This window comes from Streptomyces sp. WAC07094, assembly GCF_036320405.1.
In the GTDB taxonomy this organism is placed as follows: Bacteria; Actinomycetota; Actinomycetes; order Streptomycetales; family Streptomycetaceae; genus Streptomyces; species Streptomyces lannensis.
This window is the reverse complement of record NZ_JAVMJZ010000001.1, coordinates 7,262,467-7,319,619: the sequence shown is the minus strand read 5'-3', so window position 1 is coordinate 7,319,619 and position 57,153 is coordinate 7,262,467. Positions and strand designations below refer to the sequence as shown.

The following is a 57,153-nucleotide window of genomic DNA, read 5'->3' as shown; positions in this document are numbered from 1 at the left end:
ATCGCGGCTGCGCAGCGAGGTGACGGCGGCCCACCCGGCCGCGAGCGGGGTGCGCAGGTCGTGGCCGACGGCCCGCAGCAGCGCCGTACGCATCCGGTCGGCGGCCTTGACCGGTTCGACCTCGGCCGCGGCCTCGGCGAGCCTGGCCCGCTCGACCGCGGATCCCACATGCGCGGCGAAGGCGGCGAGCACACGCCGCTCGGAAGACGACAGGCTGCGGCCGCGCAGCGCCAGGAAGGCGCCGGGGCCCGCGGGGACGGCGGTGACGCCCTCGGCATCCGGTGGTTCGTCCACCAGTTCGGCCGACTCCATGCCGAACGTCTCCCGGGTCCGCTCGAGCAGGGCGGGGATCGTCTGGCCCCCGCGCACGATGCTGCCCGCCAGTGAGGACATGGTCTCCGCCTCGGCCGCGGCGCGCGCCGAACGCCTGGACAGGCGCAGAGAACGGTCGACGACGGCGGCCACGACGGCGGCGACCACCGCGAAGACGGCGAGGGCGAGCAGCGCGTTCGGATCGTTCAGGGTGAACTGCCCTATGGGCGGGATGAACCAGTAGTTGAGCAGCAGGGACGCCGTCACGGAGGCGATGACCGCCGAGGCGACCCCGCCGATGCACGCCACACCCACCACGGCGAGCAGGAAGAGCAGGGCCTCGCTGGTGAGGTTGAGGGTGCCGCGCACCTGGGCGAGGACGACGGTGAGCAGCACCGGCAGCACCAGTCCCGCCACGGGTCCGGCGATCATCCGGGCCGTCGACAGCGTGCGGCGCCGTGAGGGCAGCAGTGTGCCCCGTCCCGCGCGTTCGTGCGTGACCATGTGGACGTCGATGTCACCGGAGAGGGCCGTCACGCTTTCCCCGGTTCCCGGGCCCGTGAGGAACCGCTCCAGGCGGCCCCGGCGGCTCGTGCCGAGAACGAGCTGGGTGGCGTTCTCGGCCCGGGCGAAGTCCACCAGAGTGGTGGTGACGTCATTGCCGACGATCGAGTGGTAGCTGCCACCGAGGTCCTCGACCAGCCGGCGCTGCCGTGCGAGGGAGGCGTGCGACACGCCCGCGGCGAGCCCGTCGCTGCGGGCCACGTGCACGGCGAGCAGATCGCCTCCGGCGGACCGGGCCGCGATCCGTGCGGCCCGGCGGATCAAGGTGTCCCCCTCGGGCCCGCCGGTCAGCGCGACGACCACGCGTTCGCGGGTCTCCCACACCCGGCCTATGGCGTGTTCGGCCCGGTATGTGTGAAGTGCCTCGTCGACCCGGTCGGCGACCCACAGCAGCGCCAGCTGACGCAGCGCGGTCAGGTTCCCGGTCCGGAAGTAGTTGGCGAGGGCGGCGTCGATCTTCTCGGGTGCGTAGATGTTGCCGTGCGCCATGCGCCGGCGCAGCCCTTCGGGAGGAATGTCCACCAGTTCCATCTGATGGGCGCGCCGTACGACCTCGTCGGGCACCGTCTCGTGCTGCGGCACCCCGGTGATCTTCTCGGCGACGTCCTTCAGGGACTCCAGGTGCTGGATGTTGACGGCGGTGATGACGTCGACGCCTGCCGCGAGAAGCCGTTCGATGTCCTGCCAGCGCTTCGGATTGCGACCGCCGCCGGGCACGTTCGTGTGCGCCAGTTCGTCGACCAGCGCCACGTCGGGCCGGCGCGCCAGCACCGCGTCCAGATCCATCTCGGGGAACACCCCCTCGCGGTACTCGCACCGCGCGCGGGGCACGATCTCCAGCCCCTCCAGCATCTTCTCGGTCTGCTCACGACCGTGGCTCTCCGCGAACCCGACCACCACGTCCGAGCCCCGGGCGGCCCGGCGCCGCCCCTCGTCGAGCATCCGATAGGTCTTGCCGACTCCCGGGGCGGCCCCGAGGTACACCTTGAGTCGTCCTGGCCGTACGTCATTCATCGCAGCCGAGGCGCTCCGCTCACTGGCTCAACTCCCACACAGGGACGGGTCACTTCTCGTACTCACTGCTCCCACGGAAGCCCTTCCCGGGCCCGTCCGCGCGGCCGTTAGCGGATCCTTGGCGGCGCTCACGTGGACCTTGACACTGTCTTGACGTGGCCCGAACCCGATAGGGTGAAGGCGGTGTGCCGGGAAGTCTGGTCGGCGAGGAGCCAAGGCGGCTCCGCTCGAGCCCAGGGGACGGCATGCGCAGCGTAGGGACGGTTCTGTCACTCGTCGTACTGGCCACCGTCGTGGCCACCTTCGCCCGCCGATGGCGTATCCCCGCGCCCTCACTGCTCGTGGTCGCCGGCCTCGCCGTCGCACTGCTGCCCGGAACCCCGCAGATCCAGATCAGCCCGGACGTCATCGGGCTCGTCGTGCTGCCGCCCCTGCTGTATGCGAGTGCCGAGGAGATGTCCTGGCGAGAGCTGCGCGCGGTGTGGAAGCCGGTCGGGGTACTCGCCGTCGGCCTGGTCCTCGCCTCGGCGGCCGCGGTGGCGGCGGTGGCCTCGCTGGTGACGCCCCTGCCGTGGCAGATGGCGCTCGTGCTGGGTGCCGTGCTGGCGAGTACGGACCCCGTGGCGGTCACGGCGCTCGGGAGGCGGCTCGCGCTGCCGCCCAAGGTCCAGGTGCTGGTCCAGGCGGAGAGCCTGTTCAACGACGCGACCTCGCTGGTGCTGTTCCGGGTGGCGGTGGGGGTCGCCGTTGCGTCCGCGGCCGCCGACTGGGGTTCGGCGGGCGGCGAGTTCATGGTGCTCGCCGGCGGTGGCACGCTCATCGGAGCCGCGCTGGCCGGAGTGGTCGCGCTCATCCGGCGGCGTACCGAGGACCCCATCCTGGAGACCGTGATCTCACTGGTCACACCCTATGCGGCCTACGTCCTCGCGGAGGCCGCACACACCTCCGGCGTCACGTCCGTCGTCGTCGCCGGGGTGGTCCTCGGCGGGCGGGGCGACCGGCTCACCAACGCCCGCATCAGGCTCCAGTTGCACGCGGTGTACGGCACGGTGGTGTTCCTGCTCGAGAGCGTCGTCTTCAGCCTGATAGGCCTGGCCCTGCCCGCACAGGTGCGGGCGCTGTCCGACGGTGACCGGATCTGGCCGCTGTACGCCCTGGCCGTCGCCGGGACGCTGATCGCCGTGCGCCTGCTGTGGCTCGCGCCCCTGTCCGCGGTCGTACAGCGCAAGGGCGGGATCCAGCGCATGAACTGGCGGGTGCCGATGGTCCTGACCTGGGCGGGCACCCGGGGGGTCGTCCCGCTGGCGGCGGCCCTGTCGATCCCTGTCGCCACGGCGGACGGCGCCGCGCTCACACAGCGGCCCCTCGTGCTCGTCCTGACCACCTCGGTCGTCGTCGTCACCCTTGTCGTCCAGGGCTTCACCCTGGCCCCGGTCGTCCGGCGCTCCGGCATCGCCCTTGAGCCCGACCACACCGAGCGCGAGGAGGCCGCGGCCCGGTGCAGCCTGGCGGGGGCCGGGATCCGGCGTCTGGACGAGCTGGCAGAACTCGAGGCAGCGCCCGACGTGGTCATCGACCGGCTCCGCCGGGGTCTGAACGCCCGCCTCGAGGACGCCCGCGACCGGCTCACGGACACCAACGGCGGGATGCCACAGGAATCCGCCGACCTGGTCTACCGCCAGCTGCGCCGCGACCTGATAGCGGTGGAGTCGGTGGAGCTGCGGCGCCTGTACGACGACCATGCCATCAGCGACACGACCCGCAGACGCCTCCAGCGCTCCCTTGACCTGGAAGAGGCGCGGCTGGCCGACACGTGAGCGCGCGGCTCAGCGGAACTCGGCGAGCCGGGGCCGCAGCCCGAGGGCGGTGAGGGCGGCCGCGGCGAGCAGCAGGCCGCCCGCCCACGGCAGCAGTACGCCCAAGGCCGAGCGCCCTTGCCGCACCGAGGAGTCGAAGTGGGCCTGGTTGACGCCCGTCACCTGGTCCAGCGCGGCCATCCACTCCCCGAAGTGGGCGTTGGACGTGCCGGGCTCCCACCCCATGCAGAACTCGGCCGCCTCGTGCTCCTTGCCGGCCGCGAGGAGAGCGCGAATGGTGCGGTCGTCGCGCTGGTAGACGGCGAAGGCATCGACGGTCTTCTCGGCCGCGGCCCGTTCACCGGGGAAGGTGATGTTGTCCAGTTCGCGCCGGAACTCGCCCGTGAAGCGCAGGTCGTTCCGGTCGTCACGGTAAGCCTTCCAGGTGGCGGCGAGCCCGTCGTAGTACGTCCCCGGAGTGGCGCCCTTGACGCCGTACAGCTGCTGGGACTTGGCGAGGAAGGAGCGCGCGTACCGGTCGCGGCGCTCGGGGTCGAGCAGGTAGCGGCTCTCGTCGGCGTTGGCGTCGTAGGCGACGGCGCGGGCTCGGGAGAGGGCGACGACGGAGTCGAAGGCGTCCCGGCGGGCGACCCGCAGATCTGCGGCGGAGGAGGAGAGCAGCTGAGCTCCGAGGACCACCGCCACCAGGGTGCAGACGGTGGCCGCGAGCACACCGGGGTTGAGGACCCGGTGGAAGCGGCGGGCCAGACACCACTGGAGCAGGCCCAGCACGGCGAGGAGCAGCGCGCCGAGGGCGAGTACGGCGACGAGCTGCGCGGACAGGCCCGAGCGGGCGCGGGCGTACTGCCCGTCGAACGCCCTGTCGTTGGACTCCACCAGGGCTCGCGCATCGGGCAGCAGGTGCTGCTGGAGCAGATCCGTCGCCCGGCGGTAGTCGGCCAGCGCGGCCGCCTTGCCGCCGTTGTGACCGTCGTTCTCCAACGCGCGGCCGAGCAGCTCCTGGTATTCGGCGAAGCCGTCGGTCAGCGACTCGACGGTCCGCTCGTCGGCCCGATCCCCCTGGGCGGCGACGGCGAGGGCCCGCAGATCGTGACCGATCTCGCGGCGTGCGGCCCCGTAGAAGCCGATGGCCTTGTCGTAGGGCGTCACCAGGCGTCCCTGGCCGGCGTTCCCGCTGGACAGCAGGATGTTGGCGGCCTGGGCGTCCATGTCGTTCAGGGCGAGGTTCAGGTCCGCGGCGCTCGTGGTGCGCGGCGCGTCGCGGTCGGCGACGGAGTCCCAGGTGCCGGTGGCGGCCTGACCGGCCAGCAGGAGCAGCAGCGCCAGTGCGGCGGTGAGCGAGACCGTGACCGCGCGCAGGAAGCGCAGACGCGCGGGCAACGTGGCCCAGTAGCGACGGCGCAGAGCGGCCCGCGCGGCCACGGTCTCGCGGCGGAGGTGACGCCTCCGCCCACTCGGCCGCGGTCCCCCTCTCGGCCGCGAGCCGTTGTCCCCCTCGGGCGGGACGACCGCCGGTTGCCGTGGCTCCGCGCCCACCCCCTTCGGGGCGCGTGTTGTTCCGGCCGTGATCGTCACGGTCCCTCCAACGTCTGACCACGGACGGTCGCCCGTCCCCCGTTGCCGCTCAGTCTGCGACCGGTTCCGGCCACGCACGGTCTGCGTTGACGCGCCCCTGATGCGTTCTCAGGCGGCATTGACGGGACCTTTACGGCCCTCGCGAGCGCCCCGTATGAGTGCCGCAAATTCCCGGCCATCCGGGCAGTTCGACTGCCGGACGCGGTTAGGGTCTCCAGCGGTCCGACCAAGAGGCCCGCGGACGTCACTGGCATGACGTCCCGCCGGCGGAAGCTGCATTCCAAGGCGCCTCGGGTCGGCCGAGCGCGCGTGCCCCGTCGTCCCATGTCCGGCCCCGCACGCGCCCCGCGACCAGCCCGTTTCTGTCAGCCCGAACGGTACGTCCGCGTGCCCAGGTGCGTGGACTCCGCTTTCCACCAAGGCACGAAGGTGGCCATGCTCCCCGCCGCTCCTCCGCAGGTCCCGACCTCCCGCTCCGCGCAGGGCGCAGCGGCACCGCCCGCCGGGGGCCGCGCCCCGAGCGGGCTGTTCGAACCGGCCCAGCTCGCCCGCTCGTTCCCGGACGCCCTGCGCAAGCTGCATCCGCGGGTGCTGGTCAGGAACCCCGTGATGTTCGTGGTCTCGGTCGGCGCGGCGCTCACCACCCTCTCCTCCGTCCTGCACCCGACCGTCTTCACCTGGGTCATCAGCGTGTGGCTGTGGCTGACGGTGGTCTTCGCCAATCTCGCGGAGGCGGTCGCCGAGGGCCGCGGCAAGGCACAGGCCGCTTCGCTGCGCAGGGCACGCACGGACACGGTGGCGATGCGGCTGCTCGACTGGCGCTACGGCACCGATCCGCGTCTGGCACGCACGGAACCCGTCCCGGCCACCGCTCTGCGGCCGCTCGACGTCGTTCTGGTCGGGGCGGGCGAGACCATCCCGTCCGACGGCGATGTGATCGACGGGGTCGCGGCGGTCGACGAGTCCGCGGTCACCGGTGAATCCGCCCCCGTGGTCCGTGAGTCGGGTGGCGACCGATGCGGTGTCACCGGCGGTACGACCGTGCTCTCCGACCGGATCGTCGTACGGGTGAGCGCCCGCCCCGGGCACAGCTTCCTCGACCGGATGATCGCGCTGGTCGAGGGCGCGTCCCGGCAGAAGACGCCGAACGAGATCGCCCTGAACATCCTGCTGGCCTCGCTCACCGTCATCTTCCTTCTGGTCGTGGTCACCCTCCAGCCGATGGCCGAGTATGCGAAGGCCGCCCAGTCGACGACCGTTCTGGTCGCGTTGCTGGTCACGCTGATCCCGACCACGATCGGCGCCCTGCTGTCCGCGATCGGCATCGCGGGCATGGACCGGCTGGTGCAGCGCAACGTCCTCGCCATGTCGGGACGTGCCGTCGAGGCCGCCGGCGATGTGAACACGCTGCTCCTGGACAAGACCGGCACCATCACTCTGGGGAACCGCGAAGCCACGCAGTTCGTGCCGCTGCCCGGCGTCCCCGAGAGCCACCTGGCCCGGGCAGCACAACTGTCTTCACTCGCCGACGAGACGCCCGAAGGCCGTTCGGTGGTCGTCCTCGCCAAGGAGCGGCACGGATTGCGGGCCCCCGCCGAGGGCGAGTTGAGTCAGGCGCGATGGGTCGCGTTCAGCGCCCGGACCCGGATGAGCGGCGTCGATCTGCGCTGGGACAACGGAGCGGTCCAGTCGATCCGCAAGGGCGCCGCGACACAGGTCCTGGAATGGGTGCGGATGTACGGAGGAGCGGTTCCGCCCGAGGCCCGAAGCCTCGCGGAGTCGGTGGCCGCCTCGGGCGGCACCCCGCTGCTGGTGGCCGTGTACGACTGGGACGGCCCACGCGTCCTCGGTCTTGTCCACCTCAAGGACGTCGTCAAGGACGGGATCCGCGAACGCTTCGCCGAGCTGCGCCGGATGGGCATCCGCACCGTCATGGTGACCGGCGACAACCCGCTCACCGCACGGGCGATCGCCGAGGAGGCGGGCGTCGACGACTATCTGGCCGAGGCGACGCCGGAGGACAAACTCGCCCTGATCCATCGGGAGCAGGCGGGAGGCAAGCTCGTCGCGATGACCGGTGACGGCACCAACGACGCCCCCGCCCTGGCACAGGCCGACGTCGGCGTGGCGATGAACACGGGCACATCGGCCGCGAAGGAGGCCGGCAACATGGTCGACCTCGACTCCAACCCGACCAAGCTCATCGACATCGTCGAGATCGGCAAACAACTCCTCATCACCCGCGGCTCACTCACCACGTTCTCCATCACCAACGACGTGGCGAAGTACTTCGCGATCATCCCGGCGATGTTCGCGGGTGCGTACCCGGGTCTGGAGTCCCTGAACATCATGGGCCTGCACAGCCCGAAGTCAGCGATCACCTCGGCCATCGTCTTCAATGCGCTGATCATCGTGGCGCTGATCCCGTTGGCCCTGCGCGGCGTGCGCTACACGCCTGCGTCGGCCCACGACCTGCTGCGCCGCAACCTGCTGCTGTACGGGCTCGGCGGGCTGGTACTGCCCTTCGTCGGCATCAAGTTGATCGACATGGTGATCTCGGCGGTGCCCGGCCTCGGCTGAACCGGACCCCGCCGTGCCCGACACACCGTCATGAACACGTATGCGCACGTCAGAGTGGCGTATGGGATCGTGTGGCGGTCTTGTTCCGGGACCGCGGAACGACTTCCATGGACCACGTGAACAGCGCATGGCTCCTCTTCGACCGGCCGCCGAGTCCCGGCGCGACCCGTCGTGCGCCTCGCTGCCAGGAATCGCCCGCGTCCGCCTTCTGACGTCGACGCGTCTTCCGTAGCCCTCGGGGCGCCGTGACCGACGTCCGGCGCCCCTTCTCGTGTTCGCACATCACCGGCCGCCCTGCACGGGCCGAGCCGGCGTGCCCGCATCCCTGGATGGACCATGCCCGACCTTTCGTCCCGTACCGTCCTCGTCACCGGAGCAACCTCCGGCATCGGACTGGAGACCGCGCGACTGCTCGCCGAGCGCGGCGCCACCGTGCTGCTGCACGGACGCACCGCCGAGGAGACGCGGGCGGCCGTCGACCGTCTCGTCGCCATGAGCGGGATCGACGAGTCCCGACTGCGGCCCTGCGCCGCCGACTTCACCCGCCTCGAGGAGGTGGAGGCCCTGGCGGAGCACGTCGTGCGGGAACACCCGCACCTGGACGTGCTGGTGAACAACGCCGGGATGGCGGCACCGGAACGCCACACCGTCACCGCGGACGGCAACGAGATCGCCTTCCAGGTCAACTTCCTCGCGCACTATCTGCTGACCTGTCTGCTGGAGCCGGCGCTCACCAGCGATCCCGGGGGCCGTGTCGTCAACGTCTCGTCCACCCTGCACCGCACGGCGTCGATCCAGTGGGCGGACCCCAACCGTGCCCGCCGCTACTCGCGGCTCGCCGCCTATGCCCAGTCCCAGCTCGCCCTCACCGTCTTCGCGGCCGACCCGCGCGTCACCGCGGTCTCCGTGCACCCGGGCGTCTGCGACACGGCTCTTCTGCCGCTCTACGCGCTCGAGGGTGCCGAACCAGCCGAGGGCGCCACCCACATCGTCCGGCTGTGCGACCCGGCGGTGGAAATCGTCAACGGCGCCTACTACGACCGCGCCGAACGCGTCGACCCGGCGCCGGCCGCTCAGGAGGAGCGCACGGTCAAGCGACTCAACAAGCTGGCGGACCTGCTGGTCGGCCGGGCCGCCTGAACCACCCGTGAAGAAAGGGAGTTGACCCGCATGTCCAAGCGTGCCCGCAAGAAGAGGGCCCGTCGCAGGAAGAAGGCGAACCACGGCACCAAGGCCGGCCAGGCGTAACACCGGCCGGAGGGCGGGGCGGGCGTCCCCAGACGGACGCTCCCCCGTTTCCGGTGTCCTCACTCACCGTCGAAGCGTCTTCACCGTCAAGGCTCCGCGACCGTCGAAGCGTCTTCACCGTCCGACGTGGAGGCGTCAAAATGATCGAACTCGCATCCGACCGGCTTCCGGCACTCATCCGCTGGCTGCCCACCGGCGCCCCGGGCCCGGCCGTAGTCGGCGAACACGTACTGGGCATCGGCATCGGCCACTGGTGGGCGGACCGAGCGGACCGCCCACGCGCGATTGCCGTGTCGTGCGCGGGATACGCCGTCCTGCGCGGAACGCCGGACGCGCTCACCCCGGAGGCCCTGGCGCCCCTGGCGCACCACTACATCGATGCCCCCGCCCGTTTCCTGCCCACTCTGCACTCGGCCTTCGACCGGCTCACGCCGTGGGAGCGCATGGTGTGGACCCTGCAGGACGAGCCCCACCCCACGCCCACCCCGCGGGGCCTGACCGTGCGTCGTCTCGGGCCGCGCGACACCCGGGCCCTGGCGGCGCTCGACTCGGACGCGGCGTGGATCCACGCCGCCTGGGGCGGCCCGGCGGGACTCGCCTCCTCCGGTCACGGCTGGGCGGCGGTGGACCGCGCCGGTGATCTGCTGGCGGTCGCGAGCACACACTTCCGCGGCACCCGCTACGAGGACGTGTCCGTCTTCACCCGCCCCGACCACCGCCGACTCCACCTCGGCCTGGCCTGTGTCACCGCCCTGTGCGCGGACATCACCGCGCGCGGCCACCGGCCGAGCTGGAACTGCTCGACGCTGAACCGCGCCAGCAGGCTGCTGGCTTGGACGGCCGGCTTCCGGCTGGTACGCGAATACGTGCATCACGCGGCCGGAAGCCCCATCCGGAACGGGCTCCCCACGCCCGGCGGGCGACCCTCCGGGAAGAGCACAGCCGCGCAGGGCGCTTGCTGACCGGGGCCCGCTTCCTCACCGGAGGCGGGCCCCTGATTCGCGGTGTGACGCTGTGTGTTCGCCTCGGGTCGGGCGGCCGTGCTCACCGGCTCTGCTCCCGTGTGCGTCGGCTTCCTGGCCTTTTGATGGGCCATTGATGCCGGTTTGATGCGACATTGATGCCGACACGGTCGTTCTTAACGGAAGCTTGACGCCTGCGGCTCCGCCATCCGTGGGCCCGCGCGTCACTCTCTGCATACGCTGGTGCGGCCGTCCGTGTGATGGCCGATTCCCGCACCGAGCCGTACACAGGAGAGCGCGCCGATGGCCACCACCGAACACCCACCACCCGCGAGCCGGCTGCGGGCGTGGATGCTGGAGGGGCTGTCCGACATGGGCAGGGGCTCCGCACAGCAGCCCCCCACCGAGCCCGAACCCCCGCACAAGGGCCAGCCCTGGTGGCGGGTGATGTGCCTGACCGGCGTCGACTACTTCTCCACCCTCGGCTACCAGCCCGGCATCGCCGCCCTCGCCGCCGGACTCCTCTCCCCCATCGCCACCATCGTCCTGGTGATCGTCACCCTCGCCGGCGCCCTCCCCGTCTACCGACGCGTCGCCAAGGAAAGCCCCCACGGCCAGGGCTCCATCGCCATGCTCGAACGACTGCTCTCCTTCTGGAAGGGCAAGCTCTTCGTCCTGACCCTGCTCGGCTTCGCCGCCACCGACTTCCTGATCACCATCACCCTCTCGGCAGCCGACGCCTCCACCCACCTCATCGAGAACCCCCACCTCACCAGCACCCTCCACGGCCACCAGATGGTCATCACCCTGCTCCTGATCGCCCTCCTGGGCGCGGTCTTCCTCAAAGGCTTCCTGGAAGCCATCGGCGTCGCCTTCACCCTGGTCGGCATCTACCTGGCACTCAACGCCGTGGTCGTCGCCGTCGGCCTGTGGCACGTCGCCACCGCCGGCCACGTCGTCACCGACTGGACCGGCGCACTGACCACCGAACACGGCAACGTCTTCGTCATGGTCGGCCTCGCACTGATCGTCTTCCCCAAACTCGCCCTCGGCCTGTCCGGCTTCGAGACCGGCGTCGCCGTCATGCCCCACGTCCAGGGCGACCCCGAGGACACCGAGGAAAAACCCACCGGCCGCATCCGCGACACGAAGAAACTCCTCACGACCGCCGCGCTGGTCATGAGCGGCTTCCTCATCACCACCAGCTTCATCACGACCCTGCTGATCCCGGAGAAGGAGTTCCGGTCGGGAGGTGCCGCCAACGGCCGTGCGCTGGCCTATCTGGCGCACGAGTATCTGGGCAACGCCTTCGGCACCGTCTACGACGCCTCGACCATCGCCATCCTGTGGTTCGCGGGCGCCTCCGCGATGGCCGGGCTGCTCAACCTGATGCCCCGCTATCTGCCTCGCTACGGCATGGCCCCGCACTGGGCGCGCGCCGTGCGGCCGATGGTCATCGTCTTCATCCTGGTCGCCTTCCTGGTCACCTGGATCTTCGACGCCGACGTGGACGCGCAGGGCGGCGCCTACGCCACCGGTGTGCTGGTGCTGATCAGCTCCGCCGCGATCGCGGTGACCATCGCCGCCCGCAAGGCCGGCCAGCGCAACTGGACCGTCGGCTTCGCGGTGATCTCGGCTGTCTTCCTCTACACCACCGTCGTCAACGTCATCGAGCGGCCGGACGGTGTGAAGATCGGCGCCTGTTTCATCGCCGGAATCATCCTGGTGTCATTGCTGTCCCGGCTGGCCCGTGCCTTCGAGCTGCGGGTGACCAGCGTGAGCCTGGACACCATGGCGGAGCGGTTCGTCCGCGACATCGCCAGCCGCAAGATCCGGTTCATCGCCAACGAGCCCGACAGCAGGGACGCCGCCGAGTACCGCGACAAGATCGAGCAGATCCGGGTCGACAACGACATAACGCCTCAGGAGGACTTCGTCTTCGTCGAGGTCACCGTGGGCGACCCCTCCGAGTTCGAGGCGGGGCTGACCGTGCGCGGTGAGGTGCTGCACGGCCGCTACCGCGTACTGACCCTCGAGTCGTCCTCGATCCCGAACGCCCTCGCCGCCCTCATGCTGTACGTCCGCGACACGACCGACTGCATCCCGCACATCTACTTCGAGTGGACCGAGGGCGATCCCTTCCGCAACTTCCTCCGCTTCTTCCTCTTCGGGCAGGGCGAGGTGGCACCGGTGACCCGCGAGGTGCTGCGCGAGGCCGAGCCGGACCGCAAGCGCCGGCCCCGCGTCCACGTCGGCTGAGCCGTGACGGCGGGTCGGTTTCCCGGAGGAGTGAAGCTCGCGGACCGAACTCCCGGGAAGACCGATCAGCCGGTCCGCGACGGGTGGGCTGCACGCTCACGAAGCAGCCACTGCCGGAAGCTGCGCCGCTGGGGGCGGACCAGCACCCGCGCGTAGTTGACCTGGCCGACCAGCTCGATGCGCAAGGTCACCGGCGCACCGGCGTCGGTGACCTTCTGCGTCTTGATCTTGGCGTATCCCGTGGCCGGCGCGTCGGTGTCCACCACGATTCCCGGGCGGGTCAGCAGGTTCAGGGCGCTGCCGCGCAAGTCGAGGTCGATGCGCAGGGTGCTCCGGGTGATCACCGCCTGGCTGAAGTCGAGCGTCACCTCGCCCCAGGACGAGAAGACCTCCATCTGCCGTGGTACCACCCAGCGGCCGTCGCGTCTGGCCGAACTGCCCTGCTGCTCGATCCGGATGACGTCCTTGACCTCGGCCGGTGTCCCGCCCACCGTCCGCGCCACGGCAGGCAGATCGGCCGTGAGGACGGCCAACTCCCCCATCGTGCGCGCGGTGAGGGCCGCCTCCAGGCGATCGTCCAGTTCGTCCGAGGTCAGCCGTCCGTCTCCCGCCGCGATCCGCAGCACGTCGACGACCCGGTCGCGGTCCGCGTGCGAGGCCCGCAGCCGGCTCGGCGCAATCGGGCCCGCGGACTCCTCGAAGTGCGAGCGCTCTCCCGACATACCTTCACCTCGATCCGGACGGACACCTCGTCCCTGCACTGACGCTATATCGCGTCATACCTCGACGCCAAGCCCGCACCCCGCGGCGAGTGGCCGCCGCGCCGCCCGGGAATCCCACATCGCTCAGGACGTTGAACCTTCCGTGAGTTCAGCGATCGCAGAAACCCGCTTCTCCGTGCTCGACCGCTCGCGCACGCGCGAGGGGCACGACGGCGCCGAGGCCTTGCGGGAGACCGTGGGGCTGGCACAGGAGATGGAGCGGCTCGGCTACCACCGGTTCTGGGTCTCCGAGCACCACGGAGTGCCCGGTGTCGCCGGCTCGGCGCCCACGGTGCTGGCCTCTGCCGTCGCGGCCGCCACCCGGACCATCCGGGTGGGGACCGGCGGCGTGATGCTGCCCAACCACCGGCCGCTCGTCGTGGCCGAGCAGTTCGGCGTGCTGGAGGCCCTCTTCCCCGGTCGGATCGACATGGGCCTCGGCCGCTCCGTCGGCTTCACCGACGGGGTGCGCAAGGCGCTCGGCCGGGACAAGGACGACGCCGACGATTTCGCCGGCCAACTCGACGAGCTGCTTGGATGGTTCCGCGGCACTTCCGCCACCGGGGTCCATGCACGGCCCACGGAGGGCCTGACCGTGCCGCCCTTCGTACTGGCCATGGGCGAGGGCTCCGCGATCGCCGCCCGCGCCGGGCTACCCATGGTCATCGGGGACCTGAGGAACCGGGAGAGGATGCTGCGCGGTATCGAGCTCTACCGGGAGACCTTCCGGCCCTCCGTGTGGGCGAGCGAGCCGTATGTCGTCGTCTCCGGCACGATCGCGGTGGCGCGGACGCCGCAGGACGCCCACCGCATCCTGCTGTCCGAGGCGTGGTCGATGGCGCACGCACGGACCCGCGGCACCTTCCCGCCGCTGCCGTCGGCCGAGCGCGTGGAGTCCCTGCCGATGACGGACAAGGAGCGCGGCTTCTACGAGGCGGGGCTCATCGGCCACATCGCGGGCACCGAGGACGAGGTGGCGCACGAACTGGAGGGGTTGCTCAAGGAGACCGGTGCACAGGAGGTGCTCGTCACGACGAGCACGTACGACCGTGCGGCGCTGGTGGACTCCTATGGTCGACTCGCGCGGATCGCCGGGCAGACACCGGCATAGGGAGGACGGCTTCCCGCCACGCGCCCCCGCCCCCGTTTTCGCCGGGCGGTCAGAGGCCGAGGTCGCTCAGACTCGGGTGGTCGTCGGGCCGACGTCCGAGCGGCCAGTGGTACAGACGCTCCGACTCCTTGATGGGAAGGTCGTTGATGCACGCGTACCGCTTGCGCATCAGGCCGTCGTCGTCGAACTCCCAGTTCTCGTTGCCGTAGGAACGGAACCAGTTGCCCGAGTCGTCGTGGGACTCGTAGGCGAAGCGCACGGCGATGCGGTTGCCGTCGAAGGCCCACAGCTCCTTGATGAGGCGGTACTCCAGCTCACGCCGCCACTTGCGGGTCAGGAAGGCGACGATCTCCTCTCGCCCGTCGATGAATTCGGCACGGTTGCGCCAGCGCGAGTCGACCGAGTAGGCGAGGGCGACCTTCTCCGGGTCACGGGAGTTCCACCCGTCCTCGGCCTGGCGCACCTTCTGCGCGGCCGTCTCCCGGGTGAAGGGCGGGAACGGGGGGCGTGCATCGGTCGTCATGTCATCTCCGTCCAGAGAACGCTCGTTCTCCCCTTGGCGACCACAGTACGAGAACGGTGATTCTCGCGCAAGGCGAGGGGTGCCGGACGACTTACGGAAGCCCCCGCACAGCGGTCCCAGGTCGACCGAAACCCCGGTCGACGGCGTCTCAGCCCTGACGCACAGTCCGGACAGGTCGTGCGGCCGAACAGATGGGCCAGATGGTCGGCCGCGACTGACTCGTGAAGCTGCTGTTCCTCGACGACGATGCGGTCGGCCGGCCCAAGGGCCTGCCGACGACCGACCGGCTTACGTACCAGTGGCGATGTCTGCCAGAACGGGCAGGGCCGCAAAGCCGGCCGTGTACACCGACCCCTGATGGCAGAGAGAGGCCCACAGCTCCTCCCACGCTTCGGATGCCGGCTCGGCATCACCGAGTTCGTCGAAGAGCCACGGTAGGTCGGATGCGAATCCGTAGGCGTGCTCCAGACGGGACCAGTCCAACGTCATGCCCTCGATCATCCCCACACCATCCGGCGTACCGCGGCCCGCGCCCTGTGCCCCTTTCACTTCGCTTCGTGGTGTGCCTGCTTACGCAGCGGGCAGGTGACGGCGCCCCATAGTCACGAGCAGTCGAACCAATGCCCGATGGGGCGATCGGGGCAGGTACGGCATTCGAAGACGTAGACGCCTCCGGCGTCGCCGAGGCACAGCCCGGCGGGGTTGTGCGCGTCGTCCTTCCATCGCCGACCGCCCGATTCGTTCTCGTCGGCTCGGTCCTCCTCGGGAAGCCACGTGCGCCAGGACTCACCGTCGAATTCCCAACTGGACACAGTCAGGAGGTGCTCCATCCGGTTGCCACACCCTTCGCAGTCGGGCCATACCGGTTCCTGCGTCCAGCCCGGGTAGCCGCCGAGCTTGATTCCCGGGGCCTCCGCCAGGTGGTACGAGTACAGCAGGCCGGTTTCGGCGAGCAGTTCGTCGAAGCGGCCCTTGAGGGCGTCGTGAACATCGTCGGGTAGGTCCCGGCTCGGGTACTCGGTCACCTGCTCGGGGTGCACGACACAGCGATCCGGGTACCAGTCCTCAGGAAGTTCAGCGGCCGGCGCCGGAGGGGTCAGCACGTCGCCGACGGCACCTGAGTCCCGCCAGTGGACCTGGGGCAGGGGGTAGCAGAATTCGCCGTGCTCGTAGGGGCACCACAGGACCTGCAACAGGTCTGTGCCCTCGGGGAAGGGTACGGATGGGGCGTCGACACGACGAACCTGCACGATGGGAACCATAGGTACCAAGGAGGCGGGCCGATTCGTGCCGTCCGGGTCGTAGTGCTCCTCCCTGCAAACGGGCCAGGGCTCCGCAACAGGCCAGAGCAAGGGACCTCCTACGGAACTGTCCTCGTGGGTCGGAGAACCAGGACGCGGGTGCAGGCGGACGGACTCACGACGGAAGGGCAGCAGCTCAGGAAAGAGGCTTTCCACGTCGACCGGACGGCTGGGTGTGTGACGGGACATGTGCAGGACTCTAGATCTCAGGTACGACAACCAGCCCGGGACGTGACGGCTGGGCGCGGCCAGGGACCGTTCGCCCTCCGCTCGCTGCACCATTGGTGAACATCGCGGTGGTGTCGTAGAAAAAGAACTCGTCGTCCGTTCCCCACTGGCGACTTGACCCAGGGCCCCTTGAGCAGCTCGGTGAAGTGCCCCGAGTGATCTACGACCGCCCTTGACTTCTGTGATCCTGGCACCGGGACGTGAAGATCAGCGCGGTCCCGAGCGGACCACCGGCGGCGTCGATAATGCACGGGTCATGGAGCATGATCGCTCGGGGGCAACCTGACAAGTCAAGGTTGCAGGTGTAGTTCCGCACGAACCAACCGGGCGTGAGGGTTGACTCATGCGGACCAAAGGCCTTCCCGTTGAGCCCCGTCAGCCGAACTTCAGGCCGCTCTGCCGCTTGGCCGCCTCACAAAGGCAGCCAATTGGGCCACCCCACGGGCTTGCCGCCCGGTTCGCACATGCTGTCCGGGTGGCCGGGCGACACGTACCACACTGCCAACTCCGGCCAGAGCAAGATCACAGTGGCAAGAATCGTCAACACCAGCGGCAGCAGGATGCGTCGACGGCCGGTCAGTTTGCGCATCACAGCCCACAGCACGGTGGACACCGTCGCCGCGCCGGTCGACGCGGCCACCCATGCAACGATCTGATAGGAGCCGTCGGTGCCGATGTCGCAGTTCGCCCAGGTACTGATCAACACCAACGAGGCCATGTACCCGGAGCCAAGGAACACCACCCACCCGATCACCCAGGCGGCCGCGCTGTACTCGGCCTTCTTCCCCACTGGTGGGCGCCGCTTCGTGGTCTCCACACAGTGGCCTTCCGCAGAGAGCGGTGCGTCGTAGGGGCGGCCGAGCATCGGTCGCCACGTCCTTGCGGTGCGTGATGTTACAACGGGTGGTGGCCACAAGGGTGACGATCTAGGTGACGCTCCGGTACCCGAGAAGCAGCACAGATCGCGGGAACGAAGTGCCTATCCTGCCAAACTGCACAACATGGAGAACATACGTCTGCCCCACACGGGCCGAGGGAACGGCACGGTCCCTGTCAGCCATGCTCCGAACAGTACGGCCACGGTCGTGGAGATCAAGGGCGGGGCCCTCTCGGCCTTCTACGTCTACGGGCTGATCGACACTCCCGACAAGCTCGAACGGGGCCGGATGATCGTGACGCACAACTACGGTGGCCACCGCACGCGGGCCGTCGTTCCCAGGAAGTACACGCACCTCATTGTCAGAAGACCCTCACACGGTTCACTGTTCCCCCGCTGGAAGCTCGGCTTCCGTGCCTCCGACTCACTGCCCGAACTGGTGAAGAGCGCCGAGGGCGGCCATCCGAACGTCCTCCGGTATGCCGGTGCACGCACCACGCTGAGGCTGGAAGTGAGCAAGGGATACGTTGCCCTCACACACCGCTCGCTCAGAGGTGAGGGTGAGAAGGAGCTGCACCGCAGCAACGGTCCCTTCCGCGGCACCGTCGAACTGCCGGGCTCCGGGCTGGTCGAGGTGGACTGCCTGGTTCGCTGGTCGGTCACCTTGCCTCAGTAGGACCCTGTGGTCATGACGAGGCGGACAGGGATGACCTTTCGAGGCGGCCGAAGTCAGTACGGACGACACATCGACTCCACACGGAGGACGGCATGGCTCTGGACCTCTTCGCAGGCATCCCCGTCACCGACTACGCCGCGGCGCGGCCCTGGTACGAGCGGCTCTTCGGCAGGCAGCCCTCGTTCCTGCCGAACTCCATCGAAGCGGTGTGGGAGGTCGCCGAGCATCGCTACGTCTACATCGTGGAGGACCCGGAGCGGGCGGGGAACGCCCTGGTGCTGTTGTTCGTCGACGATCTCGACAGCCGAGTCGCCGAGATCGCTCGGCGGAGCATCGAGCCCACGAAGCGTGAGACATACGAAGGTGGTGTGACCAAGGTGAGCTACCGAGACGCGGATGGCAACGAGATCAGCTTCGGCGGCGACACAGGCTGAACGACCCCTCCGACGCAGGCGAATCGCTCAGCATTCCCCCGGGTCCGGGCCTCATACCCCACCGTTCCGCCGTGCGGTGGGAGCGTCCGATCGGGGTGGCCTCTCCGTCCCGTAAATGATTGCCGGGCCGGAGTTCAATGACGGCACAGTTCTTGAGGGATGTCCCGGAATCAGGGCTGCGTACACGTGTGACACTGTCGGCATGCGGTGGGGTGTGTTCGGGCGGGGGACGAGGGCGCCACTGGCGATTGCGGTGGGGTCCCTGGGAGTGGCATTGGCGGGAGGCTGTTCGCTGGTCGGCGAGACGTCGGACGCCCGTCGTATCGACGCTTCACCCGTGCGGGTCCACGGTGTCGTCGACCGGGCGGTGCCGGTCAAAGGGGGGACGACGTTCAGGGTCTCGTACCGAGTCGAAGGTCGGGGGTTCGCCACCGAGGACTTGCCGGTGGGCCAAGTGGCCGAGCCCGCGATCCCCACGGTGGGTACCACCGTGTGCCTCGAAGCCTCGGCCGAACACCCGGAGACGGTACGGCTGTGCGGCCAGAGGTATCCGGGCGGCGACGACATGATTCCTGCCGAAGGCCTGATCGTGGTGGCAGGCACAGCAGGCACCCTGATGGCCGCCGGCTGGATCCTGATGGTCATCCGACAGAACCGCCGGTCCGTCTCGGCTGCGCACGCGACCGATATGACGTGCGCAGGCACCGAAGCCTGAGCGGCACAGATCACCTGCGGCACTGTCGGGACCCAGTTTCAGGAGGCACCCCATCACCATCATCGCGCACGAGGACCCGATCGGCCGGGGTCGCACCAACTACATGATCCACGCCGATCTGTCGGATCGACAGGACGGCTGGCGCGAGCAGTTGTGGACCCGCCGGCTCACCGAGGACACGTTCGAGGTGGCTTGTCTGCCGTTCTTCACCTACGGAATCTGCCACCGCGACGTGGTGACCATCAACAGCAATCACCTGGTGACCAGGGTCGTACGAAAGTCCGGCCACCGGACCCTTCGCGTCGCACTCGTCGTGGAACACCCGGACCGGGACCAGATACACGAACTCCTGCACGGCAAGGCGGTCCACACCGGTCTGCCGCATGAGTGGCTTCGGGGCACCTACCTTGCCGTGGATCTCGCGCCCGGCGCGGTTGAGGCGCCCTTCATCGAGACGTTGGAACCCCTTGCCCGGGCCGGCGCCCTCCACTGGGAGATCGATTCCTGACCTCAAGGACCTTTCTGTGAGGCGTTCTTGTCGGTGCGTCACACCAGCGGGATGGTCACCTCGTCCTCGACGGGCGGGTCGAGTTCCTGACGCAGGTTGCCCGTCGCCGCGAAACAGCGCAGCCGCACCGCCTCCTCGGTGACGTCCAGACGCAGGAAGCTCTTGAAGAAGGGCGGGCTGTAGGTGGCCGAACCCGGCGAGAAGAGCCGGGTGTAGAGCTTGCGCACGGGCAGACGGAAACGCGCCGTCCGGTCCGGGCGGCCACCGGCGCCCAGCAGACGGGCGACGAGCCGGATGCGCCGGGTGACCCGCGCCGGTGTGCCCTGCGCGCGGGTCACGGGAATGCCGAGGCGCTCGGCGACGACGGCGGTCGCCTCCGCCTCGGTGAGGGTGAAGAAGCGCCGCAGTCGCAGTCGGCGCCCGTAGAGCCTGCTGTAGAAGGCAAGGGAGTCGCCCCGCAGCGGATAGCAGCGGAAGTCCTGCTCGCCGACGTTCGCGACGGACACGCGCGGAATGGTGTGGGTGGCGTGCATGAAGGCGCCGCCGCCGCCGGAGACCACGTACTGGATGGTGCGGCCGTCCACGTCCACCGGATAGCGCTGGTAGTTGTGGATGTCGCCGCCTATCGCCGCGACGTAGTGGTGGCCGGGGTCGCGGACGATGTCGTCGACCGTGCCTCCGCCCTCGATGGGGCAGGGGTGGTGTTCGCCGTCCACGTACAACGGCGAACCGGTCACGAGGATCTTGGGCCGGGGCCCTTGCGAGACCTCCCGCAGCCAGCGGCCCTGTTCGGCGTCGATGGTGCCGAGCAGACCCGTGTCGATGCCGATGATGCGTACGCGTCCGGCGTCGATCGCCCAGTACGGGCCCGGCTGGACCGCCTGCTGAGCAGGGGTGGACCGCAACTTCCGTGCCTCGCCGAGGCGTTGCTCGTCCGGCTTGCCCGGCCTGTGCCACAGCAGCGAGCGCAGCCAGGCGCCCGTCAGTGGGCGCGGAGCCGGGGCCGGGGCGAGGGGTGCGGCATCGCAGAAGACCTTCATGAAGCCCTGAAGGTCCTCGTACCAGTCATGGTTGCCGGGTATCGCGTAGATCGGGGCCCGGTAGTCGCGGTAGGGACGGAAGAACTTCGTCCCGTAGTCGGCGGTGGCCCCCACCGGGTATATGACGTCACTGGCCAGTACGGCGAAGTCGGTGTCCTGACCGGTCTTCAGGAAGCCGGGAACCACGGCGTATTGAGGGTCGTCCCCCTCGCCGGTGTCTCCGATGACCATGAAGGAGAAGCGGTCCGGACCGTCGCGCCTGATCACCCTGTCGGCGGGAGCGCCCGCCGCCTGCTGCTGGTGCGCCCAACGGCTCCGGGTCTGCCCCGTGGGATCTCCGAACCACGAGGCCAGCACGCCGTTGCGCGCCGCCCATAGGGTCTTCGGATTGAGCCAGGAGAGCTTCTCGACCTGGGACGGCATCAGTGCGCGGTAGTCACCGGGCTGTGCGTCGCCCCAGCCGGCACCCTCGGCGGTATCGCGTGAAGATTCGGACACCGGTGCACCGTAGCAATGCGCAAGACGGCGTACGGACAAGGGGGTTGCCGTTCCGGGGCAGAGCCCGGGTCACCGGGCCGGGGCGATCCGCCCCGGCCCGGTGGTGGTGCGTCAGGAGCGCGCCGCCGGATCCGGGTGCTCGGCCGTCGGCAGCCCCAGGGCCAGCTGGGCGGCGGCGGCCATGGCACGCCGGTCGGTCCCTTCCGGTGCGAGCACCGGCGTGACCCGCACCTCCGCGACGAGCCGGCGCGCCGAGACGACCCGCCACACCGACGTCAGCAGGGAATCGCTCCCCACGAACGCGGGCGCCGTACTGGCCGTACCCTCGTCGAACCGGTAGAGCAGTCGCACCGGCTGGACGGGGACACCCGCGTCCAGTGCCGCCTGGAACGCGGCCCGGCGGAAGCGCCCCTGTGCCCGGCCGCACCAGGTGCTCCCCTCGGGGAAGACCACGACCGCGGACCCGGCGCGCATCGCGCCCGCGATCCGGGCCACCGTCTCGGGCAGGGCCCGCAGCCGGTCACGGTCGATGAAGAGAGCACCGCTGGTCGCGGTGAGGGCACCCGCCACCGGCCACTGCCGGATCTCGGTCTTCGCGAGCATCCGGCCGGGGCGGACGGCCGCGAGGAGCGGGATGTCGAGCCACGAGATGTGGTTGGCGACCATCAGCAGACCGCCTTGCTGCGGGGCGGCCCCGGAGAGCCGCACCCGGACGCCCGCCGCCCGCACAAGGGTCCGGCACCAGGCCCTGACGATCCGCCCCCTGGATGCGACGGGCAGACGGCGGACCAGCGGGAACACGAGGATCCCCGGGATCAGTACGCCCAGCACGGCCGCCAGCCGAAGAACGGCGCGCGGTGTGGACGCCGCCGAAGGGGTCGCGTCCACGCACGAGCGCGGGGTGCAGGGTGCGCTCGGCAGCCAGGCGCTCGTCGGTGCGGCCGCCTCGGGCGCCGTGCTCCCGCGCCGCGGCTCGGTGATCGTGGCGGTGGCCTGGATCGCGGCCGCACCCGGGCCCGCGAGCACTGCGGTGCGGCGCGGGCGCCAGGTCACGACGGTACGGGACACGTTCGTCACACGGGTCCGGGTCGTGTTCATCACGCCGGGACGAGCGAGAGGAAGTGCCGCAGGTAGCGCGGGTTGACCCGGCGCATCGACAGCAGGACGTACAGGTCGGCGACGCCGAACTCCGGGTCGTGAGCGGGCTCGCCGCAGACCCAGGCGCCCAGGCGGAGGTAGCCGCGCAGCAGCGGGGGCAGCTCGGTGTGCCCGGCCGGAGCCTCCACCTCGGGGCGCCAGGGCAGCAGCGGCCGTACGCGGTACTCCTCGGGTGCCATGTACTTGGTGCGCACCCGCTCCCAGGTGCCGGCGGCGAGCTTGCCGCCGTCGGCGAGCGGCAGGGAGCAGCAGCCTGCCAGCCACTCGTGCCCGCCGTCGACCATGTAGCGCGCTATCCCGGCCCAGATCAGGCCGATGACCGCGCCGTCGCGGTGGTCCGGGTGGACGCAGGAGCGTCCGACCTCGACAAGCCCGGAGCGGATGCCGGCCAGCGGGTCGAGGTCGAACTCGCCCTCCGAGTACAGGCGCCCCGCGACCGCGGCCCGGTCCGGCGGCAGCAGGCGGTAGGTGCCCACGACCTCGTCGGTCACCGTGTCACGGACCAGCAGGTGGTCGCAGTACGCGTCGAAGGGGTCGACGTCGAGACCCGGCTGCGGGGAGGACAGGAGGGCACCCATCTCCCCGGCGAAGACGTCGTGGCGCAGCCGCTGGGCAGCCTGCACGTCCGCCTCGTCACGAGCGAGGGTGACGGTGTAGCGCGTCGGTGCCACGGGCTGTGGGGGGCTGGCGAGGGTGGAAACGCCGGTCATGGCTCTCTCCTGGTCACGGGCCGGTTCGGCGAAGCGGCTAGCAGACCGTGGGGATGCGATCTGCCGCCCCTGTTCTTCCGATGCCGGCTGACCTACGCGTAACCGGAGCAGGGAGAGCGGGTGTGGGCTAGTTGAACGGCTCGCTCAGCCGCCGGCGGCAACCCGGTCCGGGACCTACTGTTCATCTCGCGTCCACGCAGTGCGCGAACCATCCCCGGGCCTCGTCCTCGTCCATCACACGTTCCAGGACCACGTCTGCCGACATGCCGGGGAAGAACCGCCCGGCCGGCCAGCCCCGCTCGTACGGCGGCGGGTCGAGGACCAGCAGCCGGGAACCCTCGACGACGGGGATGTCGGTGGGTGTCCCCTCGTTCCACACCCACTGACCAGCGGGTGTCACCAGGTTGAAGGCACCGGTCGTCGGCACCTGGCCCGGTGCATCCCGGCACACCGCGGCCTCCCGCGCGGACGGAGCGCGTCCGGGCACATGACCGCCGCCGACCAGGACGTCGGCGAGCAGGGTGTGCAACTGGAAGTTGTCGCCGATGCCGCTCATCCGCAGCGCGTAGCCGGTGCCGCTCGGGCGGTGCAGCACCACGAGCGGCTCGTCGTCCAGCACCAGCAGCGCGTACTCCAGGCATTTGACGTCGTGCCCGGAGGCGTCCCGCACCGACCGCACGGCCGCAAGCAGCTCCGTACGGCGGCCGTCGTCCATGCCGGTGCGCACCGACGGGTCGTTGAGCATCGCAACGGAAGCCATCTCCCACTGGGGCAGCGTCCACCAGCCGGCGGCCGCCTCCCGTCCGGCCCGCGCTGCGACCGCCGGATCGGGATCGCCGGGTCGCGGCTCGGGGAGGTCTCCGCCTCCCGTCGCCTCCCAGCGGGCGCAGAACTCGCCCGCGCTCGCGAGCGCCTCGGCGAGTCCGTCGAAGACGTCCGGGGCACACTGCCGCGCCTGCGCTCCACGCTCGACGCAGGCACCGACGATCACGGCGATCAGGCCGCGGGGCTCCACGGGCACCTGCGGCAACAGGGCCGTCAGCCGCGGCCCGGCCTGGGCCACCTCGTGGTCCGCCGCATCGGCGAAGTGCCGGTGCATCTCCCGTATTCCGCGCTCCGACCGAGCGCCGTCCCGGTCGCGTACGGCGGCCTCGAACCCGGCGACGGCCTCGAGCAGCCGGTCCTTGCCACGACGTCCGAAGATCATGCGCGAACCCTACCGATGCGGGGATGCCTGACGGGACCGGGGGAGCACCACCCCCGGTCCCGCCCGTCCGCACTCCGACGGCGAACGTCGACGGTCGGCGCCGCCCCGTCCCGAGCAGCGCCGACCTGCTTGTGTGCTAACGGCGACCCGCCTTGCGGCTCGCGCGCAGCCACTCCTTGTTCATGCTGGTGATGGACACGAGCGGGATGCCCTTCGGGCAGGCCGTGGCGCACTCGCCGGTGAGCGTGCAGCCGCCGAAGCCCTCCGCGTCCATCTGCGCCACCATGTCCAGCACCCGGGTCTCGCGTTCGGGTGCGCCCTGCGGCAGCACGTTCAGATGGTTGATCTTCGCCGAGGTGAACAGCATCGCCGCGCCGTTCGGGCAGGCGGCGACGCAGGCGCCGCAGCCGATGCACTCGGCGTGCTCGAAGGCGAAGTCGGCGTCCGCCTTCGGCACCGGCGTGGCATGGGCCTCGGGTGCCGAGCCGGTCGGGGCCGAGATGTAGCCGCCCGCCTGGATGATCCGGTCGAAGGCCGAACGGTCCACGACCAGGTCCTTGATCACCGGGAAGGCCGAGGCCCGCCAGGGCTCGATGTCGATCGTGTCGCCGTCCTTGAAGGACCGCATGTGCAACTGGCAGGTGGTGGTGCGCTCGGGGCCGTGCGCGTCGCCGTTGATGACGAGCGAGCAGGCGCCGCAGATGCCCTCACGGCAGTCGTGGTCGAACGCCACGGGCTCCTCGCCCTTGAGGATGAGCTCCTCGTTGAGGGTGTCGAGCATCTCCAGGAAGGACATGTCGGCCGAGATCTTGTCCACCTCGTATGTGGACATGGCGCCTTCGGCGTCGGCGTTCTGCTGCCGCCAGACGCGCAGGGTGAGCTTCATGCGTAGCTCCGCTGAGTGGGGTGGACGTACTGGAAGACCAGGTCTTCCTTGTGCAGGACCGGCGCGTCGCCGGTGCCGGTGAACTCCCAGGCGGCCGCGTAGGCGAACTCGTCGTCCTTGCGGGCGGCCTCGCCGTCGGGGGTCTGGGACTCCTCGCGGAAGTGACCGCCGCAGGACTCGTTGCGATGCAGCGCGTCGAGGCACATCAGCTCGGCGAGCTCCAGGTAGTCCACGATGCGGTTGGCCTTCTCCAGCGACTGGTTGAACTCCTCGCCGGTGCCGGGGACCTTGATCCGCCGCCAGAACTCCTCTCGGATCTGCGGGATGCGCTCCAGGGCCTTGCGCAGACCCGCGTCGGTACGCGCCATGCCGCAGAACTCCCACATGAGCTCACCGAGCTCGCGGTGGAAGGAGTCGGGGGTACGGTCGCCGTCGACGGACAGCAGCAGGTTCAGCCGGTCCTCGGTCTCGGCCAACACCTCCTGCACGGCGGGGTGCTCGTCCGTCACCTGGTCCTGGTGCGGGTTGCGGGCGAGGTAGTCGTTGATCGTGGACGGGAGGACGAAGTAGCCGTCCGCGAGTCCCTGCATCAGCGCCGAGGCGCCGAGGCGGTTGGCTCCGTGGTCGGAGAAGTTGGCCTCACCGACGGCGAACAGGCCCGGGACCGTGGTCTGCAGGTCGTAGTCGACCCACAGGCCGCCCATCGTGTAGTGCACGGCGGGGTAGATCCGCATCGGCACCTCGTAGGGGTTCTCCGCGGTGATCCGCTCGTACATGTCGAAGAGGTTGCCGTACTTCTCCTCGACCTTCTTGCGGCCCATACGACTGATCGCGTCCGCGAAGTCGAGGTACACGCCCTGGCCGCCGGGCCCGACGCCGCGGCCCTCGTCGCAGACGTTCTTGGCCGCCCGGGAGGCGATGTCGCGCGGGACGAGGTTGCCGAAGGAGGGGTAGATGCGCTCCAGGTAGTAGTCGCGCTCGTCCTCGGGGATCTGGTTCGGCGGCCGGGTGTCGCCCTTGGCCTTCGGCACCCAGATCCGGCCGTCGTTGCGCAGCGACTCGCTCATCAGGGTGAGCTTGGACTGGTGGTCGCCCGTGCGCGGGATGCAGGTCGGGTGGATCTGTGTGAAGCAGGGGTTGGCGAAGTAGGCACCGCGCCGGTGCGCCCGCCAGATGGCGGTCGCGTTGGAGTTCATGGCGTTGGTCGACAGGTAGAAGACGTTGCCGTAACCGCCGGAGGCCAGCACGACGGCGTCGGCGAAGTACGTCTCGATCCTGCCGGTGACCAGGTCGCGGGCGACGATCCCACGTGCCCTGCCGTCGATGACGATCAGGTCGAGCATCTCGCTGCGCGGGTGCATCTCGACATTGCCGGCCGCGATCTGCCGCGAGAGCGCCTGGTAGGCGCCGAGCAGGAGCTGCTGTCCCGTCTGGCCGCGGGCGTAGAAGGTGCGGGAGACCTGGACGCCGCCGAAGGAGCGGGTGTCGAGCAGGCCGCCGTACTCGCGGGCGAACGGGACACCCTGCGCCACGCACTGGTCGATGATCTCGACGGAGATCTGCGCCAGCCGGTGCACATTGGACTCGCGGGCCCGGAAGTCGCCGCCCTTGACCGTGTCGTAGAAGAGGCGGTGGATGGAGTCGCCGTCGTTGCGGTAGTTCTTCGCGGCGTTGATGCCGCCCTGCGCGGCGATCGAGTGGGCACGGCGCGGGGAGTCCTGGTAGCAGAACTGGACCACGTGGTAGCCCTGTTCGGCCAGGGTGGCGCCCGCGGAGCCGCCGGCGAGGCCGGTTCCGACGACGATGATCCGGTGCTTGCGCCGGTTGGCCGGGTTGACCAGTTTGGCCTCGAACCGGCGCGTGTCCCAGCGCTCGTTGATGGGGCCCTCGGGCGCCTTGGTGTCGGCGACCGGCGCACCGGTCGCGTAGTCGGTGTATTCGGCGGAGGCAGTCATGTCAGCTCACCACTCCGGTCATGACGCCCACGGGAACGGCGATGAATCCGGCCGTGAGCAGCAGCGCTAGGGCATTGGCGGTGGTCTTCAGGGCGCGGTCGCGGGTACGGCTGCCGACGCCGAGGGTCTGCGCCGCGCTCCAGAAGCCGTGCCGGATGTGCAGCCCGAGGGCGAGCATCGCGACGATGTAGATGACGTTGCCGTACCAGGTGGAGAAGGTGTCCACGACGTTCTGGTACGGGTGGCCTTCCTGGAAGCCACCGGAGTGCACGGTGCCGGTCGTCAGGTCGAGGAGGTGCCAGACGACGAACAGGGCGAGGATGATCCCGCCCCAGCGCATCGTGCGCGTGGCGTAGCTGGCCTGCGGCTTCTTGTGCACGTACTTGTTCGGACGTGCCTTGATGTCGCGGCGGCTGAGCTGGTACGCGGAGACGATGTGGGCCACGACGGCGACCACCAGCACCACGCGGATCAGCCACAGCGTCCACCCGTAGTGCATGAAGGGCTCGCCGACGGTGCGCAGCCAGTGGGCGTAGTGGTTGAACTCCCCCGCCCCGAAGTAGATCTTCAGATTGCCGATCATGTGGGCGACCAGGTAGAGCAGCATGATCAGGCCGCTGATCGCCATCACTGTCTTCTTGCCGACTGTCGAGTCCCACACGGTGCGCGCCATGGACGTCCGTCGGTCCGTCCGCGTTGCCAGAGCCATGTTCAGGAACGCTAGGGCCGAAGGTCCTTATCGGTCCAAGACATGGTCCGGTTCGTTTCGATAGCCAAGCCCTATGCTTGCACCATGCAGTTCCAGCAGCTCCAGTACTTCGTGGCGGTCGCCGAGACCCGACACTTCACCAGGGCCGCCGACCTCGTCCATGTGGCACAGCCGTCGCTGTCTCAGCAGATCAAGGCGCTGGAGCGGGAGCTGGGCGCCGACCTGTTCCTGCGGGCCCGCGGCAACATCACCCTCACGGACGCGGGCGAGTCGCTGCTGCCGCTGGCCCGCCGCATCCTCGCCGACGCGGACACGGCCCGGTACGAGGTGCAGGAGCTGGCACAGCTTCGCCGGGGCCGGGTCCGCCTCGGCGCGACACCGAGTGTGTGCACCGGCCTGCTGCCGGACGTGCTGCGCGCCTTCCACGACCGCTATCCCGGCATTCAGCTCCTCATCGAGGAGGGCGGCTCCCACGACCTGGTCCGGGAGCTGGCGCGCGGCGCCCTCGACCTCGCCCTCGTGGTGCTGCCCCTGCCCACCCCCTCCCCCGCGCTGACCACGGTGGAGCTGTTGCGTGAGGACCTGGTGGTGGTGTCCTCCCCGGACGCCCCGCGGCCGGGCGGCGGCCGGCGCACGGTCCGCATCGCCGATCTGGAGAGCGAGCGCCTGGTGATGTTCCGGCACGGCTACGACCTGCGGGAGCTGACGGTGGCCGCATGCCGAGCCGAGGGGTTCGAGCCGGATTTCGCGGTGGAGGGCGGCGAGATGGACGCGGTGCTCGGCTTCGTACGGGCGGGACTGGGCGTCGCTGTCGTCCCGCGCATGATCGCCACCCGTAGCGGACGCGGCCTGCGGGTGACCCCGCTGGCCCGTCCCGGCCTGTACCGGACGATCGCCCTGGCCCACCGCAGCGACGTGGCGCCGCCGCGGGCGGCGCGTGAGCTGCAGCGGATGCTGCTGGAGCGGTGAGCCGGGCGGGCCGCGTCCGGCCTCAGGGCTCGATGACGAGCCGCTCGATCAGACCCGAGCCGAGGGTGAAGCGGTAGTGCAGGTCGACGGTGCCGCCGGGGAAGTCGCCCTCGAGATGCTGTGTCGCGACATAGTGCGCGTCGCCCGCCTGCTGGGCCCCGACGAGTTCGGTGGTGTAGGTGAACTCGGAGGCGGCCCGGTCGAGCCACTGCTCCACGGCGGCGCGCCCCCGATGGGTGGCGCCGTCGTCGATCACGGTGGCGTCGTCGGTGAACGTGGCGATCGCGGTGGCGGTGTCGCGTACGCGGTGGGCCTCGAGGTAGCGCAGGACCACCGCGGGCAGCGAGTCGGGGGCGATGGCACGGAGCTGGTCGTCGGTCATGAGGGTCCTCTCAAAGATGGGTGTTCAGACGGTGGGGGTGGTGCCGCCGTCGATGACGTACTCGGCACCGACGATGGACGAGGCGCGGTCGCAGACCAGGAAGGCGATGAGTTCGGCGACCTCCTCCGGCCGGTTGGGGCGGCCGAGGGGGATGCCGCCCAGGGAGTCCATGAGCCGCTCCAGAGCGGCCTTCTGGGTGATGTCCGCCTCCTTCGCGATGCGTCCGACCAGGTCGTCCGCGGCGCCGGTCAGGATGAAGCCGGGCGAGACCGCGTTGACGCGCACCCCGTGCGGCGCGACCTCGTTGGCCAGGCCCTTGCTGTAGGTGCTCAGCGCGGCCTTCGCGGCCGCGTAGGCGAGCGTGCCGTTCCACAGCGGCATGCGCCGCTGGATCGAGGTGACGTGCACGACCGCGCCCGAGCGGGCTTGGATCATGCCGGGGAGCAGAGCCCGGTCGAGGCGGACGGCGGCCAGCAGGTTGGTGTTCAGCTCCCGCGCCCAGTCGTCCTCGCCGAGCGCCGCGTAGCCTCCCGCCGGAGCCTGCGATCCGCCTAGGTTGTGGACGAGGATGTCGACTCCGTCCAGGCGGGCGTTCACCTCCGCGACGACCTGCGCGACACCCTCGGGGGTCGAGAGGTCGGCGGCGATGAACGTCTTCTCCTCGACGTCCTCGGTGGGGGTGCGGGCGGTGACGAGCACGGTTGCCCCGGCCTGCCGGAGGCGTTCGGCAACGGCGGCACCGGTGCCCCTGGTACCGCCGGTGACCAGCGCGCGCCTGCCGTCGAGGGAGTCGCTGATGGGCATGGCAAACAAGCCTTCCGTAGGGAGATCCGACGGCGGAAGGCCACCGCCGACGACTTACTGCTAAAATAGCACCAAGTAACTTCGACTTTAGCAGTGACTGGGGAGATGGCCACCTTGGCAAGTCGCATCAGGCTGGAGGACAGGGAGTGCCCGCTGTCCACGACGGTGGAGCACGTCGGCGAGTGGTGGACGCTGCTGATCCTCCACGACGCCTTCGACGGCTACACCCGCTTCGACCAGTTCGAGGAGAACCTGGGCATCTCCTCCAGCATGCTCACCACGCGTCTGAAGACCCTCGTCGCGGACGGACTGCTGGAGCGGCGGCCGTACCAGAGCCATCCCGTCCGGTACGAGTACGTGCTCACCGAACTGGGCCGCTCGCTGCGCCCGGTGATCGTCGCGCTGGCCGCGTGGGGCAACGCCCGCCTCGCACCCGAGCAGCGCAGCATGATCCTCGTCGACGCGAACAGCGGCGAGGAGGTCGAACCCGTGGTCGTGGACGCCAGGACGGGTCGCCGGCTGGACGACAGCGACGCCTATGTCTTCGCCGCGGGCCCCGCGGCGAGCCCCGTCATGCGCAGCCGCTACGCGACCCGGGCGCAGGCCCCGGCGCCCGCCGATTGAGCGGGCGCACGAGTGCTTCCCGGACGTGCCCGTCGGGGCGTTCCCCGGGACTCCGGGCGACCCTGGATCAGCCCGTCGCGTCCAGCAGCGACAGTTCGTGCAGGCGCTCCGGTGGACCGGGGCGGGCGTAGTACCACCCCTGCGCCGTGTCGCAGCCCAGGATGCGCAGTTGTTCGGCCTGGGCGCCGGTCTCCACGCCCTCGACCGTGACCGCGAGGTCAAGGCTGTGCGCGAGGGAGACGATCCCTTCGACGATCTTGAGGTCGACGGGATCGGCCGGGTACTGCTGCATGCTCTGGGTGAAGGAGCGGTCGAGCTTCAGGACCCGCACCGGCAGCCGCCGCAGGTTGGCGAGGTTGGAGTAGCCCGTGCCGAAGTCGTCGAGTGCGATGTCCACCCCCATCTCGGCCAGGCGCCGCAGCGGCTTGAGGAGGCTGTCGTCCGCGCCGATGAGCGCCGACTCCGTCACCTCCAGGCAGAGCGCGTCCGGTTCGAGTCCAGCCTGCTCCAGGATGGCCACGGTGTCGGCCACAAGACCGGGGTGGGTGAGCTGGCACGGAGACAGATTGACGTTGATGCGCAGCGGACCCGAGCGGTCGTGTCTCTCCTGCCAGGAACGGGCCTGCCGCACCGCCTCTTCGAGGACCCAGCGCCCCAGCGGCACGATCAGCCCGGTGCGCTCGGCGAGCGGGATGAACCGGTCGGGGCCGAGCACACCGTGCTGCGGATGCAGCCAGCGCACCAGCGCCTCGGCACCGTGCACGGTGCCGTCGCCGAGGTGGACCAACGGCTGGTACTCGATGAAGAACTCACCGCGGTCCAGAGCCGTCGGCAGCGCGGTGGTCAGCCCGTGCCGGGTGATGGCGCGGGCGTCGGCCTCGGGGTCGGCAAGCTCGAAGCGGTTGCCGCCCGCGGACTTGGCCCGGTACATGGTGATGTCGGCGCTGCGCAGCACCTCCGCCGGACCGCGCTCGCCCACCGGTCCCTCGACGACGCCGATGCTGCCGCGCACGGTCAGTTCCCGGCCGTCGACGCTGATCGGGGTGACCAGCGCGTTCATGATCCGCCCCGCGAGCTCGTCGACCTTGCGCTCGGTGTCGGGCCCGGTGGTCAGCGCCACGAACTCGTCGCCGCCCAGACGGGCGACCATCTCACCGGGCGCGGTGGCGCAGGACTGCAGACGGTCGGCCACCTCGACCAGCAGCCGGTCGCCCGCCGCATGCCCGAGGCTGTCGTTGATGGTCTTGAAGCCGTCGAGGTCCAGGTAGCACAGGCCGAACCGCTGCCCCTCGCCCGCCGCGAGCGCCTTCTCCAGGCGCTCGAAGAACAGGGTGCGGTTCGGCAGTCCGGTGAGGGCGTCGTGCGTGGCCTCGTAGCGCAGCCGCAGATTCAGCAGGCGCCGCTCGGTGGTGTCCTCCATCAGCGCGAGCTGGTACTGCGGGCGCCCGTCCGCGTCCCGCAGCAGGGAGACCGTCAGATTGGTCCACAGCACCGTTCCGTCGGGCCGGTAGAAGGCCTTCTCGACGTGGTAGTGCTCCCGCTGGCCGCGGACGAGTTCGTCGTACAGCCGCCAGACCTGCGGAGCGTCGTCGGGGTGGGTCCACTCCACGACGTTGCGCCCGCGCACCAGGTTCTCGGACCCGCCGAACATACGGAGCAATGCGCCGTTGACCTGAAGGACGTTGCCGTCGAGGTCGGAGATGCAGATGCCTATCGCCGCGCCCTCGAACACCGCGCGGAAGCGCGCCTCGCTGGTGTGCAGCGCGTGCGCCACGGCGCCCTGGGCGGTGAGGGCGGCCTGCGAGATGGTCTCCTGCTCGGCCAGGGTGCGTTCCCTCAGGGCCTCGGCGAACCCGGCGGCCATCGCGTGCTGCAACCGCGAGCAGCGGGTGCGCAGCGCCTCCTGCGCCTCGGCGGGGGCGTCCGGATCACCGCAGTAGAGCACCAGGTACGCGTCGACGCAGTCCAGCGTGCGGCTGAGCGCTTCCGGGTCGGTGCAGTGCGCCTCGATCAGCGCGGCGCCGATCCCCTTGGCCGTGGCGGCGTCGAAGGCCCTGGCCCGCAGCGCGTCGCGCAGCCGGCAGGCCAGCGGCAGCAGCAGTTCCTCGAAATCGGGTCGGGTCAGCGACGTGGAGGTGACCGGGAAGACCGCCCGGCTCCAGATCGTCGCGAACCTGCGCAGTCTGTCCTCCGGTCCCCCCGGCTCGGCGGTCACGCCGAGCGCCCCACGCCGGCGAACCCCGCGAAGGAATACGGATCCTCGTCCTCGGATGCCGTGTCGGGCCGCCACTTCGGCATCGGCACCAGCCCGGGTTCCACCATGTCGTACCCCTCGAAGAACCGCGCGATCTCGTCGCGCGAGCGCATGATCAGCGGATTGCGGATGTTCCTGTACACGTCGACCGTGCCCTCGGCCCGCTCCTGCGGCAACGGGATCCCGTCGTACGACGCGTGCGTGACGACGAGCAGGCTGCCCGGCGCGAGCGCGTCACGCAGTTCGGCCACCGCACTGTACGGGTCGTCCGTGTCCTCCACGAAGTGCAGTATGGCAACGAGAAGGAGCGCGACTGGCCGGTTCCGGTCGATCAGGCGCTCCACTTGAGGGCTCGACAGGATCCCTTCGGGCTTGCGGAGATCGGCCGCGACGACGTCCGCGTCGTCGTTCCCCTCGAGAACGGCTTGGCTGTGGGCGACGGCCACCGGGTCGTGGTCGACGTACACGACACGGGCGCCGGGGTGCGCCTGCTGCGCCACTTCGTGGACGTTCCCGAAGGTCGGGATGCCCGAGCCGATGTCGAGGAACTGGGTGATGCCCTCCTCGACGGCGTAGCGGACCGCCCGGCGCATGAACGCCCGGTTCGCCTGCATGATCTTGGGGAGGCCCGGCATGAACTCCATCGCCCTGCGCGCCGCCACCCGGTCGACCTCGAAGTTGTGCGAGCCGCCCAGGTAGAAGTCGTACATGCGGGACACGCTCGGCACGGAGATGTCGATGCTCCGGGGGGCCCAGGCGGGACGCTCCATGCAGCTCTCCTAGGCGTAGACGACAGTGTGGCCGATCCGGTGTTCGAGCAGAGGCTACTGATCGTCCGCCAACGGAGCGAGTAAAAACGGAAATTGACCATCCGTTCCCGGTCAGCGCGCCGTTTCCGGTGGTCCGCCGCAGTGGGACCGGATCGCTCGTCGAGGCCTCACGCGCACTGGCGCAGGCCTTCCCCACACATGCCGAAGCGGCCCGCCCCCTCCGTGCGGTGGAGAGGGGGCGGGCCTGGTCCTGCGCGCCGGTGTCCCGTTCGGCCGACTCTGTTGCTCCGGGTGTCCACTCCCTTCGGCGTCGTGCGACCGACCGGGCGGGGTGATGGATCGAACCTGGGGAGGGGTGATCCCTACTTGGGCGCGCCGACCGGCTTTCCGTCGGGCGCGACGGCGTACCACGTGCCGCCCACGCCCTGGCCGTTGGTGTCACCGGGTGCCGTGTCACCGGAGAAGGTGTAGATCGGCCAGCAGTTGACGGTCATCTGCTTGGTGCCGTCGGGGCGGGTGAAGCCCATCAGCCCCTTCTTCTGCACGCCCTTGGTGTCGTTGGCCGCGACCGGGGCGACGGCCGGCCACTTCTCGATGCAGGCGCCCGTGCAGTTGGACACGGACTTGGGCCACGCCTTGTCCTTCATGAAGCGGTAGACCGTCATGCCGTTCTTGTCCACGACGATCTGGCCCAGCTTGGGGTCGTTGCGGACGGACAGGCCGGGCAGTGCCGTGCCGGCCTTCTTGCCGGTGGGCGCGGTCGCGAACCAGGTACCCTTCACGCCCTGGCCGTTGGTGTCACCGGCCTTGGTGTCCTTCACGTAGCGGTACATCGGCCAACCGGCGACGGTCAGCTGCTTGGTGCCGTCCGAACGGGTGACCTCGCCGAGCAGTGACCGGTCGATGCCGGAGGCCACCGAGGCGCCGTCGGCGGGCACCGGCGGCCACGTCGTCGCGCAGTCCCCGTCACAGGAGGACTTCGGCGGCGAGGCCGTGTCCTGGTCGAAGCGGTAAAGGGTGAATCCGGCGCTGTCGGTGACGATCTTGCCGAGCTTCGCGTCCTCGGCGACGGCAAGTTGGCCCGCGGACTGCCCCGCGGCGGCCGCGGCGCTCGGCGCCGTGGTGGAGTCGGCACCGTAGCCGTTTCCGGGGTCCGTATAGCCGCCTGCGGCCGTGGTCGCGCCCACGTTCTGGCTCCCCGTCGACTGGGCGCCGTTCTCCTGACCGCACGCCGTCGTGAGCGCCAGCACGGCCGCAGCTGTCGCCACGAGGGAGGCGCTCCGCCAGGATGTCTTCATTCTCAACTCCCGCTATCCGCTTGGGTGTTGCGGCTTCCTGTGCTCCTCGCCGCGTCTGGCCCTAGGTACGGACGGGACTGCCTGATGTGTTCAATCGGTCCAGAGATTTCTTTCCGGAACCTGTGACCCGTCGTCCGTCACCCGCCCCGGCCGCACCCGGGCCCCCTCGCGCACATGTACGCAACCGGGGTCACGACGGACATGGCCGACGAAACCACCGAATGATGGATCTCCCCCCTTCAGGGCAATTCGCCGGTGCGTGTGCGTAGAGGGACCCACGCGCGCCGATGATCTCGGTCGTGCAACGACCCGAACGGCCCCGATCCACCCTCGTTCCAAGGGCGTTGGCCCTGGTGGCGATGGTCTGGATCCTTGCGGGCGCCCCTGCCGGAGCGGCGTCGGCCGACGCGTGCGCCTACGCCTCGACGGGCCCCGGTGGCACGGACGCGGTGGCGGTCGCGGGCGGCGACCACTGGCCACTTTCCCCGTGTTTCACCCCGACCCCGACACCAACACCGACACCGACACCGAGCCCCACACCGACGCCGACCCCCACACCGCCACCCCAACCACGGCCGACACCGAGACCCGTACCGCCCCCTCCGCCACCGCCCCCCGTGGCCCCGCCACCACGACCGGTACTGGTCCGGGTGCCCCCGCCGCCCCCGCCACCGGTGGCCCCGCCCCCCACGCAGCAACCGCGCCCACGCCCGTCGGCGACTCCCGTGCACTACCCCCGCTACCACTCGGTGTCCCGGCCGCGCCCTCCGCGCGACGCTCCCTCACCGCTGATGTTCACCCTGCTGATCGCCGCGCCCGCGGTATTCGCCGTCGCCGCGCTGCGTCCGCGCTGACCCCTGGAGGCACTTCTTGTCGGAATGGCTTGTTCTCGCCCTCGCGATGGCGGCCGCCTGCGCCGTCGTGGTCGCGGTGACCCTGCTTCGGCATCGCACCGCCGCCGAGGACGACGATCCGTCCGAGACACCGGATGTGATCGAGTACATGACGATGTGGATCGGCGTCGTGTACGCCATCGTGCTGGGACTCGCCATCGCCGGTGTCTGGGAAGCCCGCAGCGCCGCCCAGGACCATGTGCAGGCCGAGGCTCAGGCACTGCACGAGATCTCGGAGCGCGTCCGGGTCTATCCGCCCGACGTCCGCGACCGCGTCCGCGACGACATCGACGCATATGTCGGCCATGTCGTGACCGCCGAGTGGAAGGCCATGACGGATCACGGCAAGGTGACCCCTCGTGGTGCGCAACTGCTCCAGCGGATCCGTCAGGACGTCACCGACTATCAGCCGAAGACGGACTTCCAGGCCCAGTCCTACCAACCGCTCCTCGACCAGGTGGCCGCGGTCGACACAGCACGGGCGGCCCGGGCCGACTCCACGGGTGCGACCATGCCCACGGTGGTCTGGTTCGGGCTGATCGGCGGTGCGGTGATCACGATCGGCATGGTGTTCGCACTCCAGATCCGGCGTACGCCACGCGAGTTGGTCCTCGCCGGGCTGTTCTCCGCACTCATCGCCTTCCTCCTCTTCCTCATCTGGGACTTCGACACGCCCTACAGCCGGGGCATCGCGGCGTCCGCGGAGCCCTTCCTGACACTGTTCCCGCACGTACACGGGTGACGGCCCCGGCGCCGTCGCGCACCGGTGGCGGGGGCGGAACGTCACAGGACTCCCGCCCCTGCCACCTCCCGTGCGCTCCCTCCCGCCGCACCGGCCCGCCCCGCCCCCTTTCACGGCCGGGGTCCCCTGTGCGGCCCATGCACTTGCCCCATTCGCACGACTGAGATCGCGCCCCCGAAGCGGCCTTCCTACTGTTTCGATCATCGAGGTGCATTTCAGGCGCAAGCGGAATCCGTCCGCGGCAAGGCTCCTCGGGGACCTGGAGGCTTCCATGCCCGCGATACGCGCACTCTCGGCCGCAATGCTGGGCCTTGGCGCCCTCGCCCTCACCGCATGCACCTCTGCCACCGCCGGCGACGACGTCGGCAACCCGGGCTTCGGCTACAACCTCCAGCCGGAGACGGTCGCTCCCGGCGGCCGGCTCTCGCTGCCCGTACAGGGCTGCAAGGAGGAGGCCACGGTCACCTCCGGCGTCTTCCAGACGGTCACCGTCCCCAAGGGCGGGACCTCGGCCACGGCGGTGATCGACCGGAACGCACGCCCCGGTACCTCCTACGACGTGGCCTTCCGGTGCGGTCATGAATACGGCCACCGCAAGCTCACCATCGGTGCCGCTCACAGCGAGACCGCGGGATCCAAGCAGAGCGGCAGCGGGGGTGCGCCGGACAGCGGAGGCGGCGAAGGCGGCTACGGGGGCGGCGGGATCGGCGGCGGTGGATACGGCGGAGGCATCGGCGGCGGAGCGTACGGCGGAGGCATCGGCGGCGGAGCGTACGGCGGAGGCATCGGCGGCGGAGCGTACGGCGGAGGCATCGGCGGCGGTGCATACGGCGGAGGCATCGGGGACGGAGGGTACGGCGGAGGCATCGGGCGCGGAGGGTACGGCGGAGGCATCGGCGGCGGAGGGTACGGAAACGGTGGAGGCGGCGGAGGTTATGGAAAGGGTGAAGGCGGCGGCGGAGGCGGGTACGAGCAGCACGGCGTGCAGGCCGGTGTCGGCGGCAGCGTCCGCGGATTCCATCTCAAGGAGGTCGGCCTAGGCGCCGCCTTGATCATCGGTGCGGTCGGCACGGCCTGGCGCATGGCACGCCGGCGCACCCCTCCCCGGGACTGAAAGCCGGATCTCCTCGCCCCGGGTCCCGAACGGATCCGGGGCGAGGGCGTTCCCGCCCGGGAGACACACCACAGGTCACGATCCGTCGGAAGGATCCCGGCCGTCGCACCCCCGACGGCCGACACCCGTTCGCCGCCTCCCCGTCGCTCACTCATTCCGGTGCGCTCGGCGTGCTGTTGATCGTGACCGACGTGGTGACGGCCGCGTCGAGAGGGGATTGGCGAATGTCTGCGTCCGGGTCGGCCGGCACGGAGGACCGGCAGAAGAAGCGGGCCCCGTGGGGCATGATGGCGATCGCCCTGCTGACGGGCCTCGCCCTCGTCCGCAATGGTTCCGGTCACGTCGACGTGGGCCCGCCGCAGCCGGCCTCGGCGGCGGCCCCGGGCACCACCGGCGCCCTGAGCCACGCCGGTACGCCCGCCGCGCTGCAGTACTCCGTGGTCAGCCGCGTCCGTATCCCGGCGATCCAGGTCGACGCGCCCGTCGTACCGGTCGGCCTCGACGCCTCCGGCTGGGTGAGCGCGCCACCGCCCGAGGACACGAACCTCGCGGGCTGGTTCACCGGCGGGGTCTCTCCCGGTGAGAAGGGCACGGCGGTGATCGTGGGCCACGTCGACAACGACGTGGGCCCGGCGGTGTTCTACGGACTGGGCGCCCTGAAGCAGCGCGACCGTGTCGAGGTACGGCGCCTGGACGGCAAGACGGCCGTGTTCGAGGTCTACGGCAACGAGGTCTTCGACAAGAAGAACTTCCCCGGCGGCCGCGTCTACGGGAACAAGGGCGCCCCGGAGCTGCGGGTCATCACCTGCGGAGGAGGTTTTTCCGAGGAACACGGTTACGCGGGGAACGTGGTGGTGTTCGCCCGCATGGTCGAAGTGCGGTGAGTGCGATCGGAGCGGACGGCGGACAGCCCGGGACGGATCGGCGCAAGCCACCGTGTCCCGCCGACCCGCGTGGAATTCCCCGGCGCCCGAACGGGCCCCGGACCTGCGGTTTCCGATAGCCTCACCGCCGTGACGGAACAGCACTCGCATCAGTTCGAGCGAGGAACGGACGGGCCCAAAGTCATCGTCGTCGGCGTCGACGGCTCCGATTCCTCGCTCCGGGCGGCCGCCTACGCCGGCGGTCTCGCCCGTCGGCAGCGGGCGCTGCTGGCCGTCGTCTACGTGCAGCCTGTGATGGCGGCGGGGGCGGCGCTCGGGGTCCCGGTGGCCGACACCACCGACGCGATCGCGGAGGACCTGGTCAAGTACATCCGCGAGGCCACCGAGCGCGTCAGAGGGATATTCGAGGTGCGCTGGGAGTTCCACACCTTCCGCGGCGACCCCTACAACGGGCTGGTCAAGGCGGCCGACGAGCTGAAGGCTGACGCGGTGGTGGTGGGCGCCTCCGAGCAGGCCGGCCACCGCATCATCGGTTCGGTGGCGATCCGGCTGGTCAAGGCGGGGCGCTGGCCGGTCACGGTCGTTCCGTAGCGGCGCCGCCGGCACCCGCGGTGCCGGCCCCGACCGCGCCCGGCGGGCGATCGTCCCTGCCGGGCACGCATGCGGTCTTCCGTCCCTGCCGTCCCCTGCGCCATCATGATCCGCCGTCAGCCCATTGCCGTATGCGAAGGGGTGAGGCTCATGGCCGGGCTCAGGATGGGTGAGGGGATTCTCCGCCGCAAACCCATCGAACGCATCGAAGAGACGGAAGTCCACGACGGCACACGGCTCGACCGTTCGCTCGGACTGTGGCAGCTCACCGCGATCGGTGTGGGCGGGATCATCGGCGCGGGCATCTTCACCCTGGCCGGCACCGTCGCCAACGGCACGGCGGGACCCGCGGTCCTTGTCTCGTTCCTCGTCGCGGGGGTGGCGAGCGCATGCGCGGCACTGTCCTACGCGGAGTTCGCGGGACTCATCCCGAAGGCCGGTTCGGCGTACACCTACGGGTACGCGGTGCTCGGCGAGTACGCGGGCTGGTTCATCGGCTGGGATCTGCTGCTGGAGTACACGGCGATCGTGGCCGTGGTCGCGATCGGCATCTCGGGCTACTTCGGCTTCCTCGTCGGCGAGACGGGCGCGCATCTGCCGGCCTGGATGCTGGGCGCGCCGGGCACGGGTGCGGGCCACCGGGTCGATCTGTTCGCGGTCGTCCTGTGCCTGCTGATCGCGTGGCTGCTCAACCTCGGTATCCGCAACGCGGCCCGGTTCGAGACGACGGTGGTGGCTCTCAAGATCCTTGTGGTTCTGCTGGTGATCGGTGTCGGCGTCTTCCACATCGACACCGGCCACTACCACCCCTTCTTCCCCTACGGCGTCGGCGGAGCGTTCACCGGGGCCGCGACGGTCTTCTTCGCCGTCTTCGGGTACGACGCCATGTCGACCGCGGCCGAGGAGTCCAGGGACGCGCAGCGGCACATGCCGAAGGCGATCCTGTACTCGCTGGGGATCTCCATGGTCCTGTACGTGGCGGCCTGCCTGGTGCTGACGGGCATGCAGGACTACAAGGACATCGACAAGGAGAGCGGGTTCTCGAGCGCGTTCAAGGCCGTGGGGCTCGGCGGGCTGGCGGACGTGATCGCGGTCGGGGCCATCGTCGGCATCCTCACGGTGATGTTCACCTTCATGCTGGGCGTCACCCGGGTGTGGTTCTCGATGTCCCGGGACGGACTGCTGCCCGGATGGTTCGCGAAGACGCATCCCACGCGTCACGTCCCCACCCGCGTCACCTGGATCGTCGGGATCGCCTCCGCCGCCATCGCCGGGTTCCTGCCCATCGGCGAGGCCGCCGAACTGACCAATATCGGCATCCTGTTGGCTTTCGTGGTGGTGTGCGCCGCGGTGATCGTCCTGCGCTACCGGCAACCGGATCTGCCACGCTCCTTCCGCACACCGTGGATGCCGTTCGTACCCGCACTCGGCGTGGTCTTCTCGATCTGGCTGATCACGTTTCTCCAGTGGCAGACGTGGGTGCGGTTCGCGGTGTGGTTCGCGATCGGCCAGGTCGTCTACTTCGGGTACTCGTACAAGCGCTCCAAGCTGGCCAGGACCGTCGGATCTTCCTGACGCCGCCCGGGCCCCGCCACCCCTCCCGCAGTTCGGCGAGAGCGGAGCCGGGCCCGTGCGGTGGGCGGTCGACCGCTCGCCGAACCGTTCACCGACGAACAGCGACCGCCCACCGCACGGCCCGGTCCCGGACCTGTGCGGAGGGCGCGGCCCGCGTTGCCATACGCCCATGACGGCCGTAACCACCACCCCGACCGGGACGACCGCCGAGCACGAGCTGGCCGAGCTGCAGCGCGAGCACGGCCGCCCCCTCTTCGCCCTGCTGCTCAGGCTCTCGGACGGCGACCGGCAGCGCGCCGAGGATCTGTTGCAGGAGACGTTCGTACGCGCCTGGCAACACCCCGAAGCGCTTCGCGCGCATGATTTCGACTCCGTGCGCCCCTGGTTGCTGACCGTCGGCCGGCGGCTCGCGATCGACGCGCGGCGGGCCCGTCAGGCGAGACCTGCCGAGGTCGGGGACGCCGTGCTGGAGAACGCGAGGGTGATCGCCGACCATGCGGAACGATCCGCCGCGATGCTCGACGTACGCGAGGCTGTGAAGACACTCACTCCCGAGCACCGGGACGTACTGGTGCAGGTGTATTTCCGAGGGGCCAGTGTGGCGGAGGCCGCCGAGGCCCTGGGAATTCCGCCCGGTACGGTGAAGTCTCGCGCGTACTACGCATTGCGCGCCCTGCGCCGAGTTTTGCCGGGATACGCGGCCGACCTGCGGTGAAACCGTAGGCCGAGTCAAGCCTCCGTAAAGCGCCTTGCTGCCGACCATGGTTGAGCAATCAGCTTGCTTCATCCGTGTTCCGGACCGGGGCCCGGGTTCGGGCGACGCGCACGTACCGGAGGAAGGCAGGAAGGGATGCTGCACAGAGGCCAAGAGAGCACGGACGGCACCGGAGGCGGTGAACTGGCCGTCCCCATGGCGTGGCTGTATGCCGAGTACATCGCGGACGAACTGCTCCGCACGGGCGACCTCATGCCGCCGACGTCCTTCGAGTTCCGTGCCGGGCGCGACGCCCTGGCACTGACCATCTTCCTGTCCGACACCGGCGGCGAGCTGTCCGGGATCCGTGTGGTCTCACAGCTGGAGACCTGGCTCTCGCTGACGGCGTACGACCAGCCCTGGCAGGACTGGGTGCGTGGGCGCATGGCCCAGCTGGCCGCCGAGGCGATCGAGTGCGGCGGGCCCGCCCCGGACCTGGAGCTCGCGTCGGCGGCCTGGCGCTGGCTGGAGGAGACCGAGCTGCTCGCCCCCGATCTGGACGCGGTGCCCGACGGGGTCCCCGTGGGCGAGGAGGACGGCCCCAAGGTCTGGACTCCGGCCTGGCAGCTGGGACTTCCCCTCGGGCACCTCGCCATCCATCTTTTTTGAACCGGGACCAATCCGCCGGGCCGACGGCTCCGAATGTCTTGGCCGCGATTCGGTAACGGCCTTGAGTGATTCGGCTGTCTGGTCCGTACCGGTGGGCAACAGCAGCACCACCCCCACCCCGCTCACCGGTCATGAGGATTTGGTATGAGGTCCCTGGAACGCCATCGCGACGTCGGCGCCTACGCGCTCGGCGTTCTGGATGAGACGGAATCCTTTCGCTTCGAGGACCACCTCATGGAATGCGCCAGTTGTAAGGCGCACGTGAGCGAGTTCCGTCCCGCCGCACGACAGCTGATGCTGTACCGCAACGCGACCCCGCGGTCGGTGAGTCCCTTCGCGGCCCCTGGGCCCCGCCTGTTGGAGCGGGTGCTCGACGAGGTGACGGCCAAACGTCGCAGCGGGCGACAACGCCTGCTCTACGCGGTCGCGGCCGCCGTGCTGTTCGCGGTCGGCGGCCCGTCGCTGGCGCTCGTCTCCGGGCACGGCGGGTCTTCGGACACGACCGCCATGAGCGCGACCGACCCGGACACCGGCGTCTGGGCGGAGATCAGCACGCAGGACCGGGTGTGGGGCAGCCAGGTGGATGTGACGGTCAAGGACAGGTCCGGGCCGCACCCGTGCCGGCTCGTCGCGGTGGGCAAGGACGGCTCGGAGCAGACGGTGACGAGCTGGATGGTGCCCGCGGAGGACGGGGATGCGACCACCGTGCACGGAGGCGCCGCGCTCCCGTCCCGGCAGATCGACCACTTCGAGGTGCGTACCAGGGACGGGCAGCACCTGGTCACGCTGAAGTCCCACTGACGCCTTCTTGGCACCGACGACACGGGCCGGATACGCCCGTTGGCCTCGGCCGGGTCGGAAGGACGCAGGCCGCTTCCGGTCGGCGTCGTGAGAGGTCGGGATCTTGCGCGGGTGTCCGCCGGGCAGCAGTCGGCAGGCGGGGGGGCACGGTTCCGGCCGTTCGTCCGCGTCGGGCGCGGGGCCTACTTGAGCAACCGTGACAACCTGCGGTCCGCCAGCGGTTTGCCGCCCGTCTGGCAGGTCGGGCAGTACTGCAGCGAGGAGTCGCTGAAGGACACCTCGCGGATCGTGTCGCCGCACACCGGGCAGGGCTCGCCGGTCCGGCCGTGGACCCTCAGGCCGCCCTTCTTCTCCGACTTCAGGCGGCCGGCCGCGAGACCCCGGGAGCGCTCGACCGCCTCCGTGAGCGTGCTGCGCAGAGCCTCGTACAGACGTCCCGTCTCCGCCGGGGAGAGCGACGCGGCCAGTTTGAACGGGGACATCTTCGCGGCGTGCAGGATCTCGTCGCTGTAGGCGTTGCCGACACCGGCGATCAGGCTCTGGTCGCGCAGTGCGCCCTTGATCTGGCGGCGCTCCCCCTCGAGGAGCTTCGCGAGGCGCTGCTCGTCGAAGTCGGCGGCCAGCGGATCGGGGCCCAGCCGGGCGACGCCGGGCACGTCCTGCGGATCGTGGACGACGTAGACGGAGAGCCGTTTCTGGGTGCCCGCCTCCGTCAGGTCGAAACCCTCCCCCGTCTCCAGCGCGACCCGCAGGGCGAGCGGACCCTTGCCGGGCCGCGGCACGCCGTCGGGGAGGCGGTCCTTCCACTGGAGCCAGCCCGCTCGGGCCAGATGGGTGACGAAGTGCAGTCCGACGGCCTCCACGTCGAGGAACTTGCCGTACCGGTGCACCGCTGTGACCGCGCGGCCCTCGAAGGCGGTGACCGGGGGGTCGTACGTCTTCAGGACGCTGATCGCGACGGGCAGCACGCGCACCATCTCGTGGCCGACGAGATGCTCGGACAGGAAATCCTTGAGCGCTTCGACCTCGGGCAGTTCCGGCATGTGTACCAGAGTGCCACCCTGCCCGGCTTCGCGACCGGCGAGGCGTCTCACCCGCGTCGCGGAACCATGAATTCGCACCACACGACCTTGCCGCCGCCGCGCGCCTCCACTCCCCACACGTCCGTGAGCCGGTCGACGAGCAGCAGCCCGCGGCCCGAGACACCGGACTCGCCCGCTTCCCGGCGGCGGGGCAGGGCGCTGGAGGAGTCCTCGACCTCCACCCGCAGCCTGCGGTCGTGGCCGGCGAGGACCCGAAGTGTGACGACCGCGGATCCCTCGGTGTGCAGGAGCACGTTGGTGATCAGTTCGTCGGCGACCAGTTCGATCTCGTAGGAGCGCTCCCCCACGCCCCAGGCGCGGACCGCGGCGCGGATCATGCGGCGGGCATCACCGAGCGCCTGCGGGTCACCGGGCCCGACGTGGTGCTGGAGCCGGCCGCCGGACCGCTGGGCCAGGCCCCGGCGCCGGAGGAGCAGCAGTGCCACGTCGTCGTGGCCACCCCGATCCTCGGCCGATGCGATGAGCCGGTCGGCCAGGTCGCTCACATCGCCCGGGCCGGTGCAGACGAGGTCCCGCAGAGTCCGCATGCCGTCGTCGAGATCGGTGCCGGGCTGTTCGATCAGTCCGTCGGTGCACAGCAGCAGGGTCTGGCCGGGGTCCAGCTCGACGGTGGTCACCGGGTACTCGAGACGGCCGAACTCCGCGGACAGCCCGAGCGGGAGCCCGCCCTCGACGGACAGCCGCCTGCAGCAGTCCTCGGTCGTCCGCAGCAGTGGATCGACATGGCCGGCGCGGACCAGCTGCACCACCCCGCTGGACAGGTCGGCCTCGACGTACAGACAGGTCGCGAAGCGCTCGGTGTCGAGCTCCTTGAGGAAGACCGAGGCGCGGGCCACCACGGTGGCCGGCGTGTGGCCCTCGGCGGCGTAGGCGCGCAGGACGATCCTCAGCTGGCCCATGACGGCGGCGGCGTGTGTGTCGTGGCCCTGTACGTCGCCGATGACGGCGCCGACCCGGCCGCCGGGAAGCGGGATCACGTCGTACCAGTCGCCGCCGATGTCCCGGCCGAGGGAGGCCGAACGGTAGCGGACGGCGATGTCGGCGCCGGGCACGCTGGGTATGGAACGCGGCAGCATCGCCTGTTGCAGGCTCTGGGCGAGGTCCTTGTCCTGCTCGTAGAACATGGCGCGCTGAAGGCTCTGCGCGATGCTGCTGCCCAGCGCGACGAGGACGTTGCGGTCCTCGGTGGTGAATCCGTACCGGTCGTCGTAGAGCAGACCCACGGCGCCGATGGGGCGCGCATGCGCGATCAGCGGCAGATAGGCGGCCGAGGTGATGCCCAGGTGCCCGAGGTACGGCCACAGGATCGGGTAGCGCTCCGCGAACTCCTCCGGTGACTCGATGAACTGCGGTGAAAGGCTCCGGATCGCCTCGCCCATCGGATACGGCTCGTCGATGCGCGTGACGCCGGCTCCGGGGAGGGAGCGGCCTTCGGGGCCCTCGGCGACGATCTTGATGCGGCTGCTCTCCACCATCCCCACCACGAGGGACATCGCCCCGAGGTGGGTCAGGCCCCGGCTGTCCTTGAGGACGTCGATGACGTCCTGCACGGTGCGGGCGTGGGCCAGGGCCGCGGTGGTGATCTGGACGACGTCCGTCTGCCGGCGCAGCGCCTCGTCCTGGGACCTCTGTTCGCCGCGGGTCCGGCCGTCCCGCAGCTCCTGGGTGGCGTCGCGGAGGATGCCGATGATCCGGTGCGCCCTGCCCGTCTCGTCGCGATGGATATAGCCCTGGCTGTGCGTCCAGCGCAGGGTGCCGTCCCGGCGGCGGATGCGGAAGTAGGTTCCGTAGTTCGCGCTGCCGTCCTCGATCGAACGGGCGACGACGGCGTCGAGGCGCCTGCCCTCGGTCGGCGGTATGCGCAGCGAGAGGCTCTCGCGGCGGCCGTCGTATTCGTCGGGGCACAGATCGAGGATGTCGTAGGCCTGGGCGTCCATGTGGAACAGCCCGGTGTCCAGGTCCCAGTCGAAGCTGCCCATGCGGTTGAGCGCCAGGATCGGATCCGGTGGGGCGGGCCGACCCTGCGGCCGTGACAGGGCGCTCGCTGCCCGATCAGCCATGGGCCCACGATGCCAGGATTTGCCGGAATCTTCGACTTCTGCCCGGTGGTCCCCGGGGCCGCGGCCGCCCCGGAGGGTTCAGTGGCCGACCGCGTCGGCCGGGCTGTCGAACAGCGGGCTCTCCGTGCTCGTGTCGCCGGGGACCGGACGGCCGCCGTCGGAAGCGTCGGGCTTCGGCGCGGACGGCCGAGCGGACGGCGTGACCGCCCCGGGCGTGGCCGGCGCAGCGGTGGCGGCGGCGGCGATGGAAGCGGTGGGACAGTCGACGTCCCCGGGCGGGACATCCCCCGGCACCCGGGTCTCGCGCGTCGTCAACGGCGCGGTGGTGACGGTCACGCTGGGCAGCACGCAGTCGGCTCCGGGCCGCCGCAGCGTCAGGTTCTTCTCGTGCGGGGCGTCGCTCCTGTCCGGGTCCGGGTTCTCGAGGGCAGGGATGCCGCTCGGGATCGGCGCGGGCTGCAGCAAGGAGGTCCCGAACTGCCTCGGCGCGGCGCCCTGCCCATCGGACCTCGGCGGCCGTACGTCGGCGCGCGGGGGCCGTACCTCGACCTGCGGAGGCCGCACATCGGCCTGGGGCGGCCGGACGTCGATGTCCTGGCGCCCGTCGTCCCCCGTCCTTCGCTCTATCCACGCGTTCGTGTTGTCGATGTCGATGAGCGTGATGTTGGCGATGGTCTGCGGAGCCGGGGTGACGACGACGACCTGGGCGGGCCGGTAGGCGGACCAGGGCCGGCCGTGGGTCGTCGGGGTGCCCCTCAGTGACGTGGGCTCGCCGATCGGGTTGCCGGAGGCGCAGCGCACCCGGGGCACGCCGCGGTTGTCGACCAGGACGGATGTGCCCGCTTCCAGGACGGACTGGCGGCCGGCGACGCGTCCGTCGCGGAAACCGTGGTCGGTGACGCGTGTGTCGGCGCGCAGGACGACCGATGTCAGGCCGCGCAGATAGGCGGGGACGGACGCCTGGTGGATGCCGGAGGCCTGTGCGAAGGCGCGGGCCTTCACCCCGTCGGCGGTCAGATAGGCGACCTGCCGTTCCACGTCGCAGCTGCCGACGGAGCGGGTGCCGGCGTACAGGCCGGGCGTGGCGCCGGAAACGGACCGTGCGGCCCCTCCTGTCCTGTACGCCACCGGTTGCGGCGCCCGGGTGACGGACGTGGGCGACACGCCGGAGCGGACCGTCGAGTCGGTGAAGGGGTCGGGTCCGGGGGCCGCGGCCGACTGGAGGAAGACCTCACCCCCGGCTGGGGGACCCGGTATGAGTCCCTTCCCGCCGCATCCGGCGCACAGTAGGGTCGCGGCCGACAGCGTGCAGGCGGCTGCCAGGGCCCTGGCGGGCGCCTTCATCCTTGTGATGGCGGGATGGGGTGTCCTGAGGGGGGCCTTCAGCGACCGGGTGGGCGTCTTCACCGCGTTCTCCGCTTCGTCCAGGACGATTCGTCACTACATGTCTGCTTCACTCGCTCGAGTCGCGCAAGCGGAGCGGATCGGCACGGAGAGTCACGGGGCCCTCGGCCCGGACCGGGGTACCGGGTCACACTGGGGGGAGAGGAGCGGTCACCGTGGACTGGTTCGTGGCACCCGAGTACTGGCTCGGCCGGCTGGTGTTCCAGCGGGCCCTTGCCGTCGTGTACCTCTTCGCCTTTCTCTCCGCCGCTCTTCAGTTCCGCGCGCTGATCGGGGAGCGCGGCATCCTGCCCGTGCCGCGCCATCTGGCCCGGATGCCCTTCAAGCACGCCCCGAGTGTCTTCCACCTCCACTACTCGGACCGGTTCTTCGCCGCCTGGTCATGGGCGGGGTGCGCGGTCTCGGTGGCTCTGGTCGCCGGGCTCGACTCCCAACTGCCGCTCTGGGCGGGCATGGTGCTGTGGCTGGCCCTGTGGGCCATGTATCTGTCGATCGTCAACGTCGGTCAGACGTGGTACTCGTTCGGCTGGGAGTCACTTCTCCTCGAGGTGGGCTTCCTGGCCGCTTTCCTGGGCAACGACAAGGTGGCCCCGCCGGTCGTCGTGCTGTTCCTGCTGCGCTGGATCCTCTTCCGGGTCGAGTTCGGCGCCGGTCTCATCAAGATCCGCGGGGACGCCTGCTGGCGGAAGCTGACCTGCCTCGACTACCACCACGAGACGCAGCCGATGCCGGGCCCGCTGAGCTGGTTCTTCCACCGTCTTCCCAGGCCGCTGCACCGGGTCGAGGTGGCGGCCAATCACGTCACACAGCTGCTCGTCCCCGTCCTGCTGTTCACCCCGCAGCCGATCGCCACGGTGGCCGCGTCCCTGATGATCGTGACCCAGCTGTGGCTGGTCCTGTCCGGCAACTTCGCCTGGCTGAACTGGATCACCATCGTGCTCGCCCTGTCGGCGGTCCGGTTCCCGACCGCCGCTCCCGGGGTGGCCGCGCCGCCGCTGTGGTACGAGATCGTGGTGCTGACCGTCGCGGCGGGCCTGATCGTCCTCAGCTACCACCCCGTGCGCAACATGGTCTCCCGGGGCCAGGTCATGAACCGCTCCTTCGATCCGCTGCATCTCGTCAACACCTACGGGGCGTTCGGCAGCGTCAGCCGGATCCGGTACGAGGTGGTGATCGAGGGCACGGCGGAGGCACTGCCGCGTGAGGACTCCGACTGGCGGGAGTACGAGTTCAAGGGCAAACCGGGTGATCCTCGGCGCTGGCCGCGCCAGTTCGCGCCGTACCATCTGCGGCTGGACTGGCTGATGTGGTTCGCGGCGCTCTCCCCCGCCTACGCGGGATCCTGGTTCGGCGGGCTGGTCGAACGCCTGCTGGAGAACGACCGCGACACACTGCGGCTCCTGCGCCGCTCCCCGTTTCCGCCGGACGCCCCACCGCGCTTCGTCCGGGCACGGCTCTTCCGCTACCGGTACACGACCTGGCAGGAACTGCGCAGCACGGGAGCATGCTGGGAGCGCACCTATGTCCGCGAGTTCCTGCCGCCCACACGGTTGGCGGCCCAGGCGGCTCAGAGCCGGTAGACCCGGGCGGCGGTCTTCTCGAAGATCTGGGCGCGCTCGGGATCCCCGAGACCCCGAGTGAGCTCGCCGGCAGCCTCCGACACCTCGGCATAGGTGGCCGCCAGCGTGCACACCGGCCAGTCCGAGCCGAACATCAGCCGGTCGGGGCCGAAGGCGTTCAGCACGGTGTCGGCGTACGGTCGCAGATCCGCCGGGCTCCAGGCCTGATGGTCGGCCTCGGTCACCATCCCCGACAGCTTGCACACCGTGTTCGGCAGGGCGGCGAGCGACCGCACGCGGGACGCCCAGGGTTCGAGTTCCCCGGAGGCGATGGGCGGCTTGCCCAGGTGATCCAGGACGAAGGTCAGCTGGGGAAGATCGGCGGCCACCCGGACGCACGCCGGGAGCTGGCGGGGCAGGACCACCAGGTCGTACACCAGACCCGCCGCCGCGACCGCCTCCAGGCCCCGCCGTACGTCGGAGCGCAGCAGCCACTCGGGGTCCGGCTCCCCCTGGACCTGGTGCCGGATCCCGCGGAGGTACGGGCCGCCGGGCAGTTCGCGCAGCCGGTCCAGGGTGTCCTTGACATCGGGTGCGGTCAGATCGGTCCAGCCGACGACCCCGGCGACGAGGTCGTCGTCCTGCGCCAGCGCCAGGAACTCCGGGGTCTCCTCCGCCACCGTGACCGTCTGCACCAGCACGGTCCGGTCGACACCGGCCGCGCGTGCCTCGGGCGCGAGGTCCGCCATGGTGAAGTTCCGCCGCAGGGGCCGAAGCGCGGGTCCGGTGATCCAGTCCTGGTCCCGGACGGACAGGTCCCAGACGTGGTGATGGGCGTCGACGGTCACGGCAGCTCCCATACGACGGGAAGGCCGGCGTCCGTGCCCTCTTGTGAGTAGTCGTGCACGACGTCGAGCAGCTCCGCCATCCGAGCCTGCCAGGCCACGTTGACCGGGAGAGCCTCCAGCTCGGCCAGTAGCCGCGGGTAGTTCTCGCACTCCAGCAGATGGAAGAGGTCCGTCCCGCTGCGCCAGATGGTCCACGAGGTGGCACCGGCCGCCCTGATCGCCCGGGTGAGCTCCTCGGGCACGTCCCGGTGGGCGGCCTCGTACGCCTCGATGCGATCGGCGCGGACCCTGGTGTGCAGGGCGACTCTCATGACGGCTCCTCGACGGGGACGGGGGCATGGGCCGGCAGCAGGTCCGCATCCTTCAACTGCTGCCAGAACGCGGGCGGGACGGTCGCCGCGAACTGCTCGGCGCAGTCGCGGACCTCGGCCGCCGAGCGCGCGCCGACGAGCACGCTCGCCACGGCCGGGTGGGCGCCGCAGAACGCCAGCGCCGCGGCCCGCAGCGTGGTGCCGTGCCGTTCCGCGAGCGCCTTCATCCGCAGTGCACGGTCCAGCAGTTCGGCCGGTGCCGCCGCGTAGTCGTAGGTGGCGTCGGGCCTCGGGTCGGCCAGCAGACCGGAGTTGAACGCGCCGCCGACGACCACGGAGACGCCGCGGTCGGCGGCTGCCGGGAGCAGTTCGTCCAGTGCCCGCTGGTCGAGCAGGGTGTACCGGCCCGCGCACAGCACCACGTCCACATCCGTCTCACGGACGAACCGGGTCAGCATCCCTGCCTGGTTCATGCCGGCGCCGATCGCGCCGACCACGCCCTGTGAGCGGAGTTTCTCCAGCGCCGGAGCGGCCTCCCGCAGCGCCTGTTCGGCATGGTCGTCCGGGTCGTGCAGATAGACCACGTCGACGCGGTCGAGGCCGAGCCGCTCGAGGCTGTCCTCCAGGCTGCGCCGCACGCCGTCCGCGCTGAAGTCCCAGACGCGGCGGTGGGTGGCCGGTACGGCGAAGCCGTTCGCCAGGTCGTCGCCGCCGGTGCCCGCGGGCTCCAGCAGACGGCCGACCTTGGTCGAGACGGTGTAGGCGGCGCGGGGGTGCTCGCGCAGGGCCGCACCGAGGCGGCGTTCGGACAGGCCGAGTCCGTAGTGCGGGGCCGTGTCGAAGTAGCGGATCCCGCTGTCCCAGGCGGCCTGGACCGCCTCGTACGCCCGTTCCTCGCCGACCTCGGTGTAGAGGTTGCCGATGCCGGCGGCGCCGAAGGCCAGTGGACCGACCTCGACGCCGCTGCCGCCGAGGGTGCTCACTGGCCCACCGGCCGCAGCCGAAGGCCCTGCATGCCGCCGTCGACCGCGAGGGCGGTGCCGGTGGTGGAGCCCGACAGAGGGCTCGCCAGGTAGGCGATGGCACCGGCCACCTCGGCTGCCGTCACCAGGCGGCCGGCGGGCTGGCGGGCCTGGAGCGCGGCGCGTTCGGCCGCCGGGTCGGGGGCGGCGTCGAGGAGGCGGGCGACCCAAGGGGTGTCCACCGTGCCGGGGTTGACGCAGTTCACCCGGATGCCCTCGCGGACGTGATCGGCGGCCATGGCGAGGGTCAGCGAGAGGACGGCGCCCTTGCTGGCGCTGTACAGGGCCCGCTGCGGGAGCCCGGCCGTCGCGGCGATGGAGCATGTGTTCACGATCGCCGCGTGCGCCGACTCCCGCAGATGCGGCAGCGCGGCGCGGGTCGTGCGCACCATGCCCAGGACGTTGACGTCGAGCACCCGCCACCACTGCTCGTCGTCGTTGTCCTCGACGGTTCCCTGGGCGCCGATACCAGCGTTGTTGATCAGCACGTCCAGGCCGCCGAGATCGGTGACCGCGGCGGACAGGGCCGCGCGGACGGACGCATCGTCGGTCACATCGGCCCGATGGGCGAGCAGCGGCTTGTCCACCGACGAGGGGTCGAGGTCCAGTACGGCCACCTCGGCACCGCGCACCGCCAGCAGCTCGGCGGTGGCCCGGCCGATCCCGGAGGCCCCGCCGGTCACCAGTGCCTTGAGGCCCTCGAAGTCGCTCATGCCGCGTGCCCCTTCTTCTGTTCGAGGTCGGCGGCCCAGAAGGTACCGCCGGGGAAGGTGTACTGAGCGATGGACTCGGGCCGCATCGCCGCGGAGAAGCCCGGCGAGGTGGGCGCCGAGTAGCGGCCTTCCCTGATCACCACCGGGTCGATGAAGTGCTCGTGGAGGTGGTCGACGTACTCGATGACCCGGTCGTCGGTCGTGCCCGAGAGCGCGACCAGGTCGAACATCGACAAGTGCTGGACCAGTTCGCACAGCCCGACCCCGCCCGCGTGCGGGCAGACCGGCACCCCGTACTTCGCGGCCAGCAGCAGGATCGCCAGGTTCTCGTTGACGCCGGCGACGCGGGCCGCGTCGATCTGGAGGACGTCGATGGCGCCAGCCTGGAGCATCTGCTTGAAGACGATACGGTTCTGCACGTGTTCGCCGGTCGCGACCTTCACCGGCGTGACGGCCTTGCGGATCGCGGCGTGACCGAGCACGTCGTCCGGACTCGTCGGCTCCTCGATCCAGTACGGGTCGAACTCGGCGAGCTCCCGGGTCCAGGTGATCGCCTCGTCCACGTTCCAGCGCTGGTTGGCGTCGATGGCGATGCGGACGTCCGGTCCCACGACGGAACGGGCCACCCGGCACCGACGCACGTCGTCCGCGAGGTCCGCGCCCACCTTCAGCTTGATCTGCCGGAAGCCGTCGGTGACCGCCTGCGCGGCCAGCCGGGTGAGCTTCTCGTCGCTGTAGCCGAGCCACCCCGCGGAGGTCGTGTAGGCCGGGTAGCCCTCCGCCAGCAGCCGAGCGGTGCGCTCCTCGGTGCCCTGCCTGCCGCGCCGCAGGAGGTCCAGGGCCTCCTCGGGGGTGAGCGCGTCGGTGATGTAGCGGAAGTCGATCTGGCGGACGAGCCACTCCGGTTCGGCCTCGGCGAGCAGCCGCCACAGGGGCTTGCCCGCACGGGTGGCGGCCATGTCCCACACGGCGTTCACGACCGCGCCGATCGCCATGTGCATCACGCCCTTCTCCGGCCCCAGCCACCGCAGTTGGCTGTCGGCGATCAGGGCGCGGAAGAGCGAGCCGGGGTCCGCGCACAGTTCGTCCACGTCCCTTCCGACGACGTGTCCGCGCAGCGCCTCGATCGCCGCGACCTGTACCTCGTTGCCCCGCCCGATGGTGAACGTGAATCCGTGCCCCTCGAGACCGTCGGCGGCGTCCGTGCGCAACACGAGGTAGGCGGCCGAGTAGTCGGGGTCCGGATTCATCGCGTCGGAGCCGTCGAGCTCGCGGGAGGTGGGGAAACGGATGTCGAAGGTGTCGACCGCGGTGATACGGGCGGCAGTTGGGGACACGAGAGGCCTTTCGGTCCGGGGCACGAGGTCGTGCGAGGTCGTACGTCGTACGGCGATCTACGCCAACGAGGGAGGTCAGTCCTGGGCACGGCCCGTCGTCACACGAGCGATCATGAGAGCGACCAGGATGATTCCGCCGTAGATGGCCTGGATCCAGAACGACGGCACCTGGGCGAGGGTCAGCAGGTTCTGCACGACGCCCAGCAGGAGCACACCGGTCAGCGCGCCGAGCATGGTGCCCTTGCCGCCGTCGAGGCTGATCCCGCCGATGACCGCCGCCGCGAACACCGTGAAGATCATGTTGTTGCCCTGGTTGGCGCTGATCGCGCCCACGTACCCGGTCTGCATGATCCCGCCGATCGAGGCGAGGCAGCCGGCGACGACGAACACGCCGAGCATCACCCGCTCCACCCGGATCCCGGCGGCCCGGGCGGCGTCCGCGTTGCCGCCGATGGCGTACAGGGCGCGGCCCACGCGGTGGTAGCGCAGGACGAGACCGGCAATCGCGAAGGCGACGGCGGCCAGCCACACGGACATCGGGACGCGTAGGAACGTCGTGGTGGCCAGGGTGAAGAACGCGTCGGGCATCCCGAACAGCGTCTTGCCCTTGGTCGCACCGACCAGCAGACCGCGCAGGACGATCAGCATGGCGAGGGTGACGATGAACGCGTTGAGCTTGAACTTCACCACGAGGATGCCGTTGAAGGCGCCGATCGCCGCGCCGACGACGAGGATCGCGACGAGAGCGAGTCCGGCGGGCCACTCGGTGCCCCAGCCGGACTGGGCGGCGGGCAGGACGAGCAGAGCGCCCACCGCCGGAGCGATACCGACGACCGACTCCAGGGACAGGTCGAACTTGCCGGTGATCAGCACGAGCGACTCGGCCAGTACGACCATCGCGAGGGCCGCCGAGGCACCCAGGATCGAGATGATGTTCCGCTCGGTGAGGAACGAGTCGTTCACGAACGCGCCCAGCACCATGAGCAGCAACAGTGCGGGGAGAAGGGCGAGTTCGCGGGCCCGGCGGAGCAGCACGGACCTGGCCGAACGCGCCTCGGGGACCGGGACGGGCGTGAGCGGCTGGGCCTTGGTGTCAGCCATGGTCCACTCCTTCGATGGAAGCGATCAGCTCGTGGTCGTGCCAGCCCGCCGGGTGCTCGGCGACGATCCGGCCGTGGAAGAGAACGAGGACGCGGTCGCAGCGCCGCAGGTCGTCGAGCTCGTCGGAGACGACGAGCACGGCGGTGCCGTCCTCACGGGCGCTGTCCATCCGGGCCAGCAGCGACTCCTTGGACTTCACATCGACGCCCGCCGTGGGGTTGATGAGGACCAGCAGACGCGGATCGGAGGCCAGGGCGCGGGCCATGACGACCTTCTGCGCATTGCCGCCGGACAGGTCGGAGACCGGCTGGTCCGGGCCCTCGGCATGGATGTCGAGACGCCGGATGAGATCGGCGGCGAAGACGCGTTTGCGCCGGGTTCCGATGAACCCGTACCTGCCGAGGCGGCCCAGGACACTCATGGTGGCGTTGTCGCCGACGGTCATCCCGGCGACGAGCCCCTGTTCGTGCCGGTCCCGGGGCACGCAGCCGACGCCCGCCCCGAGCGCGGCCTGCACATCGCCGAACGGCAGCGGCCTGCCGTCGAGCCGGGCCGTGCCACCGGTCGGGGTGCGCAGTCCCGCGAACGTCTCCGCGAGTTCGATCTTCCCGCTGCCGCTGGAACCGGCGAGGCCCACGACCTCTCCGTGGCGCACGGAGAGGTCGATGCCGTCGTACGACTCGGAGGTCAGCCCCCGCGCCTCGAGGGCCACCGGGGCGTCGTCCGCCACGGCGTCCCGCGCCGACGCGGCGCGCTCGGCGACGATCTCGCCCGCCATGGCCTCCACCAGGGCCGCGCGGGAGAGATCCGCGACGGGGGCGGTGGTGATCCACCGCGCGTCGCGCAGCACCGTGACGGTCTGGCAGACCTCGTACACCTCCTGGAGGTGATGCGAGATGAACAGGAAGGTGACACCGGATTCCTGCAGCGCCCGCATGCGGGTGAAGAGACGCTCGATCTCCCGGTTGTCGAGCTGCGCGGTCGGCTCGTCGAGGATGATGAAGCGGGCGCCGAAGCTCAGCGCCCGGGCGATCTCCACCATCTGGCGGTCCTCGACCTTGAGGTCGGCCGTGCGGGCGTCCGGATCGACGTGCACGTCCCAGGTGGCGAGGACCTCGGCCGCCTCGGCCTTGAGCCTGCGCCAGCTGATGAGTCCGCCACGACCGGTCGGCTGCCTGTTGATCAGCAGGTTCTCGGCGACCGACAACTCCGGTACGACCGTGGGCTTCTGGTAGACGCAGGCGACCTTGCGCCGCCATGCGTCGCGGTCGGCGAGCGGGGGCGCGGGCTCGCCGTCGAAGCGGATCGTGCCCTCGTCGGCGGCCTGCAGCCCGGTGAGGACGTTGACGAGGGTGGACTTGCCGGCGCCGTTGCGACCGACGAGGGCATGGGACTCACCCGGGAGCACGGTGAGTTGCCCCTCCCTCAGGGCGACCGTGGGGCCGTACCGCTTGACGATCCCCCGCGCCTCCACCAGGGGGGTGACGACTGGTGTGCTCATTTGACCGTGTTGCCCCAGAGCTTGGGGTCGTCGACGTTGTCCTTGGTGACCAGCGGGGCCGGCAGCTGGTCCTCAAGGATGCCGCTGGGCAGCTTGACGATCTCGGAGTCGTGGTCGGTGGGGCCGGGCTTGAACGTCTTCCCCTGCATGGCGGCCTTGATGTAGTACATGCCGTACTTGGCGTAGGAGTCCGCCGGCTGCGAGACGGTGGCGTCGATCTCGCCCTTGCGGATCGCGTCGAACTCCTGCGGGATGCCGTCGTTGGAGACGATGGCGATGTGGCCCTTCTGGCCCGCCGTCTTCAGCATGTTCTTGGACTTGAGGGTCTGCAGCGTGGGCGCGAGGTAGACGCCGCCGGCCTGCATGTAGATGCCCTTGATGTCGGGGTTGGCGTTCAGGAGCGTGTCGAGCTTGGAGGCCGCGGTGTCGGACTCCCACTTGGCGGGGATCTCCAGGACCTTCAGCTTGGGGTACTTCTTCTTGACGCAGTCGCGGAACGCCTCCGAGCGGTCCCGGCCGTTGACCGAGGCGAGGTCGCCCATGATCTGCACGACCTTGCCGGTGGTGACGTGCTGACCGAGGTAGTCGCAGGCCTTCTCGCCGTAGGCGACGTTGTTGGCACGCACCACCATCGCCACCTTGCCCTTGTCGGGCGCGACGTCGACGGCGACCACCGGGACGCCCTTGCGTTCGGCCTGGTCGAGCCCGGCCTCGATGGCGGCGCTGTCCAGCGGGGCGACGACCAGCCCCTTCACGCCCTGATTGAGCTCGTTGTTGATGTCGGTGATCTGCTGGGACGGGTCACTGTTGGAGTTGACCGTCTTCAGGGCGTCGACGCCCTCCGACTTCGCCATCTTGGGCACGTAGTCGTTGTAGGACTGCCAGAACGGCGAGGTCAGCAGGGGCAGGATCACCCCGACCTTCCCGGTGCCGTCGCCTCCGGCGCTGGCCGGTCCGGCGTCCTTCGTGCTGCCGCATGCCGTGAGCGCCAAGGTGCCGCAAGCGGCCGCGGCCGTCGCGCGCACCGCCCACGAGGAGATTCGCCTGCCTTGCCGTCCGTACCGCACTGTCCTGCGGGCCATCTGTCGGCTCCTCATCGAGCGTGATCGACCAGTTGCCCGCATACTTATCAGACCACTCGGCCCACACAACACCCTTCGGCGGCAAGATTTCCGGTAATCCGACCGTAGTGGTCGGACCACATCAGTGATTAGACTGCCGCACACGGCAACGGGAGGAAGTGGCGTGGACGAGACACCGACCGAGGGGACGGAGCCGGAGAGGACTGCGAACGCTCCGCAGAAGGGGACGGTGACGCAGCGCGCCATCGAGCAGATCAAGGCGATGATCGCCGAGGGCCGGCTGGAGCCCGGCCAGCGGCTGCCGACGGAACGGGATCTCGCGGTCCAGCTGGGCATCTCGCGCAGCTCGATGCGGGAGGCGATCCGTGCGCTCACGGTCCTCGGCGTACTGGAGGCGCGGCACGGCTCGGGCATCTATGT

53 protein-coding genes (2 of these 53 cut by a window edge) are annotated in these 57,153 nt (G+C 70.3%); 23 read left to right on the top strand and 30 right to left on the bottom strand.

Annotated features, from left to right (window positions below; all coding sequences use genetic code 11):
• Positions 1-1,890: the 5' portion of an ATP-binding protein gene (locus RCR19_RS32645; protein WP_331268367.1), read on the bottom strand. The gene continues 612 nt to the left of window position 1, outside the view; the window shows 1,890 of its 2,502 coding nt (coding positions 1-1,890); its start codon is at positions 1,888-1,890; the stop codon falls past the left edge of the window.
• Between the two features lie 245 nt (positions 1,891-2,135).
• On the opposite strand from RCR19_RS32645, the gene RCR19_RS32640 reads away from it, so the two are divergent.
• The gene (locus RCR19_RS32640; RefSeq protein ID WP_331268366.1) at positions 2,136-3,707 is read left to right on the top strand and encodes a Na+/H+ antiporter; all 1,572 of its coding nucleotides are present in this window, start codon (positions 2,136-2,138) and stop codon (positions 3,705-3,707) included.
• Positions 3,708-3,716: 9 nt separating this feature from the next.
• Here RCR19_RS32640 and RCR19_RS32635 read toward each other — a convergent pair whose 3' ends face one another.
• Entirely contained in the window at positions 3,717-5,129 is a 1,413-nt protein-coding gene (locus RCR19_RS32635; RefSeq protein ID WP_331268365.1) for a hypothetical protein, read from the bottom strand.
• 588 nt (positions 5,130-5,717) lie between these two features.
• Here RCR19_RS32635 and kdpB point away from each other — a divergent pair.
• The 4 genes from kdpB to RCR19_RS32615 all read left to right on the top strand — a co-directional run bounded on the left by kdpB (position 5,718) and on the right by RCR19_RS32615 (position 12,331).
• Positions 5,718-7,862, top strand: a complete 2,145-nt coding sequence (kdpB, locus tag RCR19_RS32630; RefSeq protein ID WP_331269616.1) for a potassium-transporting ATPase subunit KdpB — start codon at positions 5,718-5,720, stop codon at positions 7,860-7,862.
• 336 nt (positions 7,863-8,198) lie between these two features.
• Positions 8,199-9,002, top strand: a complete 804-nt coding sequence (locus RCR19_RS32625; protein WP_331268364.1) for an SDR family NAD(P)-dependent oxidoreductase — start codon at positions 8,199-8,201, stop codon at positions 9,000-9,002.
• Positions 9,003-9,250: 248 nt separating this feature from the next.
• Positions 9,251-10,072: a GNAT family N-acetyltransferase gene (locus RCR19_RS32620; RefSeq protein ID WP_331268363.1), complete on the top strand. Its 822-nt coding sequence runs from the start codon at positions 9,251-9,253 to the stop codon at positions 10,070-10,072.
• Positions 10,073-10,375: 303 nt separating this feature from the next.
• On the top strand, positions 10,376-12,331 hold the full coding sequence (locus RCR19_RS32615; protein WP_331268362.1) for an amino acid transporter: 1,956 nt from the start codon (positions 10,376-10,378) through the stop codon (positions 12,329-12,331).
• A gap of 65 nt (positions 12,332-12,396) precedes the next feature.
• On the opposite strand, the gene RCR19_RS32610 is transcribed toward RCR19_RS32615, so the two are convergent.
• Positions 12,397-13,053 carry a DUF1707 domain-containing protein gene (locus RCR19_RS32610; protein ID WP_331268361.1) on the bottom strand — a complete coding sequence of 219 codons (657 nt, stop codon included), beginning with the start codon at positions 13,051-13,053 and terminating at the stop codon, positions 12,397-12,399.
• A 142-nt stretch (positions 13,054-13,195) separates the two neighbouring features.
• Here RCR19_RS32610 and RCR19_RS32605 point away from each other — a divergent pair, with 142 nt between their 5' ends.
• Entirely contained in the window at positions 13,196-14,203 is a 1,008-nt protein-coding gene (locus RCR19_RS32605) for an LLM class flavin-dependent oxidoreductase (RefSeq protein WP_331268360.1), read from the top strand.
• Between the two features lie 49 nt (positions 14,204-14,252).
• On the opposite strand, the gene RCR19_RS32600 is transcribed toward RCR19_RS32605, so the two are convergent.
• The 4 genes from RCR19_RS32600 to RCR19_RS32585 all read right to left on the bottom strand — a co-directional run bounded on the left by RCR19_RS32600 (position 14,253) and on the right by RCR19_RS32585 (position 17,072).
• Positions 14,253-14,726 (bottom strand): nuclear transport factor 2 family protein, encoded by a 474-nt coding sequence (locus RCR19_RS32600; protein WP_331268359.1) that lies wholly within the window; start codon positions 14,724-14,726, stop codon positions 14,253-14,255.
• Between the two features lie 288 nt (positions 14,727-15,014).
• Positions 15,015-15,215, bottom strand: coding sequence for a hypothetical protein (locus RCR19_RS32595; RefSeq protein WP_331268358.1), 201 nt, complete (start codon positions 15,213-15,215; stop codon positions 15,015-15,017).
• Between the two features lie 113 nt (positions 15,216-15,328).
• Complete coding sequence (locus tag RCR19_RS32590; protein ID WP_331268357.1) at positions 15,329-15,976, bottom strand: DUF1963 domain-containing protein; 648 nt, start codon at positions 15,974-15,976, stop codon at positions 15,329-15,331.
• 691 nt (positions 15,977-16,667) lie between these two features.
• Positions 16,668-17,072: a hypothetical protein gene (locus RCR19_RS32585; RefSeq protein WP_331268356.1), complete on the bottom strand. Its 405-nt coding sequence runs from the start codon at positions 17,070-17,072 to the stop codon at positions 16,668-16,670.
• A gap of 184 nt (positions 17,073-17,256) precedes the next feature.
• Here RCR19_RS32585 and RCR19_RS32580 point away from each other — a divergent pair, with 184 nt between their 5' ends.
• From RCR19_RS32580 to RCR19_RS32565, 4 genes are all read left to right on the top strand, one after another.
• The gene (locus RCR19_RS32580; protein ID WP_331268355.1) at positions 17,257-17,808 is read left to right on the top strand and encodes a hypothetical protein; all 552 of its coding nucleotides are present in this window, start codon (positions 17,257-17,259) and stop codon (positions 17,806-17,808) included.
• Between the two features lie 92 nt (positions 17,809-17,900).
• A complete protein-coding gene (locus RCR19_RS32575) occupies positions 17,901-18,242 on the top strand; it encodes a VOC family protein (protein WP_331268354.1) in 342 nt (113 codons plus the stop codon).
• A gap of 454 nt (positions 18,243-18,696) precedes the next feature.
• Positions 18,697-18,957 (top strand): hypothetical protein, encoded by a 261-nt coding sequence (locus RCR19_RS32570; RefSeq protein ID WP_331268353.1) that lies wholly within the window; start codon positions 18,697-18,699, stop codon positions 18,955-18,957.
• A 103-nt stretch (positions 18,958-19,060) separates the two neighbouring features.
• Positions 19,061-19,465 carry a DUF4265 domain-containing protein gene (locus RCR19_RS32565; RefSeq protein ID WP_331268352.1) on the top strand — a complete coding sequence of 135 codons (405 nt, stop codon included), beginning with the start codon at positions 19,061-19,063 and terminating at the stop codon, positions 19,463-19,465.
• A gap of 38 nt (positions 19,466-19,503) precedes the next feature.
• Here RCR19_RS32565 and RCR19_RS32560 read toward each other — a convergent pair whose 3' ends face one another.
• From RCR19_RS32560 to RCR19_RS32530, 7 genes are all read right to left on the bottom strand, one after another.
• Positions 19,504-21,003 carry a metallophosphoesterase gene (locus RCR19_RS32560; RefSeq protein WP_331268351.1) on the bottom strand — a complete coding sequence of 500 codons (1,500 nt, stop codon included), beginning with the start codon at positions 21,001-21,003 and terminating at the stop codon, positions 19,504-19,506.
• Positions 21,004-21,114: 111 nt separating this feature from the next.
• Positions 21,115-22,104: a lysophospholipid acyltransferase family protein gene (locus tag RCR19_RS32555; protein ID WP_331268350.1), complete on the bottom strand. Its 990-nt coding sequence runs from the start codon at positions 22,102-22,104 to the stop codon at positions 21,115-21,117.
• Positions 22,101-22,871 carry a GNAT family N-acyltransferase gene (locus RCR19_RS32550; RefSeq protein WP_059126845.1) on the bottom strand — a complete coding sequence of 257 codons (771 nt, stop codon included), beginning with the start codon at positions 22,869-22,871 and terminating at the stop codon, positions 22,101-22,103. Before RCR19_RS32550 ends, RCR19_RS32555 begins: the two co-directional genes overlap by 4 nt.
• A gap of 181 nt (positions 22,872-23,052) precedes the next feature.
• Complete coding sequence (locus tag RCR19_RS32545; protein WP_331268349.1) at positions 23,053-24,078, bottom strand: hypothetical protein; 1,026 nt, start codon at positions 24,076-24,078, stop codon at positions 23,053-23,055.
• 136 nt (positions 24,079-24,214) lie between these two features.
• Complete coding sequence (locus RCR19_RS32540; RefSeq protein ID WP_059126843.1) at positions 24,215-24,964, bottom strand: succinate dehydrogenase/fumarate reductase iron-sulfur subunit; 750 nt, start codon at positions 24,962-24,964, stop codon at positions 24,215-24,217.
• On the bottom strand, positions 24,961-26,919 hold the full coding sequence (locus tag RCR19_RS32535) for a fumarate reductase/succinate dehydrogenase flavoprotein subunit (protein WP_331268348.1): 1,959 nt from the start codon (positions 26,917-26,919) through the stop codon (positions 24,961-24,963). The genes RCR19_RS32540 and RCR19_RS32535 overlap by 4 nt, the downstream gene beginning before the upstream one ends.
• A gap of 1 nt (position 26,920) precedes the next feature.
• Positions 26,921-27,592 carry a succinate dehydrogenase gene (locus RCR19_RS32530; RefSeq protein WP_059126841.1) on the bottom strand — a complete coding sequence of 224 codons (672 nt, stop codon included), beginning with the start codon at positions 27,590-27,592 and terminating at the stop codon, positions 26,921-26,923.
• 120 nt (positions 27,593-27,712) lie between these two features.
• On the opposite strand from RCR19_RS32530, the gene RCR19_RS32525 reads away from it, so the two are divergent.
• Positions 27,713-28,597 carry a LysR substrate-binding domain-containing protein gene (locus RCR19_RS32525; protein WP_331268347.1) on the top strand — a complete coding sequence of 295 codons (885 nt, stop codon included), beginning with the start codon at positions 27,713-27,715 and terminating at the stop codon, positions 28,595-28,597.
• 22 nt (positions 28,598-28,619) lie between these two features.
• On the opposite strand, the gene RCR19_RS32520 is transcribed toward RCR19_RS32525, so the two are convergent.
• Together RCR19_RS32520 and RCR19_RS32515 are read right to left on the bottom strand one after the other, a co-directional pair.
• On the bottom strand, positions 28,620-28,979 hold the full coding sequence (locus RCR19_RS32520) for a nuclear transport factor 2 family protein (RefSeq protein ID WP_331268346.1): 360 nt from the start codon (positions 28,977-28,979) through the stop codon (positions 28,620-28,622).
• Between the two features lie 24 nt (positions 28,980-29,003).
• Complete coding sequence (locus RCR19_RS32515) at positions 29,004-29,783, bottom strand: SDR family oxidoreductase (protein WP_331268345.1); 780 nt, start codon at positions 29,781-29,783, stop codon at positions 29,004-29,006.
• A gap of 105 nt (positions 29,784-29,888) precedes the next feature.
• Here RCR19_RS32515 and RCR19_RS32510 point away from each other — a divergent pair, with 105 nt between their 5' ends.
• Positions 29,889-30,407 (top strand): helix-turn-helix domain-containing protein, encoded by a 519-nt coding sequence (locus tag RCR19_RS32510; protein WP_181923002.1) that lies wholly within the window; start codon positions 29,889-29,891, stop codon positions 30,405-30,407.
• Positions 30,408-30,474: 67 nt separating this feature from the next.
• On the opposite strand, the gene RCR19_RS32505 is transcribed toward RCR19_RS32510, so the two are convergent.
• From RCR19_RS32505 to RCR19_RS32495, 3 genes are all read right to left on the bottom strand, one after another.
• Entirely contained in the window at positions 30,475-32,622 is a 2,148-nt protein-coding gene (locus tag RCR19_RS32505) for an EAL domain-containing protein (RefSeq protein WP_331268344.1), read from the bottom strand.
• Positions 32,619-33,431 (bottom strand): SAM-dependent methyltransferase, encoded by an 813-nt coding sequence (locus RCR19_RS32500; RefSeq protein ID WP_059126837.1) that lies wholly within the window; start codon positions 33,429-33,431, stop codon positions 32,619-32,621. The genes RCR19_RS32505 and RCR19_RS32500 overlap by 4 nt, the downstream gene beginning before the upstream one ends.
• Positions 33,432-33,793: 362 nt before the next feature.
• Complete coding sequence (locus RCR19_RS32495; RefSeq protein ID WP_331268343.1) at positions 33,794-34,729, bottom strand: SCO0930 family lipoprotein; 936 nt, start codon at positions 34,727-34,729, stop codon at positions 33,794-33,796.
• Positions 34,730-35,454: 725 nt separating this feature from the next.
• Between RCR19_RS32495 and RCR19_RS32490 the strand changes: the two genes are divergently transcribed.
• The 9 genes from RCR19_RS32490 (at position 35,455) to RCR19_RS32450 (ending at position 42,692) form a co-directional block, all read left to right on the top strand.
• Positions 35,455-35,583 carry a hypothetical protein gene (locus tag RCR19_RS32490; RefSeq protein WP_331268342.1) on the top strand — a complete coding sequence of 43 codons (129 nt, stop codon included), beginning with the start codon at positions 35,455-35,457 and terminating at the stop codon, positions 35,581-35,583.
• 16 nt (positions 35,584-35,599) lie between these two features.
• The gene (locus RCR19_RS32485) at positions 35,600-36,364 is read left to right on the top strand and encodes a hypothetical protein (protein WP_331268341.1); all 765 of its coding nucleotides are present in this window, start codon (positions 35,600-35,602) and stop codon (positions 36,362-36,364) included.
• Positions 36,365-36,635: 271 nt separating this feature from the next.
• On the top strand, positions 36,636-37,478 hold the full coding sequence (locus RCR19_RS32480; RefSeq protein WP_331269674.1) for a hypothetical protein: 843 nt from the start codon (positions 36,636-36,638) through the stop codon (positions 37,476-37,478).
• Between the two features lie 224 nt (positions 37,479-37,702).
• Entirely contained in the window at positions 37,703-38,362 is a 660-nt protein-coding gene (locus RCR19_RS32475; protein WP_331268340.1) for a class F sortase, read from the top strand.
• 129 nt (positions 38,363-38,491) lie between these two features.
• Entirely contained in the window at positions 38,492-38,953 is a 462-nt protein-coding gene (locus RCR19_RS32470; RefSeq protein ID WP_059126834.1) for a universal stress protein, read from the top strand.
• 150 nt (positions 38,954-39,103) lie between these two features.
• A complete protein-coding gene (locus RCR19_RS32465; RefSeq protein WP_331268339.1) occupies positions 39,104-40,528 on the top strand; it encodes an amino acid permease in 1,425 nt (474 codons plus the stop codon).
• A 169-nt stretch (positions 40,529-40,697) separates the two neighbouring features.
• Positions 40,698-41,243 carry a sigma-70 family RNA polymerase sigma factor gene (locus RCR19_RS32460; protein ID WP_059126833.1) on the top strand — a complete coding sequence of 182 codons (546 nt, stop codon included), beginning with the start codon at positions 40,698-40,700 and terminating at the stop codon, positions 41,241-41,243.
• Positions 41,244-41,378: 135 nt separating this feature from the next.
• Positions 41,379-41,891, top strand: a complete 513-nt coding sequence (locus RCR19_RS32455; protein WP_331268338.1) for a hypothetical protein — start codon at positions 41,379-41,381, stop codon at positions 41,889-41,891.
• A 144-nt stretch (positions 41,892-42,035) separates the two neighbouring features.
• Positions 42,036-42,692, top strand: coding sequence for a zf-HC2 domain-containing protein (locus RCR19_RS32450; protein ID WP_331268337.1), 657 nt, complete (start codon positions 42,036-42,038; stop codon positions 42,690-42,692).
• Between the two features lie 182 nt (positions 42,693-42,874).
• Here RCR19_RS32450 and RCR19_RS32445 read toward each other — a convergent pair whose 3' ends face one another.
• The 3 genes from RCR19_RS32445 to RCR19_RS32435 form a co-directional block, all read right to left on the bottom strand.
• Positions 42,875-43,735 (bottom strand): DNA-formamidopyrimidine glycosylase family protein, encoded by an 861-nt coding sequence (locus RCR19_RS32445; protein ID WP_331268336.1) that lies wholly within the window; start codon positions 43,733-43,735, stop codon positions 42,875-42,877.
• 47 nt (positions 43,736-43,782) lie between these two features.
• Complete coding sequence (locus tag RCR19_RS32440) at positions 43,783-45,855, bottom strand: SpoIIE family protein phosphatase (protein WP_331268335.1); 2,073 nt, start codon at positions 45,853-45,855, stop codon at positions 43,783-43,785.
• A 78-nt stretch (positions 45,856-45,933) separates the two neighbouring features.
• Positions 45,934-47,262 (bottom strand): DUF6777 domain-containing protein, encoded by a 1,329-nt coding sequence (locus RCR19_RS32435; RefSeq protein ID WP_331268334.1) that lies wholly within the window; start codon positions 47,260-47,262, stop codon positions 45,934-45,936.
• Between the two features lie 152 nt (positions 47,263-47,414).
• Here RCR19_RS32435 and RCR19_RS32430 point away from each other — a divergent pair, with 152 nt between their 5' ends.
• Complete coding sequence (locus RCR19_RS32430) at positions 47,415-48,839, top strand: lipase maturation factor family protein (protein WP_331268333.1); 1,425 nt, start codon at positions 47,415-47,417, stop codon at positions 48,837-48,839.
• On the opposite strand, the gene RCR19_RS32425 is transcribed toward RCR19_RS32430, so the two are convergent.
• The 8 genes from RCR19_RS32425 to RCR19_RS32390 form a co-directional block, all read right to left on the bottom strand.
• Positions 48,827-49,666, bottom strand: coding sequence for an amidohydrolase family protein (locus RCR19_RS32425; protein WP_331268332.1), 840 nt, complete (start codon positions 49,664-49,666; stop codon positions 48,827-48,829). The genes RCR19_RS32430 and RCR19_RS32425 overlap by 13 nt on opposite strands.
• Positions 49,663-49,977, bottom strand: a complete 315-nt coding sequence (locus RCR19_RS32420; protein ID WP_331268331.1) for an L-rhamnose mutarotase — start codon at positions 49,975-49,977, stop codon at positions 49,663-49,665. The genes RCR19_RS32425 and RCR19_RS32420 overlap by 4 nt, the downstream gene beginning before the upstream one ends.
• Complete coding sequence (locus tag RCR19_RS32415; RefSeq protein WP_331268330.1) at positions 49,974-50,960, bottom strand: aldo/keto reductase; 987 nt, start codon at positions 50,958-50,960, stop codon at positions 49,974-49,976. The genes RCR19_RS32420 and RCR19_RS32415 overlap by 4 nt, the downstream gene beginning before the upstream one ends.
• Positions 50,957-51,712: an SDR family oxidoreductase gene (locus tag RCR19_RS32410; RefSeq protein WP_331268329.1), complete on the bottom strand. Its 756-nt coding sequence runs from the start codon at positions 51,710-51,712 to the stop codon at positions 50,957-50,959. Before RCR19_RS32410 ends, RCR19_RS32415 begins: the two co-directional genes overlap by 4 nt.
• A complete protein-coding gene (locus RCR19_RS32405; protein ID WP_331268328.1) occupies positions 51,709-53,049 on the bottom strand; it encodes an L-fuconate dehydratase in 1,341 nt (446 codons plus the stop codon). Before RCR19_RS32405 ends, RCR19_RS32410 begins: the two co-directional genes overlap by 4 nt.
• A gap of 75 nt (positions 53,050-53,124) precedes the next feature.
• A complete protein-coding gene (locus RCR19_RS32400) occupies positions 53,125-54,150 on the bottom strand; it encodes an ABC transporter permease (RefSeq protein WP_331268327.1) in 1,026 nt (341 codons plus the stop codon).
• Complete coding sequence (locus RCR19_RS32395) at positions 54,143-55,651, bottom strand: sugar ABC transporter ATP-binding protein (protein ID WP_331268326.1); 1,509 nt, start codon at positions 55,649-55,651, stop codon at positions 54,143-54,145. The genes RCR19_RS32400 and RCR19_RS32395 overlap by 8 nt, the downstream gene beginning before the upstream one ends.
• Positions 55,648-56,733, bottom strand: coding sequence for a sugar ABC transporter substrate-binding protein (locus RCR19_RS32390; protein ID WP_331268325.1), 1,086 nt, complete (start codon positions 56,731-56,733; stop codon positions 55,648-55,650). The genes RCR19_RS32395 and RCR19_RS32390 overlap by 4 nt, the downstream gene beginning before the upstream one ends.
• Positions 56,734-56,896: 163 nt before the next feature.
• On the opposite strand from RCR19_RS32390, the gene RCR19_RS32385 reads away from it, so the two are divergent.
• Positions 56,897-57,153, top strand: partial view of a FadR/GntR family transcriptional regulator gene (locus RCR19_RS32385; protein WP_331268324.1) — the start only. The gene runs 481 nt beyond the window's last position; 257 of the gene's 738 nt are visible here — the first part of the coding sequence; it begins with the start codon at positions 56,897-56,899; the stop codon falls past the right edge of the window.

Coding starts and splice junctions, on each gene's coding strand:
- RCR19_RS32475 (WP_331268340.1), top strand. CDS start 37,703: ATGTCTGCGTCCGGGTCGGCCGGCACGGAGGACCGGCAGAAGAAGCGG.
- RCR19_RS32540 (WP_059126843.1), bottom strand. CDS start 24,964: ATGAAGCTCACCCTGCGCGTCTGGCGGCAGCAGAACGCCGACGCCGAA.
- RCR19_RS32545 (WP_331268349.1), bottom strand. CDS start 24,078: ATGATCTTCGGACGTCGTGGCAAGGACCGGCTGCTCGAGGCCGTCGCC.
- RCR19_RS32410 (WP_331268329.1), bottom strand. CDS start 51,712: ATGAGCGACTTCGAGGGCCTCAAGGCACTGGTGACCGGCGGGGCCTCC.
- RCR19_RS32460 (WP_059126833.1), top strand. CDS start 40,698: ATGACGGCCGTAACCACCACCCCGACCGGGACGACCGCCGAGCACGAG.
- RCR19_RS32440 (WP_331268335.1), bottom strand. CDS start 45,855: ATGGCTGATCGGGCAGCGAGCGCCCTGTCACGGCCGCAGGGTCGGCCC.
- RCR19_RS32550 (WP_059126845.1), bottom strand. CDS start 22,871: ATGACCGGCGTTTCCACCCTCGCCAGCCCCCCACAGCCCGTGGCACCG.
- RCR19_RS32535 (WP_331268348.1), bottom strand. CDS start 26,919: ATGACTGCCTCCGCCGAATACACCGACTACGCGACCGGTGCGCCGGTC.
- RCR19_RS32400 (WP_331268327.1), bottom strand. CDS start 54,150: ATGGCTGACACCAAGGCCCAGCCGCTCACGCCCGTCCCGGTCCCCGAG.
- RCR19_RS32530 (WP_059126841.1), bottom strand. CDS start 27,592: ATGGCGCGCACCGTGTGGGACTCGACAGTCGGCAAGAAGACAGTGATG.
- RCR19_RS32420 (WP_331268331.1), bottom strand. CDS start 49,977: ATGAGAGTCGCCCTGCACACCAGGGTCCGCGCCGATCGCATCGAGGCG.
- kdpB (WP_331269616.1), top strand. CDS start 5,718: ATGCTCCCCGCCGCTCCTCCGCAGGTCCCGACCTCCCGCTCCGCGCAG.
- RCR19_RS32510 (WP_181923002.1), top strand. CDS start 29,889: ATGGCCACCTTGGCAAGTCGCATCAGGCTGGAGGACAGGGAGTGCCCG.
- RCR19_RS32525 (WP_331268347.1), top strand. CDS start 27,713: ATGCAGTTCCAGCAGCTCCAGTACTTCGTGGCGGTCGCCGAGACCCGA.
- RCR19_RS32480 (WP_331269674.1), top strand. CDS start 36,636: ATGCCCGCGATACGCGCACTCTCGGCCGCAATGCTGGGCCTTGGCGCC.
- RCR19_RS32615 (WP_331268362.1), top strand. CDS start 10,376: ATGGCCACCACCGAACACCCACCACCCGCGAGCCGGCTGCGGGCGTGG.
- RCR19_RS32455 (WP_331268338.1), top strand. CDS start 41,379: ATGCTGCACAGAGGCCAAGAGAGCACGGACGGCACCGGAGGCGGTGAA.
- RCR19_RS32565 (WP_331268352.1), top strand. CDS start 19,061: ATGATCCACGCCGATCTGTCGGATCGACAGGACGGCTGGCGCGAGCAG.
- RCR19_RS32600 (WP_331268359.1), bottom strand. CDS start 14,726: ATGACGACCGATGCACGCCCCCCGTTCCCGCCCTTCACCCGGGAGACG.
- RCR19_RS32575 (WP_331268354.1), top strand. CDS start 17,901: ATGGCTCTGGACCTCTTCGCAGGCATCCCCGTCACCGACTACGCCGCG.
- RCR19_RS32395 (WP_331268326.1), bottom strand. CDS start 55,651: ATGAGCACACCAGTCGTCACCCCCCTGGTGGAGGCGCGGGGGATCGTC.
- RCR19_RS32620 (WP_331268363.1), top strand. CDS start 9,251: ATGATCGAACTCGCATCCGACCGGCTTCCGGCACTCATCCGCTGGCTG.
- RCR19_RS32500 (WP_059126837.1), bottom strand. CDS start 33,431: ATGGAGCGTCCCGCCTGGGCCCCCCGGAGCATCGACATCTCCGTGCCG.
- RCR19_RS32610 (WP_331268361.1), bottom strand. CDS start 13,053: ATGTCGGGAGAGCGCTCGCACTTCGAGGAGTCCGCGGGCCCGATTGCG.
- RCR19_RS32495 (WP_331268343.1), bottom strand. CDS start 34,729: ATGAAGACATCCTGGCGGAGCGCCTCCCTCGTGGCGACAGCTGCGGCC.
- RCR19_RS32580 (WP_331268355.1), top strand. CDS start 17,257: ATGGAGAACATACGTCTGCCCCACACGGGCCGAGGGAACGGCACGGTC.
- RCR19_RS32520 (WP_331268346.1), bottom strand. CDS start 28,979: ATGACCGACGACCAGCTCCGTGCCATCGCCCCCGACTCGCTGCCCGCG.
- RCR19_RS32595 (WP_331268358.1), bottom strand. CDS start 15,215: ATGACGTTGGACTGGTCCCGTCTGGAGCACGCCTACGGATTCGCATCC.
- RCR19_RS32450 (WP_331268337.1), top strand. CDS start 42,036: ATGAGGTCCCTGGAACGCCATCGCGACGTCGGCGCCTACGCGCTCGGC.
- RCR19_RS32640 (WP_331268366.1), top strand. CDS start 2,136: ATGCGCAGCGTAGGGACGGTTCTGTCACTCGTCGTACTGGCCACCGTC.
- RCR19_RS32515 (WP_331268345.1), bottom strand. CDS start 29,783: ATGCCCATCAGCGACTCCCTCGACGGCAGGCGCGCGCTGGTCACCGGC.
- RCR19_RS32465 (WP_331268339.1), top strand. CDS start 39,104: ATGGCCGGGCTCAGGATGGGTGAGGGGATTCTCCGCCGCAAACCCATC.
- RCR19_RS32445 (WP_331268336.1), bottom strand. CDS start 43,735: ATGCCGGAACTGCCCGAGGTCGAAGCGCTCAAGGATTTCCTGTCCGAG.
- RCR19_RS32390 (WP_331268325.1), bottom strand. CDS start 56,733: ATGGCCCGCAGGACAGTGCGGTACGGACGGCAAGGCAGGCGAATCTCC.
- RCR19_RS32625 (WP_331268364.1), top strand. CDS start 8,199: ATGCCCGACCTTTCGTCCCGTACCGTCCTCGTCACCGGAGCAACCTCC.